The sequence below is a fragment of the Pseudomonas sp. 2FE genome (assembly GCF_005503735.1).
Taxonomy (GTDB): domain Bacteria; phylum Pseudomonadota; class Gammaproteobacteria; order Pseudomonadales; family Pseudomonadaceae; genus Aquipseudomonas.
The window spans coordinates 57672-115342 of the sequence record NZ_SCMO01000012.1; the positions used below are offsets into that span (position 1 = coordinate 57672).

Below are 57671 nucleotides of genomic sequence, written 5' to 3' on the forward strand. Positions count from 1 at the left end.
TGCTCGGCGCTGCTGTGCGGCAAACCCGCCTCACGCATCTGCAGCAGCAGGCGCTCTACCGGTGTGTCGACCACTTGGGCCAGTTCTTTCACCGTGACTTGCGTCATGCACTTCTCTCCTCAGGCCGCGAACTTACTCGAACCAATGGGCTCGGGCGGCCATGATCAACTTGCCGGCACGCTCAGCGTCGATACCGTCGATGTCGAGCAGGTCATCAATCGACTGCTCGGCCAGGTCTTCGCGGGTAATCACGCCGCGCACTGCCAGTTCATGCGCAAGCGCCTTGTCCATACCCTCGAGTGAGAGCAGGTCGTCGGCGGGATGAGCGTCTGCCAGCTTTTCTTCTGTAGCGATGGCTTTAGTCAGCAAGCGATCCTTGGCGCGAGCACGCAGCTCGGTGACGATGTCTTCGTCAAAGCCTTCGATGCTGAGCATTTCTTCCATCGGCACATAGGCGATTTCTTCCAGGCTAGTGAAGCCTTCTTCCACCAGCACCTGCGCCAACTCCTCATCGACTTCCAGCTCGTCGATAAAGCGCTGCAGGATGTCGCCAGTTTCAGCTTGTTGCTTCGCCTGGATATCCGCTTCGGTCATCACGTTCAGCGTCCAACCGGTCAACTGACTGGCTAACCGCACGTTCTGACCGCCACGGCCAATAGCCTGAGCCAGGTTGTCTTCGCCAACGGCGATGTCCATGGCATGGGCATCTTCGTCAACGATGATGGCTGCGACTTCGGCCGGTGACATGGCGTTGATCACGAACTGCGCAGGATTGTCATCCCACAGCACGATATCGACACGCTCACCGCCCAACTCACCCGACACTGCTTGCACACGCGAACCGCGCATGCCGATGCAGGCGCCTTGCGGGTCAATGCGTTTGTCTTTGGAGCGCACGGCAATTTTGGCGCGCGAACCCGGATCACGGGAGGCGGCCATCACTTCGATCAACTCTTCAGCGATTTCCGGTACTTCGATGCGGAACAACTCGATCAGCATTTCAGGCGCAGTACGCGACAGAATCAGCTGCGGGCCGCGGTTCTCGGTGCGGATTTCTTTCAGCAAGGCGCGCACACGGGCGCCCACGCGGAAAGTTTCCCGCGAGATGATGTCTTCACGAGCCAGCAGCGCTTCAGCGTTGTTACCCAGATCGACGATAACGTTGTCGCGGGTCACTTTTTTCACGGTGCCGGCAATGATCTCACCGAGCCGCTCGCGATAAGCTTCGACCACTTGAGCGCGCTCAGCCTCTCGAACCTTCTGCACGATCACCTGTTTGGCGGTCTGCGCAGCGATACGGCCGAACTCGATCGATTCGATTTTCTCTTCGATCACGTCGCCAATCTGGGCATCCGGCTTTTGTTCCCGCGCTTCATCGAGCGTCAGTTCAGAAGCCAGGTTCAGCAGCGACTCATCGTCGACCACGGTCCAGCAACGGAAGGTCTCGTAGTTACCGGTGTGGCGATTAATCTCCACACGCAACTCAACCTCAACGTCAAAACGCTTTTTGGTCGCAGTGGCCAGGGCCAGCTCCAGCGCTTCAAAAATAACGCTGGCCGGTACGCCCTTTTCGTTGGACACCGACTCAACAACCAGCAGTACTTCTTTGCTCATCGTACGCCTCGCCTTTCGCAATCCATTGGATCCGCGGGATCCGCGTCTCAGTCAAAACTGGGAACAATATTGGCCTTGTCGATCGAGTCGATCGGCAACAGATATTCGTGATCATCTACCAGCACCACGACGTCCTGCTCCTCTACTCCGCGGAGGAGGCCCTGAAAGTTGCGCCGCCCATCAAAAGGCGAACGCAGCTTGATCTTTACTTGCTCACCGGCATGCGCAGCGAACTGTTCAATAGTAAACAGCGGCCGATCCATACCCGGAGAGGACACCTCGAGGGTGTATTCGCTACTGACTGGGTCCTCGACATCGAGAACGCCACTCAACTGACGGCTAACCTTCTCGCAGTCTTCTACGAGAATGCCATTGGCATGGTCGATATAGATCCGAAGCAGAGAATGCCGCCCCTGAGACAGGAACTCGATACCCCAGCATTGATAGCCAAGGGCCTCGACTACCGGGGCCAACAAGGCCTGCAACTCTTCTAGCTTGCTCGACACCTGAACCCCTCGCGCATGCTGTGCAAATAAAAAATGGGCGAAACGCCCATCCCTTTGAAACCGCTTATAAATACTGGCGGGACTAACTGTCCAGCTAGCAAAAAGCCCCTGAAAAGGGGCTCCGCTACAACTGGTTGCGGGGGCTGGATTGAACCAACGACCTTCGGGTTATGAGCCCGACGAGCTACCAGACTGCTCCACCCCGCGCCAAAGCTGGGGCCGAAGTATACGGCCGAACCCAGTCAAGGGTCAATCTAACCCCTACCAACAAGAAAGCCCGCATACAGCGGGCTTTCTTGTTTAATTGGTACCGAGGAGGGGACTCGAACCCCTACAGCCTATGGCCACTACCACCTCAAGGTAGCGTGTCTACCAATTCCACCACCTCGGCAAAACTCTTTTTTACTTCTGCTCTTGAGCTTGAGGTACATCCGCCGCGTTAGCCGCAGGCTTTTGCTCTTCGAGCACCGGCACATCTTCAGTGGCCGGTTTCTCTTGCTTCACTTCCAGAACCGCCGGATCAGGCAAACCAACCTGAGTCAGCGCTTCAGCCTTTTCCTTAGCAAAGAAGCCTAAGCCCAAGCTAGTAATGAAAAAAGCGGCTGCAAGTATAGCAGTAAAGCGACTAAGAAAGGTAGAGGAACCTTGGCTACCAAATACAGTTGCCGAAGCACCAGAACCAAAAGAGGCACCAGCATCCGCCCCCTTACCCTGCTGCAGCAGAACTAGCGCAACAACACCCAGCGCCGCCAACAGATGCAAAACCACAACGACAGTTTCCAGCATTTCTTCAGCTTCCTGCGGCACGACAAATCGCACCAAACTCATCCGCATTCAGAGAGGCCCCACCAATGAGCCCCCCATCGATATCCGGCATGCCGAACAATTCAACCGCATTGGCCGCCTTCACACTGCCGCCATAAAGAATCCTTACACCGCGCGCCACTTCAGCATTTTCTGCTGCCAACTGCGCACGAATAGCCGCATGCACTTCCTGCGCCTGCTGCGGCGACGCCGTCAACCCGGTACCAATCGCCCAGACCGGCTCATAAGCTACGACTGCGTGAGCGAAGGCACCGACGCCCAACTCTTCGATGACACTGCCAAGCTGACGCCCGACCACCTCAAGAGTCTTACCCGCCTCGCGCTGCTCCAGGGTCTCACCGATGCACAGCACCGGGATCAACCCACAAGATTGCGCGGCGGCAAACTTACGGCTCAACAACTCATCACGCTCACCGAGAACCAAGCGCCGCTCCGAGTGACCAACCAATACCAAAGTGCAACCGGCATCGGCCAGCTGACTTGGCGCAACCTCACCCGTCAGCGCCCCCTGCATGGGCTCAACCGCGCAATTCTGCGCACCAACAGCAATCGACTTGCCGTCCAGGCCCGTCATCACCTGATTGATGTACAAACAGGGCGGGAAAACCGCAACCTCGACGCCACTTGGCAAAGCCAAAAGACGAAGGCCTTTGATCAGCTCAGCGACGCTGGCGCGGGTACCGTGCATTTTCCAGTTACCAGCAACCAAGGGGCGACGCATGCTCTACCTCGTCGATCAAAGTGGGCGCAGATGTTACCCAAGAGCTTCTGGGCTGGCAAGCCGAATCAGGCACAGACTTCCGTAACTATTTTAGCCAATTCATCGGCATAGCTACGTACCAGCGCCTCATCATCACCTTCCACCATGACCCTGACCAGCGGTTCGGTGCCGGATTTACGCAACAGTACGCGCCCGCGCGCGCCCATACGCTCGGTAACCCGCGCGCAAGCATCCTGGACAGCAGAGTGTTCGACTGGATTCTGACCACCAGCAAAGCGCACATTGACCAACACCTGCGGACACTTACGCAAATTTTGCCGCGCCTCCGCCAGACTCTGTCCACGACGCTTGAGCGCCAGCAAAACTTGCAAGGCTGCGATAATCGCATCACCAGTCGTGGTGTGCTGGAAGCACACGATGTGCCCCGAATTCTCGCCACCCAACTGCCAATTACGCTCCAGCAACTCGCCAATCACATAGCGATCGCCCACGTTTGCCCGGACAAAGGGAATACCCAGATCGGCCAGGGCCAACTCCAGACCCAAATTACTCATCAGAGTACCGACCACCCCTCCCTGTAACTTGCCACGCTCCTGCAAGTCGCGCGCAATGATAAAGAGCAACTCATCGCCATCCACCACCGCACCCGCGTGATCGACCATCAACACACGATCGGCATCGCCATCGAAGGCAATACCCAAATCCGCCTGCTGCGCCACTACGGCGGCCTGCAAAGCCTGCATATGGGTCGAGCCGCACTCATCGTTGATGTTCAAGCCGTTCGGCTGCGCAGAAAGCACCGACACCTGCGCACCCAACTCACGGAACACACTCGGCGCGACCTTATAGGCCGCACCATGGGCACAATCGACCACCAGCTTGAGGCCGGCAAAATCGGTACTGCTAGGCACGCTGCTTTTGCAGAACTCGATATAACGACCCGCGGCATCGTTGATCCGCGAGACCTTGCCCAACTGCGCCGACTCGACCACGCTCATCGGGGCGTCGAGCAGCTCCTCGATCATTAGCTCCACCTCATCCGGCAACTTGGTGCCCTGACCAGAGAAGAACTTGATGCCGTTGTCATGATGCGGGTTGTGCGAGGCGCTGATGACAATACCGGCCTCAGCATGAAAAGTACGGGTCAGATAAGCGATAGCCGGCGTCGGCATCGGCCCCAGCAGCATCACATCAGCCCCGGCAGCGGATAACCCCGCCTCCAGCGCCGACTCGAACATATAGCCAGAGATTCGCGTGTCCTTACCGATCAATACACGGCAAGCGCCCTGACGGCGAAAAGCCATACCAGCAGCCCAACCCAGCTTGAGCATAAACTCAGGAGTAATCGGAAATTCACCGACGCGACCCCGAATACCATCGGTGCCAAAATATTTTCTACTCATAAACACTCCGCCTTTCTTATTCTGCCGTTTCCACAGCAGTGATCATGCGTACGACATCAACTGTCTCGGCCACATCATGCACTCGCAGGATGCGCGCCCCCTTGGCCACTGCCAAAGCAGCCAAAGCCAAACCACCGTATAAACGCTCGCCCACCTCACGCCCCAGTGCCTGGCCGATCATGCTCTTGCGCGAAACACCGACCAACAGCGGCCGACCCAGCGCATGCAAGACCTCCAGATGCTTGAAGAGGCTCAGGTTATGCTCCAGCGTCTTGGCAAAGCCAAACCCCGGATCGAGGATCACCCGCTCGGCGCCAATTCCGACTGCCGCACAAGCTGCCAGGCGCTCGAGCAGAAAATCGCTGACCTCGCCCAGTAAATTTGCATAGTGCGGGTTTTGCTGCATGTTGCCCGGCTCACCGCGCATATGCATCAAACACACAGGCAGGCCACTAGCGACCAGCGCCTCCAAGGCGCCTTCGCGCCGTAGTGCGCGCACATCATTGATCAGCCCCGCACCAAGCCGAGCGACTTCACGCATGACCGCCGGCGTCGAGGTATCAACCGAGACGATCACATCCAGCTCACGCGCAATCGCCTCAACCACTGGCGCGACCCGCTCAAGCTCCTCGACCGGTGATACCGCACGAGCTCCCGGCCGGGTGGACTCACCACCTACGTCAATCAGAGCCGCGCCCGCGGCAACCATAGTTGCAGCATGCTTGAGCGCCGCATCTACGTGGCTAAAGCGCCCACCGTCGGAAAAGGAATCAGGGGTGACATTGAGGATGCCCATCACTTGAGGGCGACTTAAATCAAGAAACCGGCTGCCACACGGCAGCCGGTCTGGGTATTGCGCTAGAGACATGCCTATAGCTCGGCCGCCGGCCCACCAATGGGCTTCTCGGGGAGCTCAACGTCATCTCGCTTGCTTAGCGACGTATCGGAATCGTCCCCACCATCTTGCCAGTCACGCGGCTCGCGCGGCTCGCGACCATTCATGATGTCATCGATCTGCTCAGCATCGACGGTTTCATACTTCATCAGTGCTTCAGCCATCGCATTCAGCTTGTCGCGATTCTCTTCCAGCAGGCGCTTGGCCGTGCTATAGCACTGATCGATGATGCTGCGAATTTCCTGGTCAATCATCTTGGCAGTTTCGCCAGATATATTGCTGTGCTGGGTACCCATGCTGCGGCCCAGGAACACCTCACCCTCTTCTTCAGCGTACATGAGCGGGCCGAGCTTCTCGGACAGCCCCCACTTGGTCACCATGTTCCGGGCAATCTGGCTGGCACGCATGATGTCGTTCGAAGCCCCCGTGGTGACGCCATCGAAGCCCAACGTCATCTCTTCGGCGATACGCCCACCGTACAGCGAGCAAATCTGACTGATCAGCGCCCGCTTGGACAGACTGTAACGATCCTCCTCCGGAAGAAACATCGTCACGCCCAGAGCACGGCCGCGCGGAATGATCGAAACCTTGTAGACGGGGTCATGCTCCGGCACCAAACGCCCAACAATGGCGTGGCCCGCTTCATGGAACGCGGTGTTGAGCTTCTCTTTTTCGGACATGACCATGGATTTGCGCTCAGCGCCCATCATGATTTTGTCCTTGGCCAGCTCGAACTCTTTCATTTCAACCAGGCGCTTGCCCGCGCGCGCAGCAAACAGCGACGCCTCGTTGACCAGGTTGGCCAAATCAGCGCCCGAGAATCCTGGAGTGCCACGAGCAATCACCGCCGGCTTGACGTCTTCGCCCATCGGCACTTTGCGCATATGGACTTTCAGAATCTGTTCCCGACCACGAATATCCGGTAGACCGACCACGACCTGGCGGTCGAAACGGCCCGGCCGCAACAACGCCGGATCCAGCACATCAGGACGGTTGGTGGCGGCGATCACGATGATGCCGTCATTCATCTCGAAGCCATCCATCTCGACCAGCAACTGGTTGAGAGTCTGCTCACGCTCGTCATGACCGCCGCCCATACCGGCGCCCCGGTGACGACCAACGGCATCAATTTCATCGATGAAGATGATGCAGGGCGCATGCTTCTTGGCCTGCTCGAACATGTCGCGAACCCGCGACGCACCCACACCGACAAACATCTCGACGAAATCGGAACCGGAGATGGTGAAGAACGGCACCTTGGCCTCACCGGCAACTGCCTTGGCCAGCAGGGTCTTACCGGTACCCGGCGAACCGACCATCAGTACGCCGCGCGGGATACGGCCGCCGAGGCGCTGGAACTTACCGGGGTCGCGGAGAAACTCCACTAGCTCGCTGACTTCTTCCTTGGCCTCATCGCAACCGGCGACGTCGGCGAAGGTGGTCTTGACCTGGTCTTCCGAGAGCAGGCGCGCCTTGCTCTTGCCAAAGCTCATCGGCCCGCCTTTACCGCCGGCACCGCCCTGCATCTGGCGCATGAAGAACATGAAGACGGCAATGATCACCAGAATCGGGAAGCTGGCAACCAGCAACTGTGTCCAGATGCTCTGCTGCTCGGGCTTTTTGCCCTCGACGATCACGCTGTTGTTGATCAGGTCGCCGATCAAGCCACGATCCTCGATCATCGGGCGCACAGTGGTGAACGGCTTGCCATCGGTGCCAACGCCACTGATGGTGTAGCCCTCGATGGTTACTCGCTGCACGGCGCCATCCTTGACCTGCTCGATAAATTGCGAGTAGTTCAGCGTCTGTGGCTCGCTCGGGCTGGAGAAGTTGTTCATCACTGTCACCAGGACAGCGGCGATGATCAGCCACAGGATCAGGTTCTTTGCCATATCGTTCAATTAGCTACCCTCTGAAGCAGGCCCGTGCTGGAACGTGCCTCGCATGACGGCTGGTTATTTACCGGCCTAACTTACTACACAACTCCCACCCCTGGCAGGAACCGTCTGTAACCCTTTATGAGGCACTGGCACTACAACGTCAGTCAGCGCAGCAAAGCCAAAACATGTCACAACTCTTTAGTTCGACTGAAACCAAGACCGTTGGTTTCAGTTTAGCCCCCCACGAAAGCCGCGGGCGAGCAGGTATTGCTCACGGGAGCGGTCGCGCGAAGACAGCGGCTTGCGCATCTGCACCTTATCGAAAGCCTCCCGAACACTCTTCAGGTAGACGTCGAAACCCTCGCCCTGAAATATCTTGATCAAAAAATCACCACCTGGGCGCAGCACCCGCGTGGCCAGATCCAGTGCCAACTCGCACAGAAACATCGCCCGCGGCATGTCGACAGCGCTCAAGCCACTCATATTGGGGGCCATATCGGAAATCACAAGGTCTACCGGGTTGCCACCGACCGCCGCAAGGATCTGCGCCAGAACTTGATCGTCGGTAAAGTCACCCTGAATAAAGGTGACATCTGGAATGCTATCCATCTCCAGAATATCCGAGGCGATCAAACGCCCACGATCGCCAATGACCCGGCTGGTGACCTGCGACCAGCCGCCAGGCGCCGCCCCCAGGTCCACCACGGTGATGCCTGGGCGCAGAATGCGATCCTTCTCCTGGATCTCCAACAGCTTGTAACTAGCACGCGAACGATAGCCGTCCTTTTGCGCCATTTTGACGTAGGGGTCGTCGAAGTGCTCTTTCAGCCAACGATGGCTAGTCTTGGAACGGGCCACGGGGCACCTCAAAATTAACGGGGCGTGATTAACTGGGCGGTCCCGGGGTCGCTCGGGTAAACTGGCCGCCGCTTTTTACCAGATCAGACGCAGGGGTCAGATTATGCCGCTCACTCAGGAGCAGAAGAAACAGTACAAATCTATCGGCCACCATCTGAAACCGGTATTGATTGTGGCTGACAATGGTTTGACCGAAGGCGTGCTAGCCGAATTGGAACGCGCACTGAGCGATCACGAACTGATCAAGATCCAGCTCAGAATCACTGAACGCGAAGATCGCCTAGCGGCGATTGCCGAACTGTGCAAAACCGCCAAGAGCGAGCTGGTACAAGTCATTGGCAAAATGGCGCTGATTTATCGCAAGAACCCCAAAGCCAACAAACAGCTGTCCAACGTCAGCCGCCACAGCTAAGGGCTCCCGCTTCAACCGTCAGTGGCGCGCTTGGCGCGCCCTGCCACCCTCTTCGCCCGGCACCGGTTGCAACACCAGCAGCAAACCGCACAGGGCTAGCACTAAATAATTAAACAATAGCCAGCGCACAGCCTCGGGCATCCATTCGTGCACCGCAAAATAACTCGCGGCCATCAGCAAGATGGTCAGCAGCAACTGGCCACGCATATCGCGCCAAAGACTGGGCCAACGCTCGGCCTGCAGCAAGACCAACAACTGCAGAAAGGCGCAGAAAGCCGCCAGACCAACCACCAATGGACCTAGCGTGCCGGCGACCTCCTCGATCAGCAGCGGCGCCAAGCCCATTTTGCCCAACGCGGGGAGCAGGACGAAGTGCAGCAACCACAGGCCACCCACCCAGAAGGTCTGAGCCAATTGCCAACTGATCGCCCCCGCCTTAAGCGGCTGACGCTTAAAGATGACGGACTTCGACAATCTCGTACTCGATCACACCGCTTGGGGTTCTCACCGCCACGACATCACCCTCTTCCTTGGCGATCAAGGCACGAGCGATGGGTGAGCCGACAGAAATCTTGCCCAGCTTGATATCGGCTTCGTCTTCACCGACGATCTGATAGGTCACGCGATCATCGGTTTCGACATTGGCGATCTCGACGGTCGTGCCAAAGATCACTTTACCGCTGCGCGCAATCGCCGTGACGTCGATGACCTGAGCATTCTGCAAGCGGCCTTCGATATCGCGAACACGCGCCTCGACCATCCCTTGCTGCTCACGGGCTGCGTGATACTCGGCATTTTCCTTCAAGTCACCCAACTCACGCGCGGTGCCAATATCCTGGCTGAGTTTCGGGCGGACCACCTTGGTCAGGTGAGTGAGCTCTTCTTCCAGGGCGCGAGCACCCTGGACGGTCATTGGGTATTTAGTCATGCCTTCAATCCTGCGTGGAGATCCTGCAAGCGACGTACGGTCTTCTCGGGACCGAACTTCAGCGCTTCGCAGATAGCTTCGCCAGCAGCAATGGTCGTGGTGCAGTAGATCTTGTGCTGCAGGGCATTGCGACGAATGGAGTAGGAGTCGGCGATCGACTGACGGCCTTCTGTAGTGTTGATGATCAGCGTGACTTCGTCATTCTTGATCATGTCGACCACGTGCGGACGCCCCTCAGTCACCTTGTTGACGCGACGGACTTTCAGCCCGGCCGCTTCGATCAGCTTGGCAGTACCAGCGGTCGCGACCACTTCAAAGCCCAGGCTGATCAGGTCGCGGGCAACACCGGCAACCAGTGGCTTGTCGTCGTCACGCACGCTGATGAACGCGGTACCGCCGGTCGGCAGCACTTCGCTGGCGCCCATCTGGGCCTTGGCGAACGCTTCACCGAAGGTGTCGCCGACGCCCATCACTTCACCGGTGGACTTCATCTCTGGCCCGAGGATCGGGTCAACGCCAGGGAATTTGGCGAAGGGGAACACCGCCTCTTTCACGCTGTAGAAGTTCGGAATGATTTCCTTGGTGAAGCCGATTTCCTTCAGGGTTTTACCGGCCATGACGCGAGCCGCGATCATGGCCAGGGAAACACCGATGCACTTCGACACGAACGGCACGGTACGCGAGGCGCGCGGGTTGACTTCGATGACGTAGATGTCTTCGCCCTGCAGCGCCAACTGCACGTTCATCAGGCCGACCACGCCCAGCTCGAGGGCCATTTTCTTGACCTGCTCGCGCATCTCGTCCTGGATATGCGCCGGCAGCGAGTAGGGCGGCAGCGAGCACGCGGAGTCACCGGAGTGCACGCCAGCCTGTTCGATGTGCTGCATGATCGCACCGATCACCACGTCAGTGCCGTCGCAGACCGCGTCGACATCCATTTCGATGGCGCAGTTGAGGAAGTGGTCCAGCAGCACCGGACTGTCGTTGGACACTTGCACCGCTTCGCGCAGGTAACGCTTGAGTTCTTCTTCTTCGTAGACGATTTCCATCGCCCGGCCGCCCAACACGTAGGACGGACGCACCACCAGCGGGTAACCGATCTTGCTCGCGGCACGAATCGCTTCGTCTTCGCTGCGCACGGTGGCGTTTGGCGGCTGACGCAGGTTCAGGCGCTCGACCATCTGCTGGAAGCGCTCGCGGTCTTCGGCACGGTCGATAGCGTCAGGGCTGGTGCCGATGATCGGCACGCCGGCTTCTTCAAGGGCACGTGCCAGTTTCAACGGGGTCTGGCCGCCGTACTGGACGATCACGCCTTTCGGCTTCTCGACGCGGACGATTTCCAGCACGTCTTCCAGGGTCACTGGTTCGAAGTACAGGCGATCGGAGGTGTCGTAGTCGGTGGACACGGTTTCCGGGTTGCAGTTGACCATGATGGTCTCGTACCCGTCTTCGCGCAGCGCCAGTGCCGCGTGAACGCAGCAGTAGTCGAACTCGATACCCTGGCCGATGCGGTTCGGGCCGCCGCCAAGAATCATGATCTTGTCGCGGCTCGACGGATTGGCTTCGCACTCTTCCTCGTAGGTCGAGTACATGTAGGCGGTATCCGTGGCGAACTCGGCCGCGCAGGTGTCGACGCGCTTGTAGACCGGGTAGACCTCGAGCTTGTGACGGTGGCGACGCAGGCTCTTCTCGGTGACGCCGAGCAGCTTGGCCAGACGCGCATCGGAGAAGCCTTTGCGCTTGAGACGGAACATCACGTCACGGTCGATGGTGGCCAGACCGAGAGTCTTGATCCGCTCTTCTTCCTTGATCAGGTCTTCGATCTGTACCAGGAACCATGGGTCGATCATGTTCATGCCGAAGATGTCTTCGACGCTCATGCCGGCACGGAAGGCGTCCGCCACGTACCAGATGCGTTCGGCACCCGGCACGGTCAGTTCGCGCTTGAGCACGCTCAGGCTTTCCGGGTTGCTCAGGTCGAGTTTCGGGTCCAGACCGCTGACTCCCACTTCCAGACCGCGCAGGGCTTTCTGCAGAGACTCCTGGAAGGTCCGGCCGATGGCCATGACTTCACCGACCGACTTCATCTGGGTGGTCAGGCGGGCGTCGGCCTTGGGGAATTTTTCGAAGGCGAAGCGTGGCAGTTTGGTGACCACGTAATCGATCGAAGGTTCGAAGGACGCTGGGGTCTTGCCGCCAGTGATTTCGTTCTGCAGTTCGTCGAGGGTGTAGCCGATCGCCAGTTTGGCCGCGACGCGGGCAATCGGGAAACCGGTGGCTTTCGAGGCCAGCGCCGAGGAACGCGACACCCGCGGGTTCATCTCGATCACCACCATGCGCCCGGTTTCCGGGCAGATGCCGAACTGCACGTTGGAGCCGCCGGTTTCCACGCCAATCTCACGCAGCACCGCCAGCGAGGCGTTGCGCATGATCTGGTATTCCTTGTCGGTCAGCGTTTGCGCTGGCGCAACCGTGATCGAGTCGCCGGTGTGCACGCCCATCGGGTCGAAGTTCTCGATGGAGCAGACGATGATGCAGTTATCCTTCTTGTCGCGGACCACCTCCATCTCGTATTCCTTCCAGCCGATCAGCGATTCGTCGATCAGCAGCTCTTTGGTCGGCGACAAGTCCAGACCGCGGGCGCAAATTTCCTCGAACTCTTCACGGTTGTAAGCGATACCGCCACCGGTGCCGCCCATGGTGAAAGACGGACGGATGATGCACGGGAAACCCAGTTTATCGAGCACCGTATAGGCTTCATCCATGCTGTGGGCGATACCGGAACGCGGGCAGGCCAGACCGATGTCTTTCATCGCCTTGTCGAAACGCGAGCGGTCTTCGGCCTTGTCGATGGTGTCGGCGTTGGCACCGATCATCTCGACGCCGAATTTCTCCAGAATCCCGTGGTGCTCCAGATCCAGTGCGCAGTTCAGCGCGGTCTGACCACCCATGGTCGGCAGCAGTGCGTCCGGGCGCTCTTTCTCGATGATCTTGGCCACGGTCTGCCATTTGATCGGCTCGATGTAGGTCGCGTCGGCCATCGCCGGGTCGGTCATGATGGTCGCGGGGTTGGAGTTCACCAGAATGACCCGGTACCCCTCCTCGCGCAGTGCCTTGCAGGCCTGGGCGCCGGAGTAGTCGAACTCGCAGGCCTGGCCGATGACGATGGGGCCGGCGCCGAGGATCAGGATACTTTTAATGTCTGTACGTTTTGGCATTTTCTACTCTCGAATCCGTTGGTCAGTCGGCAAGTCGTCTTCAAAACTACTGCGCGGCGCCTGTGCTGCGTTGCGCGCTGCTCACTTCCTCACCGTACTGCTTGTACTGTCTCGTCGTTGCGCTCCGGGCGCCTTGCCCAGGCGCCGCTCGCTACGTTTTCCAGGCGACTTGATTAACGCCGCGCGGCCATGGCTTCGATAAAGCGGTCGAACAGTGGCGCGACATCCATCGGGCCCGGGCTGGCTTCCGGGTGCCCCTGGAAGCTGAAGGCCACCTTGTCGGTACGCTCGATGCCCTGCAGGGTGCCATCGAACAACGACTTATGGGTTGCGCGCAGATTGGCCGGCAGGGTTGCTTCGTCTACCGCAAAACCGTGGTTTTGACTGGTAATCATCACCACACCGCTGTCCAGATCCTGGACCGGGTGGTTAGCGCCGTGGTGGCCGAGTTCCATCTTCACGGTCTTGGCACCGGAGGCCAGGGCCAGCAGCTGATGACCGAGGCAGATGCCGAACAGCGGAGTCTCGGTTTCGAGGATGTCGCGAATTGCGCTGATGGCGTAATCGCACGGCTCCGGGTCACCCGGGCCATTGGACAGGAACACGCCATCCGGTTTCAACGCCAGCACTTCGCTGGCCGGAGTCTGTGCCGGCACCACGGTCAGGCGGCAACCGCGCTCGACCAGCATGCGCAGGATGTTCAGCTTGACGCCGTAGTCGTAGGCGACCACGTGGTACGGCAGCTCGCTGGCGGCGATTTCCGGGTGACTGTCGCTTTTCAGGTTCCAGACACTCGAGCGCCACTCATAACGCTCGCTAGCGCTCACGACCTTCGCCAGATCCATCCCCTTCAGCCCTGGGAAGCCGCGGGCTGCAGCCAATGCCTGCTCGTCGGAGATATTGTCGCCAGCCAGGATGCAGCCGTTCTGCGCACCTTTCTCACGCAGGATGCGGGTCAGGCGACGGGTGTCGATACCGGCGATGGCCACCACGTTGTTGGCCTTCAGGTAATCCGGCAGCGACAGGGTGCTACGCCAGTTGCTGGCCACCAGGGGCAGATCGCGAATCACCAGGCCGGCGGACCAGACGCGATTGGATTCGGCGTCTTCCGGCGTAGTGCCGGTGTTGCCGATATGCGGATAAGTCAGGGTAACGATTTGCTGGGCATAGGAAGGATCGGTAAGGATTTCCTGATAGCCGGTCATGGCGGTGTTGAACACCACCTCTCCAACGGTTTGACCGTCGACTCCAATGGCTTCGCCGCGAAAAATGCTGCCATCAGCAAGGGCCAAAATGGCTGGTTTAAGGGCTGGCTTAGTCAAGAAAACCTCCGTTCAATCAAGCCTGACAGGGCGTACGCAGGTTGTAAAAAAGCGGGATGACGCTTGGACACGTCACCCCGCTTTTTTCGAATCACTTTTTCAAGTTCCCGCGCGCTTTTAGTGGACACACTAAAGCTGTAGCTTACAGAAAAAGGCCTTTTTGGTCTACCCGCCATTACAACCCTTTAGCTGTCTCAGCGCAGACTCAGCACATCCTGCATGTCGTACAGCCCCGGCTGCTGCCCTTCCAGCCACAACGCAGCACGCACCGCCCCCCTGGCGAAGGTCATGCGACTGGAGGCCTTGTGGGTGATTTCCACGCGCTCGCCATCCGCCGCGAACAGCACGGTATGGTCGCCGACCACATCCCCCGCACGCACTGTGGCGAAGCCGATGGTCTGCCGTTCACGCGCACCGGTCTGGCCCTCACGACCGTAGACCGCGACCTTCTGCAGATCGCGCCCCAGGGCATTGGCCACCACTTCGCCCATGCGCAGCGCCGTGCCGGACGGCGCATCGACCTTGTGCCGGTGATGCGCCTCGATGATTTCGATATCGACCTCATCGCCCAGCACGCGAGCGGCGGTATCCAGCAGCTTCAAGCAGAGATTGACGCCCACGCTGAAGTTGGCGGCGAAGACGATGGGAATCTCCTTGCCCGCCTCCGCCAACAATTGTTTCTCTTCGGCGCTGAAACCCGTGGTGCCGATGATCATGGCCTTGCCCGCCTGCCGGCACAGCGCCAGGTTCTGCAAGGTCACGGACGGGTGGGTGAAATCGATCAGCACATCGAAGCGGTCCAGCACCGCGGCCAGATCACCCGACAGCGGCACGCCCAGCTTGCCGAGCGCCGCCAGCTCACCAGCATCCGCCCCGATCAGGCTGCTGTCCGGGCGATCGACCGCCGCCGTCAAGCAGGCACCGGCCTGCTGTATCGCTTCGATCAGGGTCTTGCCCATGCGCCCAGCGGCACCCACTACGGCTATACGTCGCATAAATCCAGCTCCCAGCTACCAGCCCAAAGCTGCAAGGTACAGGCAGCGCTCGCCGCCTGACGCCTGCAACTGGTTACTTACACATCCCCGAAGAAGCGCTTCACGCCCTCGAACCAGCCACTGGCCTTGGGCGAGTGGGAGGTATCGCCCAGCAGCGACTTGCGGAACTCTTCGAGCAGCTCACGCTGGCGCTTATCCAGATGCACCGGCGTCTCCACCGCGACCCGGCACATCAGGTCGCCAGCACCGCCGCCACGCACAGGGGCGACGCCCTTGCCGCGCAGACGGAACAGTTTGCCGGTTTGCGTGCCTTCCGGAATCTTCAGTTTGACCCGACCATCCAGGGTCGGCACTTCCAACTCCCCCCCCAGCGCCGCATCGGCGAAGCTGATCGGCACTTCGCAGTACAGGTGCTTGCCGTCACGCTGGAAGATCGCATGCTCGCGCACATTGACCACGACGTATAGGTCGCCCGCCGGGCCACCCATGGCGCCCGCCTCGCCCTCACCGGACAGACGAATGCGGTCGCCGGTGTCGACGCCTGGCGGCACCTTGACCGACAAGGTCTTGTGCTCTTCCACCCGACCATGACCGTGACAGGCGCCACAGGGGTCGGCAATCATCTTGCCGCTGCCATGGCAACGCGGACAAGCCTGCTGCACCGAGAAGAAGCCCTGCTGCATGCGCACCTGACCGATGCCGCCACAGGTGGTGCAGGTCACCGGGCTGGTGCCCTTCTTCGCACCGGAACCCTCGCAGATTTTGCAATTGACCAGCGTCGGCACTCGAATGGTTACGGTGGTGCCACGCACTGCCTCTTCCAGATTCAGCTCCAGGGTGTAGCGCAGGTCGCTGCCGCGCTGCGCACCGCCGCGCGAACCGCCACGGGCACCGCCGAAGAAGTCACTGAACACATCACCGAAGATATCGGAGAAGTTCGCCCCGCCAAACCCAGCACCGCCAGCGCCGCCGCCCATGCTCGGATCGACCCCGGCATGCCCGTACTGGTCGAAGGCCGCACGCTTGTTCGCATCGGACAGCACTTCGTAGGCCTCGTTGGCTTCCTTGAACCGCTCTTCCGAGGCTTTATCGTCAGGGTTGCGATCCGGGTGGTGCTTCATTGCCAGCCGGCGATAAGCCTTCTTCAGCTCCGCCTCGCTAGCGCCGCGCTCGACACCCAGCACTTCGTAATAGTCACGCTTAGCCATAATTCTTTAGCACTCTTAAATCACCTTCTCCAGACACGCCAACGCGGGAGCAAGCTCCCGCGCGACGGACAACACCTGCCCACGCTTTAGCTGGGCAGGTTGGAGCGCAAGCAAGCGGACGCTTACTTGTTTTCCTTGACCTCTTCGAACTCGGCATCGACCACATCGTCAGCACCGCCTTTCGCTTCGTCATGCCCATGCGCCGCTTCACCAGGCTGCGGCTGTTCGGCGTACATTTTTTGCGCCAGCGGCGTAGTCGCTTCGGACAGGGCGTTGATCTTGGCTTCGATAGCCGCCTTGTCGTCGCCCTTCACGGCCACTTCGAGTTCGCCCAAGGCCTTTTCGATCGCCGCTTTCTCGTCCGCAGTGGCTTTGTCGCCCGCTTCGGTGAGCATTTTGCGGGTTGCGTGCACCAGTGCGTCACCCTGGTTACGCGCCATCGCCAGCTCTTCGAACTTGCGGTCTTCCTCGGCATTCACCTCGGCGTCACGCACCATTTGCTGGATCTCTTCCTCGGACAGGCCCGAGTTGGCCTTGATCACGATGGACTGCTGCTTGCCGGTGGCCTTGTCCTTCGCGCCCACATGCAGGATGCCGTTGGCATCGATATCGAAGGTCACTTCGATCTGCGGTACACCGCGCGGCGCCGGCGGAATCTCGGCCAGGTCGAACTTGCCCAGCGACTTGTTCTGCGCGGCTTGCTTACGCTCGCCCTGCAACACGTGAATGGTCACGGCGCCCTGGTTGTCGTCGGCGGTCGAGAACACCTGCGACTTCTTGGTCGGAATGGTGGTGTTTTTCTCGATCAGCGCGGTCATCACGCCACCCATGGTTTCGATACCCAGGGTCAGCGGGCTGACGTCGAGCAGCAGCACGTCCTTCACGTCGCCAGCCAACACCGCCCCCTGAATCGCCGCGCCCACGGCCACGGCTTCGTCCGGGTTGACGTCCTTACGCGGCTCCTTGCAGAAGAAGTCGGTCACCAGCTTCTGCACCAGCGGCATGCGAGTCTGACCGCCGACCAGGATCACGTCATGGATCGCGCCCACATCGATACCGGCATCTTTCATCGCGATACGGCACGGCTCGATGGTGCGCTGCACCAGGTCTTCCACCAGGGATTCCAGCTTGGCGCGGGAGATCTTCACGTTCAGGTGCTTCGGCCCGGTCTGGTCGGCGGTGATATAGGGCAGGTTAACGTCGGTCTGCTGGCTGGAGGACAGCTCGATCTTGGCCTTCTCGGCGGCCTCTTTCAGGCGCTGCATGGCCAGCGGGTCGCCCTTGAGGTTCATGCCGCTTTCTTTCTTGAACTCGTCGACCAGGTAGTCGATCAGGCGGATGTCGAAATCCTCACCACCGAGGAAGGTGTCACCATTGGTCGCCAACACTTCGAACTGGTGCTCGCCATCGACTTCGGCGATCTCGATCACCGAGATGTCGAAGGTGCCACCACCCAGGTCATAAACGATCACGGTGTGGTCGCCCTTGGCCTTGTCCATACCGTAGGCCAATGCAGCCGCAGTCGGCTCGTTGATGATGCGCTTGACGTCCAGACCGGCGATGCGGCCGGCGTCTTTAGTGGCCTGGCGCTGACTGTCGTTGAAGTACGCCGGCACGGTGATCACCGCCTCGGTGACAGGCTCGCCGAGGTAGTCTTCGGCGGTCTTCTTCATCTTCTTCAGCACTTCCGCGGAAATCTGCGGCGGAGCCATTTTCTGGCCCTTCACTTCCACCCAGGCATCGCTGTTATCGGCCTTGACGATTTTGTACGGAACCATCTGGATGTCTTTCTGGACGACGTTCTCTTCGAAGCGACGACCGATCAGACGCTTCACCGCGTACAGGGTATTGTGCGGGTTGGTCACCGCCTGACGCTTGGCCGACTGACCGACGAGGATTTCACCGTCGTTGCTGTAAGCGATGATCGACGGCGTGGTGCGCGCACCCTCGGCGTTCTCGATGACCTTGACGGTACCGTTTTCCAGAATCGCGACGCAGGAGTTGGTGGTCCCCAGGTCGATACCGATAATTCTGCCCATCTTCACTCTCCCGAAATTGTGCCTTGAACCTTGAATGCGCCGCGCCCTGGTTTCACCGGTCGCGGCAGCTCTGAATCGCCTGCCTTAATAGATGGGGGCCTGATGCCGAATTTCAAGCCTGCTCATCCATCGAAGGTGGCGTCTCGGCCGGGGGCTTGCTGACCACGACCATGGCCGGACGCAGCAGGCGACCGCTGAGCAGATAACCCTTCTGGAACACCTTGAGCACGCTATTGGGCTCAAGACTGGTGCTTTCCTGCACGGCCATGGCCTGATGGTGTTCGGCATTGAACGGCGCGCCATGCGGGTCGATGACTTCCAACTGATAACGCTTCAGGGTGTCCTGGAACAGCTTGAGCGTCAGCTCCATGCCTTCACGCACCGGCTTGATCGCCTCGTCATCCGGATTGGACAGCTCAAGACCGCGCTCGAGGCTGTCGACGACCGGCAACAGATCATTGGCAAATCTTTCCAGGGCGAACTTGTGGGCTTTTTCCACATCCTGATCGGCGCGACGGCGCACGTTCTGTAAGTCAGCCGCAACCCGCAGAGCCTGATCCTGAGCGGCCGCCAGCTGCTCTTCCAGCGCTTGCACGCGGGCAGCCAGATCTTCGCTCGATACAGCCTCAGCAGCGGGTTCCGCGCCAGGATTCTGGGAATTCAGGGTCTGTTCGTCAGCCATGCGTCTCTCCTCTCAAAAACGACCGCGAGCCTCACTCACGTTTCTGCCGCTTATATGGGGTCACAATCTGCCGATTCAAGAGCGGCGGAGGATTGTCAGGCACAAAACAAACACTGTATAAATAACCATGTCTTACGCCTGAGGGCTCCGCCATGCTGGTACACCTATCCGTGCACAACTACGCCATCGTCGAACATCTCGACCTCGAGCTGAATGGCGGGATGAGCGTCATTACCGGTGAAACCGGCGCCGGCAAGTCGATCATGCTCGACGCCCTCGGCCTGTGCCTCGGTGATCGCGCCGACAGCGGTGTGGTGCGGCCCGGCGCCGACAAGGCGGATATCCTCGCCAGCTTCGATCTTGCCGAGATTCCGGAAGCCCGCGCCTGGCTGGCCGAGCGCGACCTGGAGAGCGACGGGCCGTGCATCCTCCGCCGGGTGATCACCGCCGAAGGTCGCTCGCGCGGCTACATCAACGGCTCACCCTGCCCGCAAGGCGACCTGAAAGCCCTCGGCGAACTGCTGATCGACATCCACAACCAGCACGAACACCAGTCGCTGCTCAAACCCGAGACTCACCGCCGCCTGCTCGATGAGTACGCCGGCAGCCAGGAACTGGCGCGCCAGGTGCAACTCGCCGCGCAGCGCTGGCGGCAAACCCGACAAGAGCTGGAACGCCTGTCCAGCGCCGGCGATGAGCAGCGCGCGCGCCATCAATTGCTCAGCTATCAACTGGAAGAGCTCGACAACCTGGCACTCGGCGAAACCGAACTGACGCAACTGGAACAGGATCACAAGGCCCTGGCCAATGCCGAAAGCCTGCTGAGCGCCTGTCGCCTGGTACTGGAACAATGCAGTGAAAACGACGCCGGCAACGTCTTGTCCGCGCTAACCAGCAGCCTGCAGCGGCTCGGCGCGTTCAACAGTCCACAGGGCGCCCTTGGCGAAGCCGTCAACCTGCTGGCCAGCGCGCAGATCCAGGTGGAAGAAGCAGTCGGCGAACTGAACCGCTTTCTCGATCACTTCGACGCCGATCCCGCGCGCCAGCAACTGCTCGAAGAGCGCCTCGACACTATCTACACCCTGGCGCGCAAGCACCGGATACCACCGAGCGAACTGTCCGCCCTGCAACAGCAGCTATTTGAAGAGCTGGAAAACCTCAACGCCGACGACCAGGCCGCCGAGCGCCTGAGCGAAGAACTTTGCGCCTACGCTCGCCATTACCAAGAAAAGGCCTGCGAGCTCAGCACGCTCCGGCATAGCGCGGCGGGGCAACTGGCTAGCGCCGTCGAAATCGAGATGCAGCGCCTGGGCATGCCGGGCGGACGCTTCAACATCGAACTGCACGGTGCCAACGCCACCGATCCGCACCCGCAAGGCCTGGAGCAAGTGGAGTTTCTGGTCAGCGCCAACCCCGGCCAGCCGCTCAAGGCCCTGGCGAAAGTCGCTTCCGGCGGCGAACTATCACGCATCAGCCTGGCCATCCAGGTGATCACTGCGCAAACCTCGCGAGTCCCCACGCTGATCTTCGATGAAGTCGACGTCGGCATTGGCGGCCCTACTGCCGAAGTGGTGGGCCAACTGCTGCGCCGCCTCGGTTCACGCGGCCAGGTGCTGACCGTGACCCACCTGCCGCAGGTCGCCGCGCAAGGGCACCAGCATCTGTTCGTGCACAAAGCCCGCGGCAGCGACGCCACCCGCACCGCAGTGGCGAATCTGGACGGCCCAGGACGGATTGAAGAAATCGCCCGCATGCTCGGCGGCGTCGACTTGACCGAGGAATCCCTGGCGCACGCCCGGCAGATGGTCAGCACCGCCGCCAATGCGTAGGGCGGTCTCGGAGCGCAGCGACAGCCCGCCGTAACCAACGGCGTACTGCTCGCGAGTACGCCCTACGATAAAAGCAAAAAGGCGACCCTCGGGTCGCCTTTTCATTACCAGCATCGGTAAGCCTTACTTCTTCTTACGCACGTAGAGCACCAGATTGTGATCCACCAACTCGAAACCATGCTCACGCACTATCTCTTTTTGGCGCTTCTCGATCTCGGTATCGAAGAACTCGATCACTTCACCGGAATCGACACAGACCATATGATCGTGGTGACCGCCATCGGCCAACTCAAACACCGCATGACCGCCATCGAAGTTGTGCCGCACCACCAGACCGGCGGCCTCGAATTGAGTCAGTACACGGTACACCGTGGCCAACCCCACATCTTCGCCGGCCTCCATCAGCGCCTTGTACACATCTTCCGCACTCATGTGGCGCTGCTCGGCAGAGTCGAGCATCTGCAGAATTTTGACCCGCGGCAGGGTCACTTTAAGGCCAGCTTTTCGTAGTTCGCTATTTTCAACCATGGTCAGCTTTCTCGCGGTTGCTGCTTCGCAGCTCCCTTCAATGCAGGTATGATCGGACGTCAAGTTGCCCAGCCAAGATAGTGGAAGTCACCCACCGATGCAAAACACCAAGCTCTTGCTGACTAGCCTCACCTTTGTGGGACTGTTCGCACTCGCCGGCTGTTCATTCCCCGGGGTTTATAAAATCGACATTCAACAGGGCAATGTCGTGACGCAGGACATGATAGACCAGTTACGCCCTGGAATGACCCGTCGTCAAGTGCGTTTTATCATGGGTAACCCACTGATTACCGATACCTTCCACGCCGACCGCTGGGACTATCTGTACAGCATCCAGCCAGGCGGCACGCAGCGCCTGCAGGAACGCGTCAGCATCCTGTTCGATGGCAAGGATCAATTGGTCGGCCTCGCGGGCGACTTCATGCCCGGCGTCAGCCGTGACGAAGCGATCCTCGGCCAGGATGGCAGCAGCCCAGCAGCCGCGCCCAAGCCCAGCGAACAAGCAAAAGCTGAAGAGCCGCCCAAGCCCGGCTCACTGCTGGAAAAGATCCAGCGCGAAGTGGACAACGTCGAGACCGTCCCGGTCCCGACTCCCGCACCACTGGAAACCTCGCCGCAATAACCGCTGCGCCGAGACGAAAAAGCCCGGAGATTCCGGGCTTTTTTCTGCGCGCAAAACGGCCTCAGGCGCCCTCTTGGCCCGCCTTGGCCTTGGCCGCCTTCGCCGCGCGCTGCTTGCGCACCTCTTTCGGGTCCGCAATCAGCGGCCGATAGATCTCCACCCGCTCACCCTCTTCCAGCACGCGCTCGTCCGGCTTGGCGACGGCCTTGCCGAAGATACCCAGCGGGCAGCTCGCCAGATCCAGCTCCGGGAAATGCATCGCCATCCCGGACTGCTCGGCGGCCTGCCGCAACGTGGTGCCGTAGGGCAGGTTCAGGCGCAGCAGTTTCTGCTGGTCCGCCAGGGCATAGACCACTTCCACCCTGATGCTTGGCTTATCCATGCAGCTGCTTGGCTCTTTGGCAGAAGGCATCGACCAAGGTATTGGCCGCCTGATTGAACAAGGGCCCGAGGGTCGCCCTCACCAGCGGCCCGGCGTAGTCGAAGGACAGATCCAGACTGATCTTGCAGGCTTTGTCCGTCAGGGCCTTGAATTCCCAGATGCCATGCAGATGGGTGAAGGGCCCCTCCTCCAGCTGCATTTCGATGCGCTGCCCGGGAATCAGCTGATTGCGGGTCATAAAGTGCTGGTGCAGGTGAGCCTTGCTCACCGACAGGCTGGCGCGCATATGGCTGTCGCTAACTTCCAGCACCTCGGTGGCCGAGCACCAGGGCAGAAACTCCGGATAGCGCGCCACATCATTGACCAGATCGTAGAGTGCCTGCGCCGGGTAGGGCAGCAGGGCCGAGCGTTGAATATGCGTGGTCATGCGGGGCTCACTTCCATAACTGCGCGGCAAACACGATGAGAATACCCAGCGGCGCGACATAGCGCATGAGCAAGAAGGTCAGGGCAAACAGTTTCGGACTGCGCATGGCCAACTCCTCGCGCACCGCCTCACGGCCCATCACCCAACCGGCGAAGATCACGAAGGTCAGCCCACCGAGCGGCAACATGATGCGCGAGGTAAAGAAGTCGATCACCCCGAAGAAGTCCAAACCGCCTGCCGCGCCCCACTGATAGAGCTGGAAGCTGTCGGCGCCAGTGACGAAGAACCTGGCCTCCTTCCAGATATTGAAGGAGAACACCGTGCCCAGACCGACAAACCAACAGATAAACGCCAGCCCAGTAGTGACCCAGACCCGGCTCACGCGAGTGCGCTCGACCAGGTAAGCCACCATCGGCTCCAGCAGGGAAATGGCCGAACTCCAGGCCGCCACCGCCACCAGCACGAAGAACACCATGCCCATCAACTGACCGAAGACCACGTTACCAAAGGCCAGCGGCAGGGTGACGAACATCAGCCCCGGCCCCTCTCCCGGATTCAAACCGGCGGCGAACACAATCGGGAACAGCGCCACACCGGCCAGCAGCGAGACGAAGGTATCCAGCAACGCCACGCCGACTATGGTGCCGGAGATCGAGGAATTCTTCGGCATATATGCGCCGTAGATCAGAATCGAACCGACCCCGACACTCAGCGAGAAGAACGCATGGCCCATGGCGGGCAGCAGGCCATCGAGCAGACGCGAGGTATCGAAATTGAACATGAAGTGCACGCCCTCCATGAAATGCCCGGTGGTCAGGCTGTAGCCGAGCAAGATCAGCAGCAGCAGGAATAACAGCGGCATCATGATCCGCAGGCTGTGCTCCAGGCCTGCGACCACCCCCCGAGCGATCACATAGGCCGACAGCAGCATAAAAATGCTGTGCCATAGCGTCAGCCGCCAGGGATCGCTAATCATCCGGGCGAAATACGCCCCGGCCTGCTCGGGTGCCACGCCTTGGAAATCGCCGCGGCCCATGTCGATGATGTAATCCAGCGACCAGCCACCCACCACGCTGTAGAACGACAGGATCAACAGCGCCGTGATCATCCCGGCAAACGCCGCCCACGACCACTTAGCCGAGTGACCGGCCTCGATCGCCAGATCGCGCAGGGCGTTCGCCGGGCTTTGCCGGGCCCGTCGACCGATCAAGGTTTCTGCCAACATCACCGGCAAACCGAGCAGCGCGATGCACAGCAGAAACACCAGGACAAAGGCTCCGCCGCCGTAGACGCCGGTCATATAGGGGAACTTCCAGATACTCCCCAAGCCCACCGCCGAGCCCGTAGCCGCCAGGATGAAGACCCAGCGACTAGCCCAGGAACCGTGGATCGAAACCTTGTCGCCCGCCATGTAGATACCCGTGGTGCCTGCAAAAGAGCGCGCATTCTCCGAGATTCATCCAGGCCCCTCAAGCCTTTGCGCCACCAGGGCTTGGCCGAGACGAGAGCGCCTGTGGGACTCGCCAGTTTTTTGCGTCGCGGGACGAACTGCGGCAACCACAAGCAGGCGACCCAGAACAACAAAAAACCCGCCTCGCCCGAGACCCTAGGTCAAAATTCTACAGACGCCTAAACTGTCGCCAGCCGGCCGACGACTCCCTATAATGCCGCGCCTATGGCTAAGCAAAAGAAACACCCTCAGGGCACCATTGCCCAAAACAAGAAAGCCCGGCACGACTACTTCATCGAGCACAAGTTCGAGGCGGGCATGGTCCTGGCCGGCTGGGAAGTGAAAAGCCTGCGGGCCGGCAAAGCGCAGTTGGTCGACAGCTACGTGCTGCTCAAGAATGACGAAGCCTGGCTGATCGGTTGCCACATTGCGCCACTGACCGCCGCCAGCACCCATGTCATCGCCGACCCCGTGCGCACGCGCAAATTGCTGCTCAACAAGCGCGAGCTGGAAAAGCTGACCACCTCCGTACAGCAGAAGGGTTACGCCTGCGTGGCCTTGTCGATGTACTGGAAGCAGCACTTGATCAAGTGCGAAATCGGCCTGGGCAAAGGCAAGAAGGAATACGACAAGCGCCATACCGAACGCGAGCGCGACTCCGATCGCGAACTGCAGCGCGCAGTTCGTAACAAGGGCAAAGACGAATAGCCAGCTGCCGAAGCGTCTCTGGCTCTCCGCCTACGCGGGGCTGACGGTGTGGGGCGCACTATCGGTCGTGCGCTCCGATAGTGCAGCAGCTACCTTCTAAAAACCCTGCCGCCGCTCCGCTCGCGCCACTCGCTGCGCCTCCTGCAAGCCCTCCGCCAGCACTTCCTGCACGTAATGGATGTGTCGATTGGATACTTCCCGCGCCGCCTCGGCACGCCCCTCGATGATCGCCCGATACAACTCGCCGTGCTGCTGCATCAGCATCTTGCGGGTCTCGCTGCGCAGCGCGTACATGCCGCCGATATTGGTCACCACGTTGCGCTTCAACAGGTCGAACAAGCCGCGAATGGTGTGCAGCAACACCGCGTTGTGGCTGGCCTCGGCGATCGCCAGGTGAAAGCGCGCATCGGCGGCGCCCTCTTCGGCACGACTGACCTTGCCCTCACGCGCATAACAGTCCTGCAGCGCCTCGAAGGCTTCGCGCAGACGCCGATGGTCCAGCTCGGTCGCCCGTTGGGCGGCGTAATAGGCACAGGAGCCTTCCAGCGTGTGGCGAAACTCCAGCAAATCACGCTGCGCCTCGGGGTTGCTCTCCAGCAAATGCAGCAGCGGATCACTGAAAGTCGACCCTAAGGACTCCGCGACATAGTTGCCGCCCCCCTGCCGGCTGATCAGCAAGCCCTTGGCCGCCAGCTTCTGAATCGCCTCACGCAATGAGGGTCGCGACACGCCGAACTGCTCGGCCAGCGCGCGCTCCGCAGGCAGGCGCTCGCCGGCCTTGAGCGTGCCTTCGAGAATCATCCCCTCGAGCTGCGCAACGATATCGTCCGACAAACGGCGCTGCTGTACCTGACCGAAGCCCATAACCCTCTCCACCCTGCCCGACCGGCGGCCGGGCTGTCTAAATCCGTGCATTGCCACCTGTTAGCCGCAGCCTAACCAGCCTCCGACAGCGCGACAAGAACAACCAAGCGCAACCAGCCTCGACCAAAGTCGCAGGCCGACAAATTGACAGACTCGCTGCAAGGCTTTTACCCTGAGCCGTCGAGATTGTAAATTGGTATTACCAATTAAGCCGACACGCGAGTTGCGGTCACTATTTTGCCTGGCTGGACGCCACAAGCGCCCGGCCCAAATGACCCGACATAAGGCACACCCAACAATAATCAGGGAGCCAACCCACGATGCAAGCCTGGCAACAGCTATACACCCCACTCGGCAGCCTTGGCCTGTCGGCACTGGCGGCCGTTATCCCCATCGCCTTTTTCTTCCTCGCCCTCGCGGTATTCCGCCTCAAGGGCCATGTCGCCGGCACCGTCACCCTGGCGCTGTCGATACTGGTCGCCATCTTCGCCTTCCAGATGCCGGCCGACATGGCGTTTGCCGCCGCCGGCTACGGCTTCGCCTATGGCCTGTGGCCGATCGCCTGGATCATTGTCGCGGCGGTATTTCTCTACAAGCTGACGGTGAAAAGCGGGCAGTTCGAGGTGATCCGCAGCTCGGTACTGTCGATCACCGACGACCAGCGCCTACAGGTCTTGCTGATCGGCTTCTCCTTCGGTGCCTTCCTCGAAGGCGCCGCCGGCTTCGGTGCGCCGGTGGCGATCACCGCGGCCCTGCTGGTCGGCCTGGGTTTCAACCCGCTGTACGCCGCCGGTCTGTGCCTGATCGCCAACACCGCGCCAGTGGCCTTCGGCGCCCTGGGCATTCCGATCATAGTCGCCGGCCAGGTCACCGGCATCGACGCGTTCAAGATCGGCGCCATGGCCGGCCGCCAACTGCCGCTGCTGTCGATCATAGTGCCGTTCTGGCTGGTGTTTATGATGGATGGTTTCAGAGGCATCAAGGAAACCTGGCCTGCCGCCCTGGTGGCCGGCGCCAGCTTTGCCATCACCCAGTACTTCACCTCCAACTACATCGGCCCGGAACTGCCGGACATCACCTCGGCGCTGGTCAGCCTGGTGTCGTTGACGCTGTTCCTCAAGGTCTGGCAACCGCAGCGCGCCACCGAGGCGCAAGTGCTCGGCGTCACGGCCGGCGGTGCCGCGCTAGTCGGCGGTTTCGGCGGGCCGCGCAGCAGCACGCCCTCGCCTTACAGCCTGGGCGAAATCCTCAAAGCCTGGTCGCCGTTCCTGATTCTCACCGTGCTGGTGACGATCTGGACCCTGAAGCCGTTCAAGGCCCTGTTCGCCACGGGCGGCGCGCTGGAAAGCTGGGTGTTCTACTTCGCCATTCCGCACCTGGATCAACTGGTGCTGAAAGTCGCGCCGATTGTCGCCAGCCCGACTCCGATGGCCGCCGTGTTCAAACTGGACCCGGTTTCCGCCACCGGTACGGCGATTTTCTTCTCGGCACTGATCTCGATGCTGGTTCTCGGCATCCACGCAAAAATTGGTCTGACCACCCTCAAGGAGACCCTGGTCGAGCTGCGCTGGCCGATTCTGTCGATTGGCATGGTGCTGGCCTTCGCCTTCGTCACCAACTTCTCCGGTATGTCGACCACCCTGGCCCTGGTTCTCGCCGGCACCGGTGCGGCCTTCCCGTTCTTCTCGCCGTTCCTCGGCTGGCTGGGAGTGTTTCTGACCGGTTCGGACACCTCCTCGAACGCACTGTTCGGCTCGCTGCAAGCGACCACGGCGCACCAGATCGGCGTCAACGACACCCTACTGGTGGCGGCCAACACCAGTGGCGGCGTGACCGGCAAGATGATCTCGCCGCAGTCGATCGCCGTGGCCTGCGCCGCCACCGGCCTGGTCGGCAAGGAATCGGACCTGTTTCGCTTCACCCTGAAGCACAGCCTGATGTTCGCCACCCTCGTCGGTCTGATCACCCTGGCGCAGGCCTATGTGTTCACCGGCATGCTGGTTCACTAATGAACCTCTGAAGCTAAGCCGTCAGCCCCGCCTCGGCAGAACTGCAGAAACGCCGAGGCATCCGGGCTCCCGCTTGCGCGGGAACGACGACTCACAACGCATCCAGAGATTCATGCAGTACAAGCACCACACTCGGCGCCGGGCTTGCCCGCTGCCAGCTATTCACCAACCGCCCTGCAAGGCTGCCGAAAGCTTCGGCAGCTAAGCTGGGCGGATAACCGGGCCAACCCGGAGAAACGCCTGATGAGCGAGCTGTTCCATAACGCCGTGCCCAACGCGACCCGCGTCGCGCCGCCGCAGCCAAAGCCGCGCCAATACCCCGCGCGCAAGCCCGCGCAGGTCTATCTGTTCGGCACCTGTGTCGTGGATGTGTTTTTTCCCGAAGCGGGGATGGCTGCCATTCACCTGCTGGAACGCGAAGGCATCCGGGTGCACTTCCCGCAGGGGCAGAGTTGCTGCGGGCAGCCGGCCTACACCTCGGGTTACACCGAGCAGGCACGGGAAGTCGCGCGCGCGCAGCTGGCCTTGTTCGCCGGCGATTGGCCGCTGGTGGTGCCGTCCGGCTCCTGCGCCGGGATGCTGCGCGAGCACTATGCCGAGCTGTTCAAGGACGAGCCGGCCACCCTCGAGCAGGTGCAGGCCCTGGCCGAGCGCACCTATGAGCTGGCCGAGTTTCTGTTGTGCGTGTGCAAGGTACGGCTGCAGGACCGCGGCGAGCCGGTCAAGGTGGCGCTGCACACCTCCTGCTCGGCCCGCCGCGAAATGAACACCCACCTGCACGGCCGCGCCCTGCTCGCGCAGTTGGCCCAGGTGGAGCGAGTGGAGCACGATCACGAGAGCGAGTGCTGCGGTTTTGGCGGCACCTTCTCGGTGCGCATGGCGGATATTTCCGGTGCCATGGTCGCGGACAAGACCCGCGCGCTGCAGGAATCCGGTGCACAGCAGGTGATCAGCGCCGACTGCGGCTGTTTGATGAACATCAACGGCGCATTGGAGAAACAACAGCAAGCGCTACGCGGGCATCATTTAGCGAGTTTCCTCTGGCAACGCACCGGAGGTGGGGAATGAGCAGTCAATCACTGATCCCCAGCGTGCAACTGCACGCAGACTTCAAGACCCGCGCCCACCAGGCGCTGGGCGACAGCCAACTGCGGAGCAACTTCCGCAGCGCCATGGATTCGCTGATGAGCAAGCGGGCGGCGGCCTTCGGCGATGCCGATGAACGCGAACGGCTGCGTGCCCTGGGCAACAGCATCCGTGCCCGCGCGCTATCCAAGTTGCCCGACCTGCTCGAGCGACTGGAACAGAACCTGGCCCGCAACGGTGTGAAGGTGCACTGGGCGGAAACCGTGGACGAGGCGAATGCCATCGTCCTCTCGATCATCCGTGCTCACGAGGCGCGGCAAGTGATCAAGGGCAAATCGATGGTCAGCGAAGAGATGGAGATGAACCATGTCCTCGCCGAACAGGGCATTGAATGCCTGGAGTCGGACATGGGCGAGTTCATCGTCCAGCTCGACCACGAGAAGCCTTCCCATATCATTATGCCGGCGATCCACAAGAATGCCGGCCAGGTCGCGTCCTTGTTCCACGACAAACTCGGCGTGGAGTACACCAAGGACGTCGACCAACTTATTCAGACCGGTCGCCGCGTGCTGCGGCAGAAGTTCTTCGAGGCCGATATCGGCGTCTCGGGCGTCAACTTCGCGGTGGCCGAAACCGGCTCCCTGCTGCTCGTCGAGAACGAGGGCAACGGCCGCATGTCGACCACGGTGCCGCCGGTGCATATCGCCGTGACCGGCATCGAAAAGGTCGTCGAGCACCTGCGCGACGTGGTGCCGCTGCTCTCGCTGCTGACCCGCTCGGCGCTGGGCCAGCCGATCACCACCTACGTCAACCTGATCTCCGGCCCACGCCAGGCCCACGAACTCGACGGCCCGCAGGAAGTGCATCTGCTATTGCTGGATAACGGCCGCAGCCAGGCCTTCGCCGACGGCGAGCTGCGTCAGACGCTCAATTGCATCCGCTGCGGCGCCTGCATGAACCATTGCCCGGTCTATACCCGCATCGGCGGCCACGCCTACGGCGAGGTCTACCCCGGGCCGATCGGCAAGATCATCACCCCGCATCTGGTCGGCCTGGCGAAGGTTCCGGATCACCCCAGCGCCTCGTCGCTGTGCGGCGCCTGCGGCGAAGTCTGCCCGGTGAAGATTCCGATCCCGGCCCTGCTGCGACGTTTGCGCGAAGAGAACGTCAAGCCCCCGAACGCTCCGCACCCAGTCATGCGTGGCCAAGGCAGCAAGTATTCGCGTACGGAGCGCTGGCTGTGGAATGCCTGGCGCCACCTCAACCGCTCGCCGCGGCTGTATCGCGGCTTCCTGTTCCTCGCCACGCGTCTGCGCGGCCTGACACCGAGCAAGCTCGGCCCCTGGACGCAAAACCACAGCGCCCCGAAACCCGCCGTCCGCTCGCTGCACGAACTGGCCCGCGAACATCTGGGGGATGAGTGATGGTCATAGCCTCACGTAGGAGCGGGCCATGCCCGCGATCCGAACCCCGCGCAGAAACAATCGCGAGCAGAGCTCGCTCCTACATGGGGGTTAGGCCATGAGCGCCAAGCAGAACATCCTCGCCAAGCTGCGCAGCAGCCTGAGCGGCACCACGCCGCTGGCCGATGACTTCGACGAAACCCTGCTGACCCAGCCCTGGCGCTATCCGCCGGCGCAGCGCATCGCCCGCCTGCGCGAGTTGATGGAGGCCGTGCATACGGAAATCCACCTGACCGGTAGCGCCGCGTGGCCGGCGCTGCTGCAGCGCCTGCTGGTGGAGCGCGGCCTGCCCAGCCTGCTGATCGCGCCGAATACCGAGCACGGCCAGCAACTCCAGGCGCACTGGAAGACGAGCGCCTGCACCATCACCCTCAAGGCCTACGACCGGCCCATCGAGGAGTGGAAAGCCGAGCTGTTCGACGAGACTCCGGCCAGCCTCACCGGCACCCTCGGCGCCATCGCCGCCACCGGCAGCCTGATCCTCTGGCCAAGCCGTGAAGAGCCACGCCTGATGAGCCTGGTGCCACCGCTGCATTTCGCCCTGCTCAAGGCCAGCGAGGTCTATGACAACCTCTATGAGGTGCTGCACCAGCAGCAGTGGGCCGCCGGCATGCCGACCAACGCGCTGCTGATTTCCGGCCCGTCGAAGACCGCCGACATCGAGCAGGTGCTGGCCTATGGCGCCCACGGCCCGAAAGACCTGGTGGTGCTGATCCTGGAGGACGCATGAGCCTGCCGGCCGCCTTTCTGCGTGACGCGCAACGCCTGATCCCGCCTGAGCGGCGCTTCGATGACCCGCTGTCGACCCTGGCCTTCGGCACCGATGCGAGCTTCTATCGGCTGATTCCCAAGCTGGTGCTGCGCGTCGAATCCGAAGCGGAAGTCATCGCCCTGCTCAAGCTGGCCCACGCCGAACGGGTGCCGGTGACCTTCCGCGCCGCCGGCACCAGCCTCTCCGGCCAGGCCATCAGCGACTCGGTGTTGATCGTCCTCGGCGATAACTGGAATGGCCGCGATATCCGCCATGGCGGCCGTCAGATCCGCCTGCAACCCGGCGTGCTCGGCGCCCAGGCCAACGCCTGGCTGGCGCCGTTCGGACGCAAGATCGGCCCCGACCCGGCCTCGATCAACGCCTGCAAGATCGGCGGCATAGTCGCCAACAATGCCAGCGGCATGTGCTGCGGCACCGCGCAGAACAGCTACCACACCCTGGCCGGCATGCGCCTGGTGCTGGCCAACGGCAGCGCCGTGGATAGCGAAGACGCCGCCAGCGTCGCCGCCTTTCGCGCCAGCCATGCGCACCTGCTCGAACAGCTCGGCGAACTCGGCCGGCAGACCCGCGCCAACCCCGAGCTGGCCGCGAAGATCCGGCACAAATACCGACTGAAGAACACCACCGGCCTGTCGCTGAATGCCCTGGTCGACTACGACGAGCCGCTGGAGATCCTCACCCACCTACTGGTCGGCTCCGAAGGCACCCTCGGGTTTATCAGCGCGGTGACCTACGACACCGTGCTCGAGCACCCGCACAAGGCCTCGGCGCTGATCGTCTTCGCCGATGTGGAGACCTGCTGCACCGCCGTCACCGCGCTGAAAAGCCAACCGGTCTCCGCCGTCGAACTGCTGGATCGCCGCAGCCTGCGTTCGGTGCAGGACAAACCGGGGATGCCGGCTTTCGTCCGTGAGCTGTCGGCGAATGCCTGCGCGCTGCTGATCGAATCGCGCGCTGCTTCGCAGTCGCTGCTGGATGAACAGCTGGCGCAGATCATGGCGGCCCTCGCGCCCTTCCCAGTCGAGCAACGGGTCGACTTCAGCACCGACCCGGTGGTCTACAACCAGCTCTGGGCGATCCGCAAGGACACCTTCCCGGCCGTCGGCGCGGTGCGCCAGACCGGCACCAGCGTGATCATCGAGGACGTGACCTTTCCGATCGAACACCTGGCCGCCGGCGTCAACCGCCTGCTCGCGCTGTTCGAGAAGCACCGCTATGACGAGGCGATCCTGTTCGGCCACGCGCTGGAGGGCAACCTGCACTTCGTCTTCACCCAGGCGTTCGAAACACCCGAGCAAGTCGCCCGCTACTCGGCGTTCATGGACGAGGTCGCCCAGTTGGTGGCGGTGGAGTTCGGCGGTTCGCTGAAGGCCGAGCACGGCACCGGCCGCAACATGGCGCCCTTCGTCGAACTCGAATGGGGCCACGACGCCTATCAGTTGATGTGGCAGCTGAAACGCCTGCTCGACCCGCGCGGCATCCTCAACCCGGACGTGGTGCTGAGTGAGGATACCGAGATCCATCTGAAGCACCTGAAACCGCTGCCGGCCGCCGACGAAATCGTCGACAAGTGCATCGAGTGCGGCTTCTGCGAACCGGTCTGCCCGTCCAAGGAGCTGACGCTCAGCCCGCGCCAGCGCATCGTCATCTGGCGTGAGATTCAGGCTAAGCAACGCGCCGGCGAAAACACCGCCGAACTGGAGCAGGCTTACCAGTACCAGGGCCTCGACACGTGCGCGGCCACCGGCCTCTGCGCCCAGCGCTGCCCGGTCGGGATCAATACCGGCGAGTTGGTGCGCAAGCTGCGCGCCCGCACGGCGACCCATCAGGGCAGCGCCAACTGGCTGGCCGCGCACTTCGCCACGGCCCTGAAAGGCGCACGTTTCACCCTCTTGGCCGCCAATGGCGTACGCAAAGTGCTCGGTGCCCCTCTGCTGGAGAAAACCTCCGCGAGCCTGCACAAGGCCTCCGGCAACCGCCTGCCGCAGTGGACACCGGCCATGCCCCAGGCAGCGCAGCCGATCCGCCTCACCCCGCCGACTGCCGATCAACGCCCACGGGTCGTGTATCTGGCCGCCTGCGTCTCCCGCGCCATGGGCCCGTCGTTCAGCGACAGCGAACAAATGCCGCTGCTCGACAAGACCCGTATGCTGCTGGAGAAAGCCGGCTATCAGGTGGTCTTCCCGGACAATCCGGACAGCCTCTGCTGCGGCCAGCCGTTCGCCTCCAAGGGCTATGCGGCGCAAGCCGAGGGCAAGCGCCGGGAGCTGATCGACGCCCTGCTCAAGGCCAGCCGGGGTGGCCTCGATCCGATCTACTGCGACACCAGCCCGTGCGCCCTGCGCCTACTGCAGGACGGGCTGGATGAGCGGCTGAACCTGCACGACCCGGTGAAATTCATCCGTGAGCACCTGCTCGAGCGCCTGGAGTTCCAGCCGCAGGACAAGCCGGTGGCGGTGCATGTCACCTGCAGCACCCAACAGCTGGGCGAAGCCCAGGGGCTGATCGACATCGTCCGCCGCTGCACCAGCCAAGTGGTGATCCCCGAGGGCATCCACTGCTGCGGGTTCGCCGGCGACAAGGGCTTCACCACCCCGGAACTCAACGCCCACTCGCTGCGCACCTTGAAAGACGCGGTGCAGACCTGCACGGAGGGTATTTCCACCAGCCGCACCTGCGAAATCGGCCTGAGCCAGCATGGCGGCATCGACTATCACGGCTTGGTTTATCTGCTCGATCGGGTCACCACGGCCAAGGCCGTCTGAAGCTGCAGCGCACACTGCCGCGTTCACAGCACAAACCTCAGTCCCGCCCCGTGCGGGGCTTTTTTATCGGGAGAAAATGACCGGCGGCCATGGTCGCGGTGGATGACTTCCTATACTGGGAACGTCAGCCCAATCTCGGAGACCCGCCATGCGTCGCCTCGCTCTATTCCTAGCCGCCACCCTGCTCAGCACCCCGCTCTGGGCCATGCATTGCCCACAAGACATGGCCCAGATCGATGCCTTCCTCAAGAGCGCCCCACCCGCCGACCCGGAGGTACTGGCCCAGGTGCAGAAGCTGCGCGCCGAAGGCGAAGCGCTACACAAGGCCGGCGACCACAGCCAGTCGGTGAAGGTGCTCGGCGAAGCCTTGGACTTGCTGCAGGCCAGCGAGTAACCCGCCAGGCGCTGCCCCTACAGCGCCTGAGCGAGCAACGACAAGGCCAGCCGGCGCACCTGCTGCAGGTCGACCGGCTTAGCCAGACAGGCTTGGGCGCCACGTTTGCGCGCTTCGGCAAAGATCGCTTCATCGGCCGCGGCGCTGACCACCAGTACCGGTACAACGCGTAACCGTGGGGTGCGCCGAAGCATGTCGAGCACCGCCAAGCCGTCGCCATCCGGCAGGTCGAGGTCGAGCAGCAGCAACGCCGGGGTGAAACTTTCCAGCTCCGCCAGGGCGCGTTGCAGCGAGGCGGCGCCGCGCACCTCGGCGAACTCGCGCAAGCCTTCCTGCAACACCTTCAGACACGCCGGGTGATCCTCGACACAGAGCACCGCGGCCAGCGTTTTCGGCTCGGGCTGACTATCCGGCCGCGGCTCGGTTGCCGTAGTCTCGGGCGGCGCGGCACTCGGCAGGTCGATCCAGAAGCGGCTGCCCATGCCGGGTGCACTGCGAAAACCAATCTCGCCACCCATCAGCTCCGCCAGTTCGCGGCTCAACACCAGACCGATGCCGGCACCGGGGGTATTCGAATTCTCCCAGCCCAAGCGCTGGAATGGCTGGAACAGCTGGGCCTGCTGCTGCTCGCTGAGCCCCGGGCCACTGTCATCGACCCACAACCGCACGCAGTTCGAACGCACCTCATACCCCAGGCTGACCAGGCCTTGCGGGCTGTTGTACTTGATCGCGTTGGACAGCAGGTTGAGCAGCACCTGGCGCAGCCGACGAATATCCGCCAACACATACAGCGCTGGCTCGGCCGCCGCCATGACCTGCAACTGCTGTCGGCGTAGCTGCGCCTCCGGCTGCACCAGCTCGGCACAACCGGCGAGCAGCGCACCGACCTCGACCGCGTTGAGCTGCAGCTGCTGGCGCCGGCTCTCGATACTGGAAAGGTCGAGGATGTCATCCACCAACGAGGTGAGGTGGCGGCTGGCATTGACGATTTCCCGCGCATAATCGGCCTGCTGCTCTGCGCCGGGTTGCTCCTGCGCGTCCAGTTCGATCAGTTGGGCGAAGCCATAGATCGCATTCAACGGCGTGCGCAGCTCATGGCTCATGCTGGAGAGAAAACGGCTCTTGGCCTGGCTCGCCGCTTGCGCTTCCAGGCTGGCGCGGCGCAAATCCTCCTGCACCAGCTTCAGGCCGGTGATATCGACATGGGTGCCGGCCACCCGCAGTGCCAGCCCGTGCGCATCGCGCTCCAGCACCTTGCCACGGCTGAGCAGCCAGGCGTACTGGCCCTGCGCATCGGCGAAGCGGTACTCCGCATCGAAATGCTCTCCACCGCTGACGGCAAAGAACTTGCGCAGGCGCCGCACCCGATCGAGATCATCGGGATGCACCCGCTGGTTAAACTCGCTGAACGTCAGACTCTCGCCGCTGAGGCCGAAACGCTTAACCGCACGCCCGCTGATCTTGATCATCGAGCTCTCGGCCTCGACCTCCCAGAGGCTTTCCGTGGTGCTTTCCAGCACCAACTCAAGGTTGCGCTGGGCCTGGAACCGCTCGCTCTCGCTGGCCTGCAACTGGGCACCGGTTTGCTGTACCGCCGTCGCCATACTGACCAACTCATCGATCTGAGTCGTGGGCGCGCTGGGCTGGTAATCGCCCTGACCGAGACGGCGCATCATCGCCACCACCCCCGCCATTGGTTGTGCCAGCTCGGCGCTCAGACGCCGTGAACGGCGCCACATCCAAGCGAAAAACAACAGGTAGAAGAACAGCAGCCCGCCGATCAGCAGATAGCCGATCTGCCGGTAGCGCTCGGCCAGGTTGTTGGTCTCGCGAAAGATATTCGCCTCATCCACCACCAACAGCAGGCGCCAGCCGGTTTGCGGAATCTCGCTCCAGGCCACCAGTTGCTTGCGCCCGCCCAGCAGCACCTCCTGCACGCTGCCCGGACTCGCCGCCATCGCCTGCAGCAGCGGCTGCAGGTCGCGGCGCTTGCTCAGGTTGAAGTCATCCGGCTTGAGTACCTCGCGGCGTACCGCCTCCTCGTAGCTGTACTGGGTCAATTCGTTCAGACCGAAGTCGTGCTCGCCAGCCTCAGGCAAGGCGATGACCCCGTGGTCGCGACTGACCAGCATGGCGTAACCCTGCCAAGGCACCTGCAGATTGCCGATCTCGGCCAGCATCTGCCCGACGGTGATATCCACCCCGACCACCCCCTCGAGGAAGCTCTCCCGATAGATCGGCGCCACTGCGGACATCATCCAGCCCTGCCCGGCCGGATCGAGGTACACATCCGTCCAGGCGACCTTGCGCGCAGGGTTGTGCTGGGCGTCGGCCAGGTAATAGAAGTTGTAATCGGGTATCACCATGTCATGGGGATACTGCTCGGGGGTCATGAAGAAGGGGTAGATGCGGTTGTAGCTGTCCCAACTGTTGAAATAGAGCGCCGAGACCAAGGGGTTAGCGCTGCTGATCCAACGCATCAGGGGGTCGACCTGCGACAGCCGCAGGGCCTTGGCGTGATCCTGCTGCGCCAGCGGCGTGCTGTTGGCATAGAAAGACGCCGCCCGCCCATCATCGCTACGGCTGTAGAACACCCCATCGGCGCTTACCGCATGCCGCGCCCGCTCCAGCGCATCCGGCTGGTAGGCCACATCGCTCAGGGCCCGAGCAGTCGCCGCCCGATAGATCTGCAGCTGCGCCTCGATGCCCTGTAGGCGGCTGTCGATGACCTGCCCCTCGCGCTGCACCGCCCCCGCCAGATCCTGCACGGCGCTCTGCCGCAGATAGTCCAACTGCGAATCGCGGATGGCGGTGTTGCTCAGCAGGTACACCGTAATCAACACCGTCTCCACCAAAATCAGCGGGATCAGCGCGCTTTGCACGAAGGCGCGCCAGATCCACTGGCGCAAGGGATAACTCGACGGACGCGACATAGCGATGGCTCTTAGAGGGTTGCGACGATAACCGACAAAATCGCCATGATATCGCCAGTTGGCCAGCATAACCTTAGCCAACGGCGAGTCGACGCGTGGGAACCTTTGCCGTACACTGGGCGTGCCAACTGTGTCACCACAGTGGTTTTGGGGCCGATTAGGATTCGACGCCGGTAACAAAACTCGAGGGGCATGCCGAGCTGGTAGCAGAACTCGTTAATTAGCTGCTGCAAACTTATAGTTGCCAACGACGACAACTACGCTCTAGCCGCCTAAGTGCCGCTAGCTGTCCATAGGGGATGCCTGTAAACCCGAAGATTCTGGACAGTCATATAGAACAGGATCGCCGCCAAGCTCGCTGCAGGTGTAACGGCTAAAACTTATGCAGCTCGCTCAAAGCACCCTGCCACTCGGGTCGCGATGAGTTAACTCAATAGAGATGGCTACGCATGTAGAACCGACAGCGGAGAACTGGCGGACGGGGGTTCAAATCCCCCCGGCTCCACCAAAAAAGCGTTAAAAATAAGGCACTTAGCGAATAGCTACAGTGCCTTTTTTGTGCCTTTTAGGGCTGTTTTGGCTGGGTTATGCCAGCTTAATGACAGCTTTTGCCTCGACTAGGCCGGTCGCCCCCCCCCTCTACGCCCGTGCCTCCGTTGCCAATGCCCCACCGGAATCCTTCTTCAACAACTCGTACACCACCGTCAGAAACACATCCCGCGTCGCTTCGTCGCTCAGCAGCTTGGTCGCCATGCTGGTGTGACTGCTCATGGCACCGGCAATGGCCTGAATCGCTTTGCTCGGCAGGTCGGCTTTCATGGCTTGGTCCATGGTGTTGTTCTGCACCTGAGCCATAACCACGGTATCGCTGCGCAGTTTCTCGGAAACGTGCACGGCAAAGGCCACTTGGTCCGTATCAGTGATGTCCTTACCGAAGGCGTTGTTGAGCTTTTCAATCAGGTCGGTGAGGTATTTCTTTTCACGATCACGCGCATCACGCAGGCCGTTGTCGGTGATGCCATACAGCGCGGGGGTTTCACCAACAGCTGAAAGACCGGTCAGGCCATCACCTTTCTTGATTTTGTAATGACTCAATTTGAGATCGCCCAGGTCGACCTGTTCGGCGCTGATGCCCTTCAGGCGCTTACGCAGCAGACGTGCGTAGCTGGCAAATGCTTCCAGTGCCGGGTCGCCGAACTCGACCAATTGGGCGATGTACTCATAGGTGCGCACGAACTTGGTCAGGCTCTCACTGAAGATCATTAACTCATCGCGAGCCTTGCAATACTCCGCCCGTTGCACATCTGCATAGTCCTTGCCTTTCTCATCGCCACTATCGTTTGCGACTTCCCAGGCTTTCTCCCACTGGTCAATGGCGTCGTTGAGCGTTTTCAGCTTGCCGTTGAAGCGGTCTGTGGCCGACTGGGTGAGGGAGTAGAGCTTCTGGTGGGTCACATTGCGATCCACGATGGCTTCGCCGAAGGCCTCCACCTCTGCGGCCTCGTAGATGAACATGCCGTCCAGGCGCTGCTTGATGTCGTAGACGATGTTCGGGTCCTGGATATCGGCAACCTGGGCATCGCGATAGAAGGTCTTGAATGCCGCCAAGATCTCCTCGGCCTCGTTGGCAAAGTCGATGACGTAGGTCTTGTCCTTGCCGGGGAAGGTCCGATTCAGACGCGACAGGGTCTGCACGGCCTCCACACCGGAGATTTTCTTGTCCAAATACATAGCCACCAGCTTGGGCTGGTCGAAGCCGGTCTGGTACTTGTTGGCAACGATCATCACCCGGTAGTTCGGCGTGTCGAACACCTTGCGCATGTCGCGGCCATGCAGTCCGGGGTTCAGGTTGGTCTCGCTGAACTGGTGATCGGTGGGCAGACTGCCTTCCTGCACATCGGAGTTAGGCACCTCGCCGGAGAACGCCACCATTGCCTGCACATTGTCGTAACCCTTGCGCTGGCAGTAGTCCAGCAGCGCTAGGTGATACTTCACGGCAGCGGCGCGTGAACCGGTCACCAGCATGGCCTTGGCCTGGCCTCCGAGAAGATGGGCCACGTTCTTGCGAAAGTGCTCCACGATCAGCTCGACCTTCTGCCCCACGTTCACCGGGTTGAGCGACAGCCACTTGGCCAGCACGCGCTTGGCGCTCTTTTCGTCCACACGCTTGTCATCGACGAACTCGCTTCCGATTCTGAGGGCCACGCTGTAGCTGGTGTAGTTCTTCAGCACATCGAGAATGAAGCTCTCCTCGATGGCCTGCTGCATGGTGTACAGGTGGAACGGTGCCGGCGGGTTGTCCTGGCTGACCGGCAGCGCCGGACTGCGCGGACGACCGAACAGGCTCAGGGTCGAGTGCTTCGGCGTGGCGGTGAACGCAAAGTAGCTGGCATTGCCTGGCCGGCTGCGTGAGGACTGCCAAACCGACAAGCGCTCTTCCTTGCTCAGTTTGTCCCACTCGTCCTCGCTTTGCCCGGTCAGCACATAGCGCAGATCATCGGCGGTGCTACCGCCAGTGGAGCTGTGCGCCTCGTCGATGATGATGGCGAATCGGCGGTCGCGCAGGCTGGTCTCGCCGAGAATGGCCTTCTGCGCATAGGGGAAGGTCTGCAACGTACAAACGATGATCGGCACACCGTCGAGCATCGCCTTGGCCAACTGCTGGCTCTTTGGCAGGCTGGATTGCTGGCGGTCGATGGCGCAAACCACGCCGGCCTGGTGCTCGATCTGCTGAATGGCATCCTGCAACTGTTGATCCAGCACCTGGCGGTCGGTGACCACGATCACGCTGTGGAAATACGGCTCACCGTCCGGGCGGCGCACGCGGATCAGCGAATGTGCCGTCCAGGCGATGGTGTTGGTCTTGCCCGAACCGGCGCTGTGTTGGATCAGGTACGGCTGCCCTGCCCCCTCCTCACGGACCTTATCAATCATTTTGGTCACACCCTCCCACTGGTGGAAGCGCGGGAAGATCAGGCCCTCCTTGTAGAAGGTCTTGCCGTCCAGACCCTGAGCCTCCTTGCGCTCTTGCAGCACAAAGCGGTGGAAGATGTGCAGCCAGTTGTCCTTCTGTAGCACCCGCTCCCAGAGGTAACTCACTGGGTAGCTGCCGTTTTCTCCGGGCGGGTTGCCCGCAGCGCCATCGTTGCCCCGGTTGAACGGCAGGAAGAAGGTCGAATCGCCCGCCAGCTTGGTGGTCATGCGGATGTCGCTGTCGCTCATGGCGAAGTGCACCACCGCGCCCCGGCGGAAGCTCAGCAGCGGCTCCATCCCACCGCTCTTACGCTGCGGCGGCCGATCCATACGGTATTGCTGCATGGCCGCTTGTACCGACTGGGTGAAGTCGGTTTTCAGCTCCACCGTAGCCACGGGAATGCCGTTGATAAAGAAGGCCAGGTCGATCTCGTCGGTCTTGTCCAGCGAGTAGCGCAGCTGCGGCACCACGCGCAGACGGTTGGCCTGATAGCGCCGGATCACCGTCTCGTTGCGCTCGTCCTCCGGCAGGCCCTGGCTCATGGCCAGCGTGCCGCCACCGGCCACGGCAAAACCGTAGCGCAGTACATTCACCGTGCCGCCCTCGGCCTTGTTCTCCAGTTGCTTGACCAGGCGATCTAGCACCACGGCCTCGGTTCCGGCGCCATTCATGGCGCGCAGCTTGGCCATGGCCTGCGGCTGGCTATCCTCCAACCAGCCGAGCACATCCTCCGGGAACAGCGCCCGCGCCGCGTCGTAATCGGCGGACTTGCCCACCAGCCAGCCCGCCGCCGCCAGCTGCTCGACGATATGGCGTTCCAGTTCGCATTCGTGGTGGATGTGGCTCATGGGCGATCCTTCGGTTAGTGCCAGCCCAGCACGTCAGAGCGCGAGGCAGTTTGTCTTAAGTTGTCTTAAGTTTGTCTAGCGCTGAGCGTCTTTAGACGAACTCAACATCCATCGACCCTTGTGCAAACCACCTGATTTTTCAATGGTTTGGTCGCGTTTTGACATGGCATGAAGCAGGTTGCGGAATTTGGTTTGCTTCTGCTTTTCATCTAGAGCGTCCGAGAGTTTGTCTAGGATCAGATCCTTCAGCTCATTTCTCGACGCAGATCCGTATTTTTCAAGGCACTGCAAAATCAGGTCTTTGTAGTAGGCATCATCAAAGGCTCGATTACGGATGTAGTCGCCTTTGCTGCCGGTGGTTTGCGCGATCTGGGCTGCAGCGTAGTAATTCGGTTTGCGCCCCTCAATCAACCCCTGCTTACGCAGCAGTGCTGCAGCATCGTCAGTGATCGACTGTTTCTTCTGTACCCGATCCAGCAGCATCACGGTATTGAGCGGTAAGTCCTGATGCTCTAACAGCAGGCGCGTGTAGTTCTCATCGATCACGTGGCCGTAGATCTCCAGCACCACCTTGTTCGCATCAGACTTGCTGTAGTCAGGCAACGGAAAATAACGCTTACGCTGCGACAGGGTCATGGTGCGGATACCAAAACCCATGGTGTCGATCATGTTCAAGCTGACCATGGCCTGGGTCAGCCACGGATTGCGATACCGACTCGGGGTCTGCTCGCCGCTGAAATAATCCTCGGGCTTGCCTTCGAAGAAACCGCCGGCATTCTCGAACACCAGCCGATCAAGGCGCTCGGTCACCAGTATGCGTGAGCACCGCTGGTAATCCTGATGGGCGATGCAGTTGTGCAAGGCTTCCAGAATCACGCGAGTGTCGTATTTGCTGACCTCGGTGGCCAACAACTGGTTCTGCGGAAACAGCTTCTGGGGAATATTGCGGATGCGCTGCAGCACATGGGTCGTGGTCAGCAGGAAGGGTGGGCTGAAGTGCTCATAGGCCTGCTCTTCGCCCACCAGTTTCCAAGTGATCTGCGCCATGGGCAGAAAGTGAGTCGCCTCGCGTGCGCCCAGCAGCAGCAGCGCGGCATGGGTAATACAGCCCTGGATGGTGATCTTGGCCTTATCCAGAAAGGTCGGCACATCCCATCCAGCAATATCAGCAGCAAAGTTCGCCTCACGGTATTTCTCGGCAAATTTCTGCCGTGCCACCTCAATCGCAACCGGATCGAGGTCGCTGATTGTCGCGCCCTCGACAATCTGTGCCGACCAGTCACGACTATCAATCGGCTCCGCCAGGATTGCCTCTAGGCGCTCCTGACGCATCTCTACCAACGAGTCATCCAGGCGCTGCCAGGCCTTGTCGTGGGCATACACCGGCATACGTGGGCGATGCTTGGGAATATGGAAAACCCACACAGTCTTACCGGTATCGTCCGTGGTGAAGGGCTCAACGCGGAAGGCTTCCGAGTCCAGAGCCCGGCAACGCTCCAGCAGGCGCTGGCGGACGTTATCCACGGTCTGATTGTTGAAGTCCTGAATACCCACGATACACAGCGTGGCATCTTCCACGCCGATCACCAGATGCCCGCCCTCCATATTGGCGATGGCCGAGAGGTAGCTGATCACATCGCTGCCGGCACTGCCGACCAGGGCGTGGCGCAGGTTCTTGAACTCCTTCCACTCACAGGCGGCATTCTCCTTGGGGAAATGCTCACGCAGGTACTGCTGCAGGGCCACTTCGTTCATTGCAGATAGTCCAAAAAAGCGTGGTGAATGAGTCCAACTCAATTTGTGACGCACTGCGTCGCGAATTGGCTTAATCGATAGAAACGTAGCGCACTGCCTACTAAATCATCTTGTGCATGGCCAGAGCAGAGCGCTACGCCGCACACTTAAATTCCAATTGATCAGACTAAAAGGGATTGGGCTTGCCTCATGCTGTTTCCGGCTCGGATGTCACACTGTTCAACTGCTGGTCCTGCCAGGCCGCGTACGTCTGCCCTGTGCCTTCTACCAACCACGAAGTTCGGCCATTAGCTGAGCGACCGCTGACGACGGCGGCAGCGGCGCTGGGGCTGCTGAAGGCGCAGTCGTCGCTGAACAGCATGTGATCGCCGCCATCGGCCACCAGCACGCCTTCATCGACCAGTTGCTTGAACAGGCCCTGATAACCGCGCTCGGTGCCGACCCATTCGGCGCGGGCCTTGGAGCCCTTGAGCACGAAGAATTCGCCGTCGATTTCCTGGCCATGGGCGCTGATGCGGTGGCGTGGTACTTCCAGGGTGAAACGCGGTGAGCGGGTCACTGGCGCAATAGCGTTGATTGAAGCGGGCGCAGAAGGCTTGGTCAGCTCACGCAGAAAGTCGAAGCCCAGCACTGGCAACACCGTGCGGATCTGCTCCAGGAAGAAGGCCATATCGGCCTGGTCGGATTCCGGCAGGGCGACGTAGTCGTGGGCGGTGCCGTTGACCAGCTCGCAGCGGCCCAACTGCTTGGCTATGCCGATCAGCAGGCTTTCCAGGTACTTCACATGGGCCTTGGTCAGGTTCTGGTCCTTGCTGGTGACCAGGCAGACACGCTCCCAGAAGTCCTTGCCGCCCTGCTCTTCCGGGCGGTTGTGCTGCTTGAGACGCTTGGCCACATCGTCCGACTCGCCGATATACACCTTGGAGCGCAGGTTATTCTCCGGGTCGGGGCCGACCAGGAAGTACACGCCGGTACGCCCGCACTCAGGGCGCTGCACCAGTTCGGCCAGCTTGCTGCGCGGGCCGGTCAGCACATGGCCGGTCCAGTTCATGATCTCGGCGGTGAGCAGGCCGTTGGGCGTGCCGTCCACCAGAAACAGGCGGATGCTGCGGCCCTGGCTCATACGGCCTCCCGCAGGTCGATCTGGCCGGTAACGGCGGCGGTGATTAGGGCGGAGCGGCGCTCTTTTAGGAGTTCGATGCTGCGCTCGGTTTTCTCCACCAAAGCATCGAGACGACCACACTTAGCCTGAATCACTTGAGCGATGCTTCGCTGTTCCTCAAGCGGAGGAACCGTTACAGCCAAGTTGCTGATGACACCCATACCGATATTTTGCTGTGTCCCATAGCTCCAACTGAGGGCAACCGCCTCTTGGAAACTACGTGAGCGCATGAAATTCAGAACGAAGTAAGGATCCGAACTTTCCCCACAGCGAATGACGGCAAGTGGCGACCAGATGTTGAACTCCTCATCTGTCTCAACGATTGCTGTCACACCGGTAGTTGCACCGGACTTGATCATGAAAATGTCGCCACGCTGAGGGCAGTACTTCTGCGAGTAGCGCTTATGATCGTTGCGGGAAATGAAGCCCCGAATCTTGTCGAAATCGACCCGACCTGAAGAAACAGCCTCAGCCGAGACAAACGGCACTCCTTCATCCAGAAATTCTGGAGTTTCGTGCGGACCATCTGTAATTGGCGTTGACACTATGTGCTTGATCGACATCACCCGCCAATGCTCCGGCACCTCTCCCAGCCACTCCACGCCGGAGTCCTTCATCTTCACATTCGGGTCGAGGCCCTTGGTGACGGCATGGGTGATCAGCGCCTGGCGCTTTTCGCGCAGTAGTTCGATAAAGCGGGTTTTCTTCTCCACCAGCGCGTCGATGCGGGCGGTTTCGCGATCAAGGTAGTCGGCTATTACTTTCTGCTCTGAAATTGGTGGAAGGTAAAATTTAAATTTTGTAAATGCCGAGTTTGGAAGATGGGTTTGATTAATTCCGTCATCCCAGCTTAGAAAATAAGGATTCCTGTCTAGCAGATAGAACAAAAAGCGCGCACGACAATCTTGGGAAGAAATAATGCAGACCCGTTGATTGACGGCATAAATTCCGTTTTTTTCAACATAAAATGCTTTGGCCAGTGCCCGTCCATTGGGAAGGTCGCTCATCACCATCAAAATGTCATCTACGAAAGCAGGGCTCAAATTCTGCGTGCAGTATTTTTTCGCCTCCCCCTCTGTCGATACGAATCGTGAATTCACACAAATGAAGTCTCCCTCATCATCGATATAGGGTTCGTGGGCTTTCCCCGATTGAAAGCGGCCTACACTAGTGAGCAACTTAAACTCCCAGTGCCCTGGCACCATCCCCAGCCACTCCCCCTCCGACCCCTTACACGCCGGATACGGCCTGTAGTGACTCATGCCGTCACCTCACCCAATAGCGCAGCGATCTCGGCCTCCACGGCCTTTAGATCTGCATCGATCGCGGCCAGTTGGCGCGGTGGTTGGTACTGGTAGAAGTAGCGGTTGAAGTTGATCTCGTAACCGACGATGCCGACCAAGCCGTCTTTGCTGTCGGTCTTGCTGCGGTCGATCCAGGCATCCGGCACGTGAGGCAGCACTTCGCGGGCGAAGTAATCGTCGATGGACTGGTTCAGCGGCACGTTCTCGTTCTCGCGCAGGTCGGCATCAGCCTGCACATGGCCTTTGTCGTCCAGCACCGGCCGGGCCTCGGCATCGCGCTCGCCAAAGCAGGTCAGCGCGGCCTTCAGTGCGCCCTTGCCGAGTTTCTTGATGCCGGCAGCCTTTAGGAAGGCGGGCAGGTTGTCGAAACTACCTGCCACCGTGGCGAAGAGTTCGGCCTGATCGGCACCCTTGGTGTTTTCGTAACCGGCGAGTTTTTCCGGCGTAACCGAGAAGCTCAGGCGCAGTGGCCGCTCGACGGTGATGCGGCGGTAGCCGAAATCGGTGCTGGCGAACACCTTGCTGTTCGGGCCTTCTTCACCGGCCTCGTGCAGTTTGGCTATTTCGCTAATTTGCTCGTCGGCAAGGTACTTGCGCTTGCTGCCCAGGCTCTTGCGCATCGGCGCGTGCATGGTCGTGGCGTCGATCAGCTGAACCTTGCCCTTGCGCAGCGCGTCCTTGTGATTGGAGAGAATCCACACATAGGTGCCGATGCCGGTGTTGTAGAACAGGTCGGTGGGCAGGGCGATGATCGCCTCCAGCCAGTCGTTCTCCAGAATCCATCGGCGGATCTCCGACTCGCCCGAGCCGGCGCCGCCGTTGAACAGCGGCGAGCCGGACAGCACAATGCCGATGCGGCTGCCGCCCAGATCCACCGGCTTGCGCTTGGACAGCAGGTGCATCAGGAACAGCAGCGAACCGTCACCCACCCGTGGCAGGCCGGGGCCGAAGCGACCGGCAAAACCGAGGCTGGCCTGCTCGCCCTGCACCTGCTTCTGCACCTTCTCCCACTTCACCCCGAACGGCGGGTTGGCCAGGCAATAGTCGAACTGCTCGTGAGGCAGCAGATCGTTGGACAGGGTGTTGCCCAGCTTGATGTTCCTGGTCTCGAAGCCCTGGATCAGCTTGTCCGCCACCGAGATGGCGTAGGTCTCCGGGTTGAGTTCCTGGGCGTAGGGCACCAGGCGGGCATTGGGGTTCCACTCGTCCACCTGCTCGATGGCCGAGGACAGAAAGCCGCCGGTGCCGGCTGCGCAGTCGTACACGGTGCGCACCACGCCTTCGCCGTTGAGCGCCTGATGATCCGGCGCGAATACCAGGGTGGTGGCCAGGCGCACCACATCGCGCGGGGTGAAGAACTCCCCGGCGGTATCGTTGGCGGATTCGGCGAACTTGCGGATCAGGTGTTCGAACACCAGGCCCATCTCGTGGTTGCTGATGGCGTCCGGATGCAGGTCGATGCTGGCGAATTTCTGCGTCACCAGGTACAGCAGGTTGGCGGTTTCCAGCTTGGCCAGCCAGCCGTCGAAGGCGAAGTGCTCGAACACCTGGCGGGCGTTGGCGGAGAACTTGGCGATGTAGTCCTCCAGGTTGGCGCGGGTGCTGGTAGAGCCGACGCTGGCCAGGGCGAACTGCGAGACGTTGTAGAAGGTGGCACCGGCCGTGCTGGGCAGGATCAGGTCCATGTCCACTCCACTGGCCTTCATCGCCTCGTACTGGCTGCGCACCTTGTCGCGGGTGGGCTCCAGCACGCACTCCAGACGACGCAGCACGGTGAACGGTAGGATGACGCGACCGAATTCGGACTGCCTGAAATCGCCCCGCAGCACGTCGGCCACGTTCCAGATGAAGTCGGCTAGGTTTTGCTGGTTCACGCGGTATTCCCTGAGAGTGGCGGACATAGGCCAACACAGGGAATAAACCTGATTTGAGGAAGCATCCTGGTCGGCACAACATCACGAAATTGCAGTACGGGGCGAAATGCCGAGCAGCATAACGCGCACTTTGCGAGGAACCTTACTCAGTCCAGCGCTTGGCCGCCATGCCTGATCGTGAAGTTTTCGCCGAAAGCACTGCCCGGCTTGCCTGGGTAGCCCCTCTGCAGTTCAACATCCCCCACCAGGGCAACCGTCGTCATCTGCTGTACGTCCGTTGCACGCAGCGTTTCGCTCAGCCCGCCACGTCGTCATTTGCCGCCCCTCTGCTGCTCCCTACCCTCCACAAGAACGACGGAATCAGCTGGCAGGTTTAGCAGCGTCTGAATTCCGTCGATAAAGCCGCCTGAAAGCGAAACCTGGATGCACGGGGATGAGGGTGTGTGCTTCTGGAGCTGAGCGCGACCAACTAATCGCTCAAAGCTGGGCGAAACAGTCTTCGATCGCCTGCTTGACCTTGATCGCCGCGGTATCGACCAGCTCCGAGGTGCGCCAGCCCAGCTCAATCGGGTAACGGCGCAGATCCAGCGGGCATGGCAGCACACGCAGACCACTGATAGCGGCAATTGCGCGGGCGGCATGCTCGGGTACGGTGGCCACGGCAGCCGAGCCTTTGAGCAGATAGGGCAAGGCGGCGAAGTGCGTGGTCGAGGCGACCACTTTGCGCGCCAGTCCTAGCGCTGCCAGCCCCTCATCGACAATGCCGATAAAGCCACCGGAAGAAATCAGAATGTGCTCGCAAGCCACGAACTGGCTGACATCGAAGTCATTCAGCTCGTCGCCGTGCCAGGCCGGATCGACTAAACAGGCATAGCCGCCCTCGCCCACTAACTGGCGGCTGAGGGTGCGGCTGGAGAAACCACCGGAAGCAATCGCCAGGTCGACACTGCGGTCCATCAACGCCGCGGAGACAATCTGGCTGTGGGTCTGGCGAAAGATCAGACGCAGGTTGGCTGCCCGACGGGCAATCAGCTCGATCAACTTGTGGCCGATGGCGATTTCAAAGTCATCGGACAGGCCAATAGTCACGGAGCGGCCTTCATAGCTGTCGGTTTGCGGCGACACCATGGTCAGACTTTGCCGGCACTTGTTCAGCGCTTCGGTCACCACCGGTTTGAGCTGATTGGCCACCAAGGTTGGCGCCAGGCCGCGGCCGGTCCGCAGGAATAATTGATCGCCATACAAACCACGCAAACGTCCGAGCGCCGCACTGATGGCTGATTGCGTGACGCCAAGACGCAACGCTGCGCGGCTTGCGCTGCCTTCATCATGCAGCGCTTCGAAGACCTTCAAGAGGTTGAGATCGGTCTTTGCGATATTCATATGATTTATATCTATTAGTATCGAGTTGATCTTCATTAATAGCTTGGCAACTTTTAGCATCATGCCATATCCATTTCAGAGGGGCTTTCCCATGGCCAAGTCCACCGTAGCCGCACTGCAAATTGGCGCCCTGCCCACCGGCAAGGCAGACACCCTGGAGCTGATCCTGTCCTATGAAGCCGCGCTGATCGAATCCGGCGCCTCCCTGGTGGTGCTGCCTGAAGCCGTGCTCGGCGGTTACCCCAAAGGCGAGATTTTCGGCACCCGCCTCGGCTATCGGCTGCCGGAAGGCCGCGAGGCGTTTGCGCGTTATTTCGACAATGCGATCGATGTTCCCGGAGCGGAAACCGAAGCCTTGGCCGGCCTATCGACACGCACTGGCGCCAGCCTGGTGGTCGGTGTAATCGAACGTTCCGGCAGTTCGCTGTTCTGCTCGGCACTGTTTTTCGAGCCGCAGTTGGGCCTGGTCGGCAAACACCGCAAGCTGATGCCAACCGGCACTGAGCGGCTGATCTGGGGTCAGGGCGATGGTTCTACCCTGCCAGTGATCGACAGTGCCGCCGGCCGCATCGGCGCGGCGATTTGCTGGGAGAACCACATGCCGCTGCTGCGCACGGCGATGTATGCCAAAGGCGTACAGATCTGGTGCGCACCGACTGTGGACGAGCGCGAAGTGTGGCAATGCTCGATGCGTCATATCGCCCACGAAGGTCGCTGCTTCGTGATCAGCGCCTGCCAGGTACAGCCGTCACCGCAAGAGCTGGGGATCGATGTGCCCGGCTGGGATAGTGAGCGGCCGCTGATTCAAGGTGGCAGCCTGATTGTCGGACCGCTGGGCGATGTACTCGCCGGCCCATTGAAAGGCACTGCGGGCTTGCTGACTGCTGAGGTCGATACCGAAGAACTGAAACGCGCGCGTTATGACTTCGATGTAGTCGGCCATTACGCACGGCCTGATGTGTTCGAACTGAGCGTGGACGAACGGGCCAAGCCCGGCGTTAAGTTCAGTTAAGTGCCAGTAAAACCGATGGCCTATTGAAAGATTGATGATTGAAACAGCGAGGGCTTACGACTCATGAAAGACGTTAACGCACTGCTTGGCATCCAATTCCCCATCATCCAAGCGCCCATGGCCGGCACGGCTACGCCCGAACTCGCGGCGCAAGTGAGTAACGCCGGCGGCCTCGGTTCGATCTCGATTGCCGCGGTGAATGCGCAAGCAGGCCGCGAAATGATTCAGCAGCTGCGCAGCGCTACCTCGGCGCCTTTCAATATCAACGTGTTTTGCCATCAGCCAGCGCTGGCGAATGCCCAGGTCGAGCAAACCTGGCTGCAGTACCTTGCGCCGTTTTTTCATGAGTTCGGCGCCCAGCCTCCAGCCGAACTGCATGACATCTACACCAGCTTTTGTACTGACGAAGAGCAACTGCAAGTGCTGCTGGAAGAGCCTCCTCCAGTAGTCAGCTTCCACCTGGGCTTGCCGCCGCAAGGGCGTATCGATGCGCTCAAGCAAGCCGGCATAACGTTGCTGGCTTCGGCGACTTCGCTGGATGAAGCCCTGCAAGTGCAGGCGGCTGGGATCGATATCGTTGTCGCCCAAGGCTTCGAGGCCGGCGGCCATCGCGGCGTATTCGATCTGGCCAAGGTCGATGAGTGCCTGCCGACCGCCGAGTTGGTCAAGCTGCTGGTCAGCCAACTGAATATCCCGGTGATCGCCGCCGGCGGCATCATGAATGGCAGCGACATTGCCACCATGCTCGCGTTGGGCGCAGTCGCCACCCAACTGGGCACCGCCTTCGTGCTCTGCCGTGAGTCGTCCGCCAATGCCGCCTACCGCAGCATGCTCGACAGTGAGCGGGCGCGGCAGACGCAAATCACCACTGTGATTTCCGGGCGGCCGGCACGCGGCATCGTCAATCGTTTCATGCGTGAAGTCGGCGCGGACGGGCACCCCGAAGTCCCGGGTTTCGGCATTGCTTATAACGGTGGCAAGAAGCTGATCGAAGCGGCGGCACAGGCCGGTAACCACGAGTTTGCCGCGCACTGGGCGGGCCAAGGTGCCGCGCAGGTGCGTGCCTACCCGGCGGCGCAGATGCTGACCATCCTGCACGATGAATACCTGGCCGCGATCAACGCGATTTAACCGCCGCAGCAACCCAAACACGGGATAAACCCAAAATGGATATCGTCAATTTTCCCGTGTTTGCGGTAGCCGTATTGGCTCTGCATGCGATACCCGGCCCGGACAGCCTCTATGTCATGGGCCGCAGTATTTCCCAAGGGACGACGGCGGGAATGCTGGCGGCCCTGGGCATCATGGGCGGCTGTATCGTCCACACCTTGATCAGTGCTTTTGGCTTTGCCGCCTTGCTGGCAACGGTGCCGGGCTTCTTCGACATCATCCGTGCGCTTGGCGCGACCTATCTGATTTATCAGGGCGTCAAGCTGATCCTTTCCAAGGCCGACAAGACGGCACGCTTGGACACCCAACCCGCGGAGCTATCCAAGCTCGGTGTGTTCTCCGAGGCCTTGCTGACCAACCTGCTGAATCCGAAAGTGGTGCTGTTCTACCTGGCCTTCTTCCCACAGTTCGTCGCCGCCGATGGCCTGCATAAAACCGCTGCCTATCTGGCGCTCGGCGGCTTCTTTGCAGTGACTGCCGGGCTGTGGGCGCTTGGCCTGGCCATCGTCGCAGGTAAGGTCATCGGCAAACTCGACAACCAGGGACGCTTCACCCTGGTGTTCAAAAGAGCAGTTGGAACGCTCTTCGCCGTGCTCGGCGTTCGGCTGATCCTTTGAATTAGCTGCGACTGGCGACAGCTTCGGCACGCCGAGGCCGACGAGCGACGGCAATCAGCGCCGGAATCGCAGAGCAGGTGCGCATCAGCATGATGCCGATGGCGCCGCTGCAGGTAAGAGCAAACACCGGAAGCCCACCAATCACCGGCGCCGTCTGCCCGGTCACCGTGCGCGCCAGCGCCGGCCCCAGCGACAGATAGAAACCGCCCAGCGCCCATACACTGATATCCACCGGCACAACCAGTAACAGTGCGCGCCGGGCTTGTGGCGGCACCAGAAGCCGCGGCACCAGCGAAGCCAGAGCGCCGAGGCTGCGGACTGGCGGTTTCCGGCAGATAGCGCCCAAGCACGCTGTAGGCGACGAAGGCCACCAACAGCAAGACGAACACCAGATGCAACGGCGCCGGCGCAAACTGCATCAACACACTGGTTCCCAGCGCGCCTACGGCGAGGCCGATCATCGGTGCGACGCTGTTGATCAGCGCGCCACGGTCGCGGTCAATAGACGCGAAGCAATGTGCCGGTCATTTACGTCTATAGCGACGCCATAGAACGGGGACGCCACCGCAACAAAATTCGGAAGAAACCAGGGCATTTATCTCTCGGCCCTTGACGATCAAAAAAAGCGTCCTATGTTTGAGTCCTGAGAAAGCCAGACACCGCATGGGTTTATCCATGTGCCGGCTTGAACCTCTTGATGCGAGCTGATCGATTTGACCACTGAGGTCGGCCCCCCGGCTCCACCAATCCCAGAGACAAGCCCCGAGATTCGGGGCTTTTTTCTTTGTCCACTGGCCTAATCAGGCTTTTGCGACACGCAGCGCTGCACGTAGGCGAGTCATCGACCGGTGACTATGACCATGCGTAACCCCACCTAGCTTTCAGTAAATCCCCACGACACCTACTACTTCCGCCTACTTCCGCCTGGTGATTCCGGCACCGTTACGGGCGCTCAGCAGCGGCCGAAGGGAGGTTCGGCGCTCACTCAAAACCGACAGTCATCCGCCCGGCCTTCCTATTAAGCGCTCGCTTCACGCTTAATCAGCTCTTCCAACCATTGCATGAAGACTCTCACCCGTTGAGGCAGATAGCGGCGATGCGCATACAGCACGGAGACCTCCATCGGCGGCGGCAAGTAGTCCGGCAAGACTGCTATCAAACGACCGGTCGCCAGATACTCGCGCAGACCGGCAATCGGCGCTTGGATCAACCCCAATCCGCCGAGGCACGCCGCCTCATACGCGTCGGTGTTATTGACCGTGACGGTGCCCGCCATCGGCAACTGACGTGGCTTACCGTTCGCGAGATATTCAAAGCCAGCCGGGCGCGCGCCAAGTACCGACACGTAGTGAATGAGGCGATGCTGAGAAAGGTCATCAAGCGTGCGCGGGGTGCCATGGGCACTCAGATAGGTGGGGCTCGCGCAGTTCACCATTGCGAACGTGCCGAGCGGGCGCGCCACGAGTGACATGTCTGGCAGGTCACCGATACGGAGCACGCAATCGAAGCCCTCACGCACGAGGTCGACACGTCGGTCCGTACTGCTGATCTCAAGCTCGACGTCAGGGTGACTGGCAACAAACTCGGCAAGGCGGGGCATGACCACCTTCCTTGCCACAGCGGTCGGCATATCGACCCGCAGCCGTCCGGCCAGAACCGCGCCATCCTGCCGAAACAGGCCCTCCAATTCGTCCATATGAGCAAGCATGTCCTTGCAGCGCTCGTACAACACCAGGCCGTCTTGTGTGGCTTGCACTTTGCGCGTCGTACGGTGCAAAAGCCGAGCGCCAAGCAGGTCTTCCAGGGCCTGCACATGCTCTGAGACTGTCGACTTAGGCAGGCCGAGACTCTCCCCCGCCTGGGTGAAGCTCGACAGCTCCGTCACGCGTACGAAGGTTCGCAGTAATGCCAGCTTGTTCACTTGGTGTGGCGCCTTGGAGTTTGACTGTTCGGTTTGTCCGACCAGTATTTCCGTAAACGGCTTATTTATCACGCCTCAATCGGACAATAAACTCCACATCAGTCTCTTCAACCCAGGCACCAAGGAGTAAAGACATGAGCCGTAAAATCGCACTCATCACCGGCGCCAGCCGCGGTCTCGGGAAGAATACAGCCCTGCATCTGGCCGCGCAGGGCATCGACATCATCGGCACGTACCACAGCAAGGCAGCCGAGGCGCAAGCCCTGGTGAGCGAGATCGAAAGCCTTGGTGGCCGCGCGGCCATGCTGCAACTCGACGTGAGCGACAGCAGCACCTTCGAAGCTTTTGCGGAGCAAGTCGCCAATGCGCTGCACAAGGTGTTCGGCCGTGAGCGCTTCGATTTCCTCATCAACAACGCCGGTATAGGCACCCACGCAAGCTTTGCCGAAACGACCGAAGCGCAGTTCGATCAACTGGTGAATATTCAGCTGAAAGGGCCATTCTTCCTCACCCAGCAGCTGCTCCCCTTGCTCGCCGACCAAGGGCGCATCATCAATATCTCGACCGGGCTCGCACGTTTTACCCTGCCAGGGTATGCCGCCTACGCGGCGATGAAGGGCGGCATAGAAGTCTGGACGCGTTATCTCGCCAAGGAGCTTGGCCCACGAGGCATTACCGCTAATGTTCTCGCCCCTGGTGCAATCGAGACCGACTTCGGCGGCGGCGTTGTACGCGATAACGCAGAGGTGAACAGATACATCGCCTCGAACACCGCACTTGGGCGCGTTGGGTTACCGGATGACATCGGTGGGGCGATCTCCGTACTGCTGGCCGACGGTGGCCGGTGGATCACCGGACAACGCATTGAAGCTTCCGGTGGCATGTTCCTCTGATCGGTAGCTGCGCGGCAGCGTTACGGGCGCTCCGCAATGGATCGCCGGCGAAGGCATGATCCTCTCCGCCGGCGGTATCGAAGGCTGCCGCTCGGTACAGAAGTCCGACCTAATCCACAACGACCACATGCCGGATATTGAGGTCGATCCGCAGACCGCTCAGGTGAAAGCGGATGGGCAATTGCTCTGGTGCGAACCGACCGATGTGTTGCCACTAGCGCAGCGGTATTTTCTGTTTTGACGTTGTGAGGGGGTGTCCGGGTTTGCCAGCGCCGATACAGAATCCGGATCCACTTGAACGCTAATGCCCGCACGGCGGCTTGGTATGAACAACCCTTAGCGCGCTGCTGCCGGTAGTACGCGCCGGCCCAGAATGATGTGTTGCTTGTCTGACTTGCCCACTCCACCAACGCCAGGACGTGCCAGCGGCAGGGCACGACGATGCCGGGATCTTCGGTGAGCGGTGTCGCAGCCGGTGCGACGGCGAACCCTGAGTATTCGTTATCGAGCACAAGCGCACCCGCGGACTCGAAGTTAGAGAGCAGCAAACGTCATACGTTTGGGTCGAAATATTCGTAGTCCAGCCCAGCGGACTGGCGCAGGATCATGGTCTCGCAGAGCGCGTCTTCCATCGCCGGATCGTTATAGCCGAACCAGTTTTGCCTCAGATGAACGCGCAGCATGGCCGCCGATGGATACGCCGGACGGCCAGCTTCTCCCTTAGGGTGATAGGTGAAGCAGCCTGCTCGCAGACTGCTATCGAGTGTTCTGGGCCAGCGGGTAGAGCCCGTCGTCGAACTGACTCAAGCGCGGGAATTCGAGGGGCCGATCCTCGCCGAGGTTTTCCAGGCGCTGCCGATAGCTCTTGAGGAAATCCTCTCGGGCCTCGGCACTGATGTAGGGCACATGCCAGGCGACGAAAGGCGGCAGGACATCCAGCCCGACATAGGCCAAGGTGCCGCGCAGGATCGGCCGCAACATGTCCTCCAGCGGGCCATGGATGGCGCCCTCGCCGAACATGTGTTCACGCCCGCCCAGCGTCACCGAGACCAGCGCCTTCTTGCCGCGCAGACCGCCTTGATCGTAGAAGCGCTTGCCGCCATAGCAAATGCCGGAGACCAGCACGCGGTCGATCCAGCCCTTGAGCATGGCCGGCGCCGAGAACCAGTAAATCGGGAAGTTGAGGATCAGCAGATCGGCCCACAGTAGCTTGTCCAATTCTTGTTGGATATCCGCCGCGAGCGTTTGGCTCTTGACGCCGAGGCGTTGCTCGAGGGCGTAGACCAGGTACTCCGAATTCTCGCGGGCGGAGAAGTCATCGGCACTGGCCACCGGGTTCCAATCCATCGCATACAGGTCGGACACCTGCACCCGATGCCCCTGGGCTTGCAGCGTCTCGACCGCCTGATCGCGCAGGGCAGCGGTAAAGGACTTGGGTTCGGGGTGGGCATGCACGAGCAAAACGTTCATAGCGGTTCCTTGGAATTCAATACGGGTGATTCGGTGTAGGTCGCGCGGCCTGAGGCGGCGCTCACAACTGGATGGCCTTCACTTCGACAAACTCGGCCAACCCCTCTTCGCCCCACTCGCGGCCGTTACCCGACTGCTTGTAGCCACCGAAGGGGGCCAGATAATTGAAAGCCCCGCCGTTGATGAAGCACTGCCCGGCGCGCAATTGCCGCGCCAGACTCAGCGCGCGTTCCGAGCTGCCCGCCCAAACGGCACTGGACAGGCCGAATGGCGAGTCGTTGGCCAACTGCACGGCCTGCGCCTCATCCGCGTAGGGAATCAGGCACAGTACGGGGCCGAAGATTTCCTCCTGGGCGATGCGCATGCGGTTGTCGACGTCGGCGAACAGCGTCGGCTTCAGGTAGTAACCGCGCTCGAATTCGCTTGGCGCCTCGGCGCCGCCGCAGAGCAGCCGCGCACCCTCCTGCCGGCCAATCTGGATGTACTCGCGCACCGTGCGCCGCTGCGCGGCCGAACACATCGGGCCGAGAAAGCTTTGCGGATCGAGCGGGTCGCCCAGGCGCAGGCTCTCGCACTCCGCACGCGCCAGTTCCAGCGCCTCGGCGTAGCGGCTGGCCGGCAGCAACATGCGGGTCAAGGCGGTGCAGGTCTGCCCGGAGTTGATCATCACGTCCTGCACGCCGTAGCGCACGGCGGCGGCCAGGTCGGCATCCGCGCCGATCAGCAGCGGCGACTTGCCGCCCAGCTCCAGGCACACGCGCTTGACCGACGGCGCCGCCGCCTGGGCCACGCGCACACCCGCGTCGGTCGAACCGGTGAAAGAAACCATATCCACATCTGGATGCTTGGCCAGCGCTTCGCCGACCTTCGCGCCCGGCCCGCTGACCAGGTTGAACACTCCCGCCGGCAGGCCGATGGCCTCGATCATTTCCGCCAACAGGAAGGCATGCAGCGGGGTTTCCTGGCTCGGCTTGACCACCACCGTGCAACCGGCGGCGAGTGCTGGGGCGAGCTTGCCGAGCAACTGGTGCAGCGGGTAATTCCACGGGTTGATAAAGGCGCAGACGCCGACCGGCTCACGCAACACCAGCGAGTTGCCGACCTCGTGCACCTCGTCCATCAGCGCGGCGAGGTGGATGTATTGCTCAAGCCCCGCGATCGGCCCCTCCACCTGCACCGCGCGGCACCACTGCACCGGCATGCCCAACTCGGCGGTGATCAGGCTGGCCATTTCATCCGCCCGCGCTTTCAGTTGCTCGGCCAAGGCGCGGATATAGCCGGCCCGCACGCTCGAGGGGGTTGCCGCCCAGCCAGCAAAGGCCTGCCGCGCAGCCGTCACCGCACGCTCGACATCGCGTTCGTCACCCAGTGGCACCTGGCCGATAACCTCTTCCGTGCCCGGGTTGGTCACCGTGGCGCAACCCGCTCCGCAGGCGTTAACCCAAGCACCCGCGATAAACAAAGAGTCCTGCTTACGCATCCAATTCCTCCGCAAAAGGCCCAGCCATGCAACGGGCAGGCAGGCCGGGGCAAAACAGGCAAAAGTCCCG

At 61.1% G+C, this 57671-nt stretch carries 47 protein-coding genes, 2 tRNA genes, 1 other RNA gene and 2 pseudogenes (1 of these 52 only partly in view); 16 read left to right on the forward strand and 36 right to left on the reverse strand.

Annotation, left to right across the window (positions count from 1 at the left end; all coding sequences use genetic code 11):
• The 11 genes from infB to rlmE form a co-directional block, all read right to left on the reverse strand.
• A protein-coding gene (gene infB, locus FFS12_RS16360) for a translation initiation factor IF-2 (protein ID WP_137888327.1) crosses the window boundary here: on the reverse strand, window positions 1–107 show its 5' portion. The gene continues 2404 nt to the left of window position 1, outside the view; the window shows 107 of its 2511 coding nt (coding positions 1–107); the start codon lies at window positions 105–107; its stop codon lies beyond the left edge, outside the window.
• Window positions 108–132: 25 nt separating this feature from the next.
• Window positions 133–1614, reverse strand: a complete 1482-nt coding sequence (gene nusA / locus FFS12_RS16365) for a transcription termination factor NusA (protein ID WP_137888329.1) — start codon at window positions 1612–1614, stop codon at window positions 133–135.
• Between the two features lie 47 nt (window positions 1615–1661).
• The gene (gene rimP, locus FFS12_RS16370) at window positions 1662–2120 is read right to left on the reverse strand and encodes a ribosome maturation factor RimP (protein WP_119956194.1); all 459 of its coding nucleotides are present in this window, start codon (window positions 2118–2120) and stop codon (window positions 1662–1664) included.
• 131 nt (window positions 2121–2251) lie between these two features.
• Window positions 2252–2327, reverse strand: a tRNA-Met gene (locus FFS12_RS16375).
• Between the two features lie 98 nt (window positions 2328–2425).
• A tRNA-Leu gene (locus FFS12_RS16380) sits at window positions 2426–2511 on the reverse strand.
• An 11-nt stretch (window positions 2512–2522) separates the two neighbouring features.
• Window positions 2523–2906, reverse strand: coding sequence for a preprotein translocase subunit SecG (gene secG, locus FFS12_RS16385; RefSeq protein ID WP_137888452.1), 384 nt, complete (start codon window positions 2904–2906; stop codon window positions 2523–2525).
• 4 nt (window positions 2907–2910) lie between these two features.
• On the reverse strand, window positions 2911–3666 hold the full coding sequence (gene tpiA, locus FFS12_RS16390; protein WP_137820294.1) for a triose-phosphate isomerase: 756 nt from the start codon (window positions 3664–3666) through the stop codon (window positions 2911–2913).
• Between the two features lie 65 nt (window positions 3667–3731).
• Window positions 3732–5069, reverse strand: a complete 1338-nt coding sequence (gene glmM, locus FFS12_RS16395; protein ID WP_137888331.1) for a phosphoglucosamine mutase — start codon at window positions 5067–5069, stop codon at window positions 3732–3734.
• Window positions 5070–5085: 16 nt separating this feature from the next.
• Window positions 5086–5937, reverse strand: a complete 852-nt coding sequence (folP, locus tag FFS12_RS16400) for a dihydropteroate synthase (protein ID WP_137888333.1) — start codon at window positions 5935–5937, stop codon at window positions 5086–5088.
• Between the two features lie 2 nt (window positions 5938–5939).
• Window positions 5940–7856, reverse strand: coding sequence for an ATP-dependent zinc metalloprotease FtsH (gene ftsH / locus FFS12_RS16405; RefSeq protein ID WP_137888454.1), 1917 nt, complete (start codon window positions 7854–7856; stop codon window positions 5940–5942).
• A gap of 216 nt (window positions 7857–8072) precedes the next feature.
• Window positions 8073–8702, reverse strand: coding sequence for a 23S rRNA (uridine(2552)-2'-O)-methyltransferase RlmE (gene rlmE, locus FFS12_RS16410; protein ID WP_137888335.1), 630 nt, complete (start codon window positions 8700–8702; stop codon window positions 8073–8075).
• Between the two features lie 103 nt (window positions 8703–8805).
• Here rlmE and yhbY point away from each other — a divergent pair, with 103 nt between their 5' ends.
• Complete coding sequence (gene yhbY, locus FFS12_RS16415; RefSeq protein WP_119956201.1) at window positions 8806–9114, forward strand: ribosome assembly RNA-binding protein YhbY; 309 nt, start codon at window positions 8806–8808, stop codon at window positions 9112–9114.
• Between the two features lie 18 nt (window positions 9115–9132).
• Here yhbY and FFS12_RS16420 read toward each other — a convergent pair whose 3' ends face one another.
• From FFS12_RS16420 to grpE, 8 genes are all read right to left on the reverse strand, one after another.
• Window positions 9133–9588, reverse strand: a complete 456-nt coding sequence (locus FFS12_RS16420) for a DUF4149 domain-containing protein (protein WP_137888337.1) — start codon at window positions 9586–9588, stop codon at window positions 9133–9135.
• Window positions 9566–10042: a transcription elongation factor GreA gene (gene greA, locus FFS12_RS16425; protein ID WP_137888339.1), complete on the reverse strand. Its 477-nt coding sequence runs from the start codon at window positions 10040–10042 to the stop codon at window positions 9566–9568. Before greA ends, FFS12_RS16420 begins: the two co-directional genes overlap by 23 nt.
• Window positions 10039–13260 carry a carbamoyl-phosphate synthase large subunit gene (gene carB / locus FFS12_RS16430; protein ID WP_137888341.1) on the reverse strand — a complete coding sequence of 1074 codons (3222 nt, stop codon included), beginning with the start codon at window positions 13258–13260 and terminating at the stop codon, window positions 10039–10041. The genes greA and carB overlap by 4 nt, the downstream gene beginning before the upstream one ends.
• Window positions 13261–13433: 173 nt before the next feature.
• A complete protein-coding gene (gene carA / locus FFS12_RS16435) occupies window positions 13434–14582 on the reverse strand; it encodes a glutamine-hydrolyzing carbamoyl-phosphate synthase small subunit (protein WP_137888343.1) in 1149 nt (382 codons plus the stop codon).
• A gap of 194 nt (window positions 14583–14776) precedes the next feature.
• Window positions 14777–15577 carry a 4-hydroxy-tetrahydrodipicolinate reductase gene (gene dapB, locus FFS12_RS16440; protein WP_137888345.1) on the reverse strand — a complete coding sequence of 267 codons (801 nt, stop codon included), beginning with the start codon at window positions 15575–15577 and terminating at the stop codon, window positions 14777–14779.
• A 77-nt stretch (window positions 15578–15654) separates the two neighbouring features.
• On the reverse strand, window positions 15655–16785 hold the full coding sequence (gene dnaJ, locus FFS12_RS16445; protein WP_137888347.1) for a molecular chaperone DnaJ: 1131 nt from the start codon (window positions 16783–16785) through the stop codon (window positions 15655–15657).
• 122 nt (window positions 16786–16907) lie between these two features.
• On the reverse strand, window positions 16908–18824 hold the full coding sequence (dnaK, locus tag FFS12_RS16450) for a molecular chaperone DnaK (RefSeq protein ID WP_137888349.1): 1917 nt from the start codon (window positions 18822–18824) through the stop codon (window positions 16908–16910).
• 112 nt (window positions 18825–18936) lie between these two features.
• Entirely contained in the window at window positions 18937–19506 is a 570-nt protein-coding gene (gene grpE, locus FFS12_RS16455; RefSeq protein WP_137888351.1) for a nucleotide exchange factor GrpE, read from the reverse strand.
• A 152-nt stretch (window positions 19507–19658) separates the two neighbouring features.
• On the opposite strand from grpE, the gene recN reads away from it, so the two are divergent.
• On the forward strand, window positions 19659–21335 hold the full coding sequence (recN, locus tag FFS12_RS16460; protein ID WP_137888353.1) for a DNA repair protein RecN: 1677 nt from the start codon (window positions 19659–19661) through the stop codon (window positions 21333–21335).
• A 123-nt stretch (window positions 21336–21458) separates the two neighbouring features.
• On the opposite strand, the gene fur is transcribed toward recN, so the two are convergent.
• Window positions 21459–21863, reverse strand: coding sequence for a ferric iron uptake transcriptional regulator (fur, locus tag FFS12_RS16465; protein WP_137888355.1), 405 nt, complete (start codon window positions 21861–21863; stop codon window positions 21459–21461).
• Between the two features lie 97 nt (window positions 21864–21960).
• Here fur and FFS12_RS16470 point away from each other — a divergent pair, with 97 nt between their 5' ends.
• Entirely contained in the window at window positions 21961–22485 is a 525-nt protein-coding gene (locus tag FFS12_RS16470) for an outer membrane protein assembly factor BamE (protein ID WP_137888358.1), read from the forward strand.
• 61 nt (window positions 22486–22546) lie between these two features.
• Here the strand turns inward: FFS12_RS16470 and FFS12_RS16475 are convergent, their stop codons facing one another.
• From FFS12_RS16475 to FFS12_RS16485, 3 genes are read right to left on the reverse strand one after another with little or no spacing between them, the layout of a single operon-like run.
• Window positions 22547–22867: an RnfH family protein gene (locus FFS12_RS16475; protein ID WP_137888360.1), complete on the reverse strand. Its 321-nt coding sequence runs from the start codon at window positions 22865–22867 to the stop codon at window positions 22547–22549.
• Window positions 22860–23294 carry a type II toxin-antitoxin system RatA family toxin gene (locus FFS12_RS16480; protein WP_137888362.1) on the reverse strand — a complete coding sequence of 145 codons (435 nt, stop codon included), beginning with the start codon at window positions 23292–23294 and terminating at the stop codon, window positions 22860–22862. Before FFS12_RS16480 ends, FFS12_RS16475 begins: the two co-directional genes overlap by 8 nt.
• A gap of 7 nt (window positions 23295–23301) precedes the next feature.
• Entirely contained in the window at window positions 23302–24705 is a 1404-nt protein-coding gene (locus FFS12_RS16485; RefSeq protein ID WP_137888364.1) for a sodium-dependent transporter, read from the reverse strand.
• Between the two features lie 264 nt (window positions 24706–24969).
• Between FFS12_RS16485 and smpB the strand changes: the two genes are divergently transcribed.
• Window positions 24970–25452, forward strand: coding sequence for an SsrA-binding protein SmpB (gene smpB, locus FFS12_RS16490; protein ID WP_119956215.1), 483 nt, complete (start codon window positions 24970–24972; stop codon window positions 25450–25452).
• Between the two features lie 96 nt (window positions 25453–25548).
• Here smpB and FFS12_RS16495 read toward each other — a convergent pair whose 3' ends face one another.
• Entirely contained in the window at window positions 25549–26316 is a 768-nt protein-coding gene (locus FFS12_RS16495; RefSeq protein WP_137888366.1) for an FCD domain-containing protein, read from the reverse strand.
• A gap of 320 nt (window positions 26317–26636) precedes the next feature.
• Between FFS12_RS16495 and FFS12_RS16500 the strand changes: the two genes are divergently transcribed.
• The 6 genes from FFS12_RS16500 to FFS12_RS16525 all read left to right on the forward strand — a co-directional run bounded on the left by FFS12_RS16500 (window position 26637) and on the right by FFS12_RS16525 (window position 34805).
• Window positions 26637–28325: a lactate permease LctP family transporter gene (locus FFS12_RS16500; RefSeq protein WP_137888368.1), complete on the forward strand. Its 1689-nt coding sequence runs from the start codon at window positions 26637–26639 to the stop codon at window positions 28323–28325.
• 243 nt (window positions 28326–28568) lie between these two features.
• On the forward strand, window positions 28569–29393 hold the full coding sequence (locus FFS12_RS16505; RefSeq protein WP_137888370.1) for a (Fe-S)-binding protein: 825 nt from the start codon (window positions 28569–28571) through the stop codon (window positions 29391–29393).
• The gene (locus tag FFS12_RS16510) at window positions 29390–30835 is read left to right on the forward strand and encodes a LutB/LldF family L-lactate oxidation iron-sulfur protein (protein ID WP_137888372.1); all 1446 of its coding nucleotides are present in this window, start codon (window positions 29390–29392) and stop codon (window positions 30833–30835) included. Before FFS12_RS16505 ends, FFS12_RS16510 begins: the two co-directional genes overlap by 4 nt.
• A gap of 97 nt (window positions 30836–30932) precedes the next feature.
• On the forward strand, window positions 30933–31604 hold the full coding sequence (locus FFS12_RS16515; protein WP_137888374.1) for a lactate utilization protein C: 672 nt from the start codon (window positions 30933–30935) through the stop codon (window positions 31602–31604).
• Window positions 31601–34411: an FAD-binding and (Fe-S)-binding domain-containing protein gene (locus tag FFS12_RS16520; protein ID WP_137888376.1), complete on the forward strand. Its 2811-nt coding sequence runs from the start codon at window positions 31601–31603 to the stop codon at window positions 34409–34411. The genes FFS12_RS16515 and FFS12_RS16520 overlap by 4 nt, the downstream gene beginning before the upstream one ends.
• 148 nt (window positions 34412–34559) lie before the next feature.
• The gene (locus FFS12_RS16525) at window positions 34560–34805 is read left to right on the forward strand and encodes a hypothetical protein (RefSeq protein WP_137888378.1); all 246 of its coding nucleotides are present in this window, start codon (window positions 34560–34562) and stop codon (window positions 34803–34805) included.
• A 17-nt stretch (window positions 34806–34822) separates the two neighbouring features.
• On the opposite strand, the gene FFS12_RS16530 is transcribed toward FFS12_RS16525, so the two are convergent.
• Window positions 34823–37738 (reverse strand): ATP-binding protein, encoded by a 2916-nt coding sequence (locus FFS12_RS16530; RefSeq protein ID WP_137888380.1) that lies wholly within the window; start codon window positions 37736–37738, stop codon window positions 34823–34825.
• Window positions 37739–37887: 149 nt separating this feature from the next.
• Here FFS12_RS16530 and ssrA point away from each other — a divergent pair.
• Window positions 37888–38246: a transfer-messenger RNA gene (gene ssrA / locus FFS12_RS16535) on the forward strand.
• A gap of 131 nt (window positions 38247–38377) precedes the next feature.
• Here ssrA and FFS12_RS16540 read toward each other — a convergent pair.
• From FFS12_RS16540 to FFS12_RS16565, 6 genes are all read right to left on the reverse strand, one after another.
• The gene (locus FFS12_RS16540) at window positions 38378–41560 is read right to left on the reverse strand and encodes a type I restriction endonuclease subunit R (RefSeq protein WP_137888382.1); all 3183 of its coding nucleotides are present in this window, start codon (window positions 41558–41560) and stop codon (window positions 38378–38380) included.
• Between the two features lie 75 nt (window positions 41561–41635).
• On the reverse strand, window positions 41636–43315 hold the full coding sequence (locus tag FFS12_RS16545) for an ATP-binding protein (RefSeq protein WP_137888384.1): 1680 nt from the start codon (window positions 43313–43315) through the stop codon (window positions 41636–41638).
• A 187-nt stretch (window positions 43316–43502) separates the two neighbouring features.
• Window positions 43503–44438 carry a DUF4357 domain-containing protein gene (locus tag FFS12_RS16550; protein ID WP_137888386.1) on the reverse strand — a complete coding sequence of 312 codons (936 nt, stop codon included), beginning with the start codon at window positions 44436–44438 and terminating at the stop codon, window positions 43503–43505.
• Window positions 44435–45739, reverse strand: coding sequence for a restriction endonuclease subunit S (locus FFS12_RS16555; RefSeq protein ID WP_137888388.1), 1305 nt, complete (start codon window positions 45737–45739; stop codon window positions 44435–44437). Before FFS12_RS16555 ends, FFS12_RS16550 begins: the two co-directional genes overlap by 4 nt.
• Window positions 45736–47682 carry a class I SAM-dependent DNA methyltransferase gene (locus tag FFS12_RS16560; RefSeq protein ID WP_218568988.1) on the reverse strand — a complete coding sequence of 649 codons (1947 nt, stop codon included), beginning with the start codon at window positions 47680–47682 and terminating at the stop codon, window positions 45736–45738. The genes FFS12_RS16555 and FFS12_RS16560 overlap by 4 nt, the downstream gene beginning before the upstream one ends.
• A gap of 450 nt (window positions 47683–48132) precedes the next feature.
• Complete coding sequence (locus FFS12_RS16565) at window positions 48133–49047, reverse strand: LysR family transcriptional regulator (protein ID WP_137888456.1); 915 nt, start codon at window positions 49045–49047, stop codon at window positions 48133–48135.
• Between the two features lie 82 nt (window positions 49048–49129).
• Here FFS12_RS16565 and FFS12_RS16570 point away from each other — a divergent pair, with 82 nt between their 5' ends.
• From FFS12_RS16570 to FFS12_RS16580, 3 genes are all read left to right on the forward strand, one after another.
• The gene (locus FFS12_RS16570) at window positions 49130–50050 is read left to right on the forward strand and encodes a carbon-nitrogen hydrolase family protein (protein WP_137888392.1); all 921 of its coding nucleotides are present in this window, start codon (window positions 49130–49132) and stop codon (window positions 50048–50050) included.
• 63 nt (window positions 50051–50113) lie between these two features.
• On the forward strand, window positions 50114–51181 hold the full coding sequence (locus FFS12_RS16575) for a nitronate monooxygenase family protein (protein ID WP_137888394.1): 1068 nt from the start codon (window positions 50114–50116) through the stop codon (window positions 51179–51181).
• A gap of 35 nt (window positions 51182–51216) precedes the next feature.
• Window positions 51217–51837, forward strand: a complete 621-nt coding sequence (locus tag FFS12_RS16580) for a LysE family translocator (RefSeq protein ID WP_137888396.1) — start codon at window positions 51217–51219, stop codon at window positions 51835–51837.
• A gap of 1 nt (window position 51838) precedes the next feature.
• Here FFS12_RS16580 and FFS12_RS16585 read toward each other — a convergent pair whose 3' ends face one another.
• Both FFS12_RS16585 and FFS12_RS16590 read right to left on the reverse strand, forming a co-directional pair.
• Window positions 51839–52126, reverse strand: coding sequence for a hypothetical protein (locus FFS12_RS16585; RefSeq protein WP_137888398.1), 288 nt, complete (start codon window positions 52124–52126; stop codon window positions 51839–51841).
• 729 nt (window positions 52127–52855) lie between these two features.
• The gene (locus FFS12_RS16590) at window positions 52856–53758 is read right to left on the reverse strand and encodes a LysR family transcriptional regulator (protein WP_137888400.1); all 903 of its coding nucleotides are present in this window, start codon (window positions 53756–53758) and stop codon (window positions 52856–52858) included.
• Window positions 53759–53892: 134 nt separating this feature from the next.
• Between FFS12_RS16590 and FFS12_RS16595 the strand changes: the two genes are divergently transcribed.
• Window positions 53893–54651 carry an SDR family NAD(P)-dependent oxidoreductase gene (locus FFS12_RS16595; RefSeq protein ID WP_137888402.1) on the forward strand — a complete coding sequence of 253 codons (759 nt, stop codon included), beginning with the start codon at window positions 53893–53895 and terminating at the stop codon, window positions 54649–54651.
• A 76-nt stretch (window positions 54652–54727) separates the two neighbouring features.
• Window positions 54728–54892 (forward strand): annotated as a pseudogene (locus FFS12_RS16600) (hypothetical protein); the annotation flags it as partial.
• Between the two features lie 331 nt (window positions 54893–55223).
• Here FFS12_RS16600 and FFS12_RS20295 read toward each other — a convergent pair.
• The 3 genes and pseudogenes from FFS12_RS20295 to FFS12_RS16620 all read right to left on the reverse strand — a co-directional run.
• Window positions 55224–55382 (reverse strand): annotated as a pseudogene (locus FFS12_RS20295) (transposase); the annotation flags it as partial.
• Window positions 55383–55407: 25 nt separating this feature from the next.
• A complete protein-coding gene (locus FFS12_RS16615; protein WP_137888406.1) occupies window positions 55408–56121 on the reverse strand; it encodes an NAD(P)H-dependent oxidoreductase in 714 nt (237 codons plus the stop codon).
• A 61-nt stretch (window positions 56122–56182) separates the two neighbouring features.
• On the reverse strand, window positions 56183–57601 hold the full coding sequence (locus tag FFS12_RS16620) for an aldehyde dehydrogenase family protein (RefSeq protein ID WP_137888408.1): 1419 nt from the start codon (window positions 57599–57601) through the stop codon (window positions 56183–56185).
• Between the last annotated feature and the right edge of the window lie 70 nt (window positions 57602–57671).

Bases quoted from the DNA above. Each gene is read 5' to 3' on its own strand.
- glmM (WP_137888331.1), bottom strand. From the start codon at position 5,069: ATGAGTAGAAAATATTTTGGCACCGATGGTATTCGGGGTCGCGTCGGT.
- FFS12_RS16475 (WP_137888360.1), bottom strand. From the start codon at position 22,867: ATGGATAAGCCAAGCATCAGGGTGGAAGTGGTCTATGCCCTGGCGGAC.
- dnaJ (WP_137888347.1), bottom strand. From the start codon at position 16,785: ATGGCTAAGCGTGACTATTACGAAGTGCTGGGTGTCGAGCGCGGCGCT.
- dapB (WP_137888345.1), bottom strand. From the start codon at position 15,577: ATGCGACGTATAGCCGTAGTGGGTGCCGCTGGGCGCATGGGCAAGACC.
- ftsH (WP_137888454.1), bottom strand. From the start codon at position 7,856: ATGGCAAAGAACCTGATCCTGTGGCTGATCATCGCCGCTGTCCTGGTG.
- FFS12_RS16570 (WP_137888392.1), top strand. From the start codon at position 49,130: ATGGCCAAGTCCACCGTAGCCGCACTGCAAATTGGCGCCCTGCCCACC.
- recN (WP_137888353.1), top strand. From the start codon at position 19,659: ATGCTGGTACACCTATCCGTGCACAACTACGCCATCGTCGAACATCTC.
- FFS12_RS16560 (WP_218568988.1), bottom strand. From the start codon at position 47,682: ATGTCCGCCACTCTCAGGGAATACCGCGTGAACCAGCAAAACCTAGCC.
- tpiA (WP_137820294.1), bottom strand. From the start codon at position 3,666: ATGCGTCGCCCCTTGGTTGCTGGTAACTGGAAAATGCACGGTACCCGC.
- FFS12_RS16615 (WP_137888406.1), bottom strand. From the start codon at position 56,121: ATGAACGTTTTGCTCGTGCATGCCCACCCCGAACCCAAGTCCTTTACC.
- FFS12_RS16530 (WP_137888380.1), bottom strand. From the start codon at position 37,738: ATGTCGCGTCCGTCGAGTTATCCCTTGCGCCAGTGGATCTGGCGCGCC.
- FFS12_RS16525 (WP_137888378.1), top strand. From the start codon at position 34,560: ATGCGTCGCCTCGCTCTATTCCTAGCCGCCACCCTGCTCAGCACCCCG.
- dnaK (WP_137888349.1), bottom strand. From the start codon at position 18,824: ATGGGCAGAATTATCGGTATCGACCTGGGGACCACCAACTCCTGCGTC.
- FFS12_RS16485 (WP_137888364.1), bottom strand. From the start codon at position 24,705: ATGGCGGGCGACAAGGTTTCGATCCACGGTTCCTGGGCTAGTCGCTGG.
- nusA (WP_137888329.1), bottom strand. From the start codon at position 1,614: ATGAGCAAAGAAGTACTGCTGGTTGTTGAGTCGGTGTCCAACGAAAAG.
- secG (WP_137888452.1), bottom strand. From the start codon at position 2,906: ATGCTGGAAACTGTCGTTGTGGTTTTGCATCTGTTGGCGGCGCTGGGT.
- grpE (WP_137888351.1), bottom strand. From the start codon at position 19,506: ATGGCTGACGAACAGACCCTGAATTCCCAGAATCCTGGCGCGGAACCC.
- FFS12_RS16545 (WP_137888384.1), bottom strand. From the start codon at position 43,315: ATGAACGAAGTGGCCCTGCAGCAGTACCTGCGTGAGCATTTCCCCAAG.
- FFS12_RS16620 (WP_137888408.1), bottom strand. From the start codon at position 57,601: ATGCGTAAGCAGGACTCTTTGTTTATCGCGGGTGCTTGGGTTAACGCC.
- FFS12_RS16500 (WP_137888368.1), top strand. From the start codon at position 26,637: ATGCAAGCCTGGCAACAGCTATACACCCCACTCGGCAGCCTTGGCCTG.
- yhbY (WP_119956201.1), top strand. From the start codon at position 8,806: ATGCCGCTCACTCAGGAGCAGAAGAAACAGTACAAATCTATCGGCCAC.
- fur (WP_137888355.1), bottom strand. From the start codon at position 21,863: ATGGTTGAAAATAGCGAACTACGAAAAGCTGGCCTTAAAGTGACCCTG.
- FFS12_RS16540 (WP_137888382.1), bottom strand. From the start codon at position 41,560: ATGAGCCACATCCACCACGAATGCGAACTGGAACGCCATATCGTCGAG.
- FFS12_RS16480 (WP_137888362.1), bottom strand. From the start codon at position 23,294: ATGACCACGCATATTCAACGCTCGGCCCTGCTGCCCTACCCGGCGCAG.
- carB (WP_137888341.1), bottom strand. From the start codon at position 13,260: ATGCCAAAACGTACAGACATTAAAAGTATCCTGATCCTCGGCGCCGGC.
- FFS12_RS16505 (WP_137888370.1), top strand. From the start codon at position 28,569: ATGAGCGAGCTGTTCCATAACGCCGTGCCCAACGCGACCCGCGTCGCG.
- FFS12_RS16595 (WP_137888402.1), top strand. From the start codon at position 53,893: ATGAGCCGTAAAATCGCACTCATCACCGGCGCCAGCCGCGGTCTCGGG.
- FFS12_RS16470 (WP_137888358.1), top strand. From the start codon at position 21,961: ATGCAAAACACCAAGCTCTTGCTGACTAGCCTCACCTTTGTGGGACTG.
- FFS12_RS16510 (WP_137888372.1), top strand. From the start codon at position 29,390: ATGAGCAGTCAATCACTGATCCCCAGCGTGCAACTGCACGCAGACTTC.
- FFS12_RS16555 (WP_137888388.1), bottom strand. From the start codon at position 45,739: ATGAGTCACTACAGGCCGTATCCGGCGTGTAAGGGGTCGGAGGGGGAG.
- FFS12_RS16515 (WP_137888374.1), top strand. From the start codon at position 30,933: ATGAGCGCCAAGCAGAACATCCTCGCCAAGCTGCGCAGCAGCCTGAGC.
- FFS12_RS16580 (WP_137888396.1), top strand. From the start codon at position 51,217: ATGGATATCGTCAATTTTCCCGTGTTTGCGGTAGCCGTATTGGCTCTG.
- greA (WP_137888339.1), bottom strand. From the start codon at position 10,042: ATGACTAAATACCCAATGACCGTCCAGGGTGCTCGCGCCCTGGAAGAA.
- FFS12_RS16575 (WP_137888394.1), top strand. From the start codon at position 50,114: ATGAAAGACGTTAACGCACTGCTTGGCATCCAATTCCCCATCATCCAA.
- FFS12_RS16520 (WP_137888376.1), top strand. From the start codon at position 31,601: ATGAGCCTGCCGGCCGCCTTTCTGCGTGACGCGCAACGCCTGATCCCG.
- smpB (WP_119956215.1), top strand. From the start codon at position 24,970: ATGGCTAAGCAAAAGAAACACCCTCAGGGCACCATTGCCCAAAACAAG.
- FFS12_RS16495 (WP_137888366.1), bottom strand. From the start codon at position 26,316: ATGGGCTTCGGTCAGGTACAGCAGCGCCGTTTGTCGGACGATATCGTT.
- FFS12_RS16550 (WP_137888386.1), bottom strand. From the start codon at position 44,438: ATGAGCCAGGGCCGCAGCATCCGCCTGTTTCTGGTGGACGGCACGCCC.
- folP (WP_137888333.1), bottom strand. From the start codon at position 5,937: ATGTCTCTAGCGCAATACCCAGACCGGCTGCCGTGTGGCAGCCGGTTT.